39 protein-coding genes, 1 pseudogene and 1 CRISPR repeat array are annotated in these 43,034 nt (G+C 40.4%); of the genes and pseudogenes, 9 read left to right on the top strand and 31 right to left on the bottom strand.

Features of this window, described 5'->3' with window-relative positions; all coding sequences use genetic code 11:
• Positions 1 to 40 precede the first annotated feature (40 nt).
• Positions 41 to 374: a CRISPR direct-repeat array (repeat unit 29 nt; unit sequence CGGTTCATCCCCGTAGGCACGGGGAACAC).
• 77 nt (positions 375 to 451) lie between these two features.
• The 8 genes from cas2e to cas3 are packed head-to-tail and all read right to left on the bottom strand — an operon-like array spanning position 452 to position 8,552.
• Positions 452 to 748: a type I-E CRISPR-associated endoribonuclease Cas2e gene (gene cas2e / locus CXF72_RS09140; RefSeq protein WP_101038665.1), complete on the bottom strand. Its 297-nt coding sequence runs from the start codon at positions 746 to 748 to the stop codon at positions 452 to 454.
• Between the two features lie 12 nt (positions 749 to 760).
• Positions 761 to 1,678 carry a type I-E CRISPR-associated endonuclease Cas1e gene (cas1e, locus tag CXF72_RS09135; protein WP_101038664.1) on the bottom strand — a complete coding sequence of 306 codons (918 nt, stop codon included), beginning with the start codon at positions 1,676 to 1,678 and terminating at the stop codon, positions 761 to 763.
• Between the two features lie 54 nt (positions 1,679 to 1,732).
• Positions 1,733 to 3,253, bottom strand: a complete 1,521-nt coding sequence (locus CXF72_RS09130) for a type I-E CRISPR-associated protein Cse1/CasA (protein ID WP_101038663.1) — start codon at positions 3,251 to 3,253, stop codon at positions 1,733 to 1,735.
• Complete coding sequence (gene cas5e, locus CXF72_RS09125) at positions 3,240 to 3,893, bottom strand: type I-E CRISPR-associated protein Cas5/CasD (RefSeq protein WP_101038662.1); 654 nt, start codon at positions 3,891 to 3,893, stop codon at positions 3,240 to 3,242. The genes CXF72_RS09130 and cas5e overlap by 14 nt, the downstream gene beginning before the upstream one ends.
• Before the next feature lie 20 nt (positions 3,894 to 3,913).
• Positions 3,914 to 5,077 (bottom strand): type I-E CRISPR-associated protein Cas7/Cse4/CasC, encoded by a 1,164-nt coding sequence (gene cas7e, locus CXF72_RS09120; RefSeq protein ID WP_101038661.1) that lies wholly within the window; start codon positions 5,075 to 5,077, stop codon positions 3,914 to 3,916.
• 32 nt (positions 5,078 to 5,109) lie between these two features.
• Positions 5,110 to 5,541, bottom strand: a complete 432-nt coding sequence (locus CXF72_RS09115; RefSeq protein ID WP_101038660.1) for a type I-E CRISPR-associated protein Cse2/CasB — start codon at positions 5,539 to 5,541, stop codon at positions 5,110 to 5,112.
• 9 nt (positions 5,542 to 5,550) lie between these two features.
• Positions 5,551 to 6,093 carry a type I-E CRISPR-associated protein Cas6/Cse3/CasE gene (cas6e, locus tag CXF72_RS09110; RefSeq protein ID WP_101038659.1) on the bottom strand — a complete coding sequence of 181 codons (543 nt, stop codon included), beginning with the start codon at positions 6,091 to 6,093 and terminating at the stop codon, positions 5,551 to 5,553.
• 2 nt (positions 6,094 to 6,095) lie between these two features.
• Positions 6,096 to 8,552, bottom strand: coding sequence for a CRISPR-associated helicase/endonuclease Cas3 (gene cas3 / locus CXF72_RS09105; RefSeq protein ID WP_101038658.1), 2,457 nt, complete (start codon positions 8,550 to 8,552; stop codon positions 6,096 to 6,098).
• A gap of 384 nt (positions 8,553 to 8,936) precedes the next feature.
• On the opposite strand from cas3, the pseudogene CXF72_RS19810 reads away from it, so the two are divergent.
• Both CXF72_RS19810 and CXF72_RS09100 read left to right on the top strand, forming a co-directional pair.
• A pseudogene (locus tag CXF72_RS19810) lies at positions 8,937 to 9,088 on the top strand (YjiH family protein); the annotation flags it as partial.
• A 46-nt stretch (positions 9,089 to 9,134) separates the two neighbouring features.
• Positions 9,135 to 9,323: a hypothetical protein gene (locus CXF72_RS09100; RefSeq protein WP_101038657.1), complete on the top strand. Its 189-nt coding sequence runs from the start codon at positions 9,135 to 9,137 to the stop codon at positions 9,321 to 9,323.
• 375 nt (positions 9,324 to 9,698) lie between these two features.
• On the opposite strand, the gene CXF72_RS09095 is transcribed toward CXF72_RS09100, so the two are convergent.
• From CXF72_RS09095 to prmB, 3 genes are all read right to left on the bottom strand, one after another.
• Positions 9,699 to 10,013, bottom strand: coding sequence for a hypothetical protein (locus CXF72_RS09095; protein ID WP_101038656.1), 315 nt, complete (start codon positions 10,011 to 10,013; stop codon positions 9,699 to 9,701).
• 257 nt (positions 10,014 to 10,270) lie between these two features.
• Positions 10,271 to 11,359, bottom strand: a complete 1,089-nt coding sequence (gene aroC, locus CXF72_RS09090) for a chorismate synthase (protein WP_101038655.1) — start codon at positions 11,357 to 11,359, stop codon at positions 10,271 to 10,273.
• Positions 11,360 to 11,441: 82 nt separating this feature from the next.
• On the bottom strand, positions 11,442 to 12,353 hold the full coding sequence (gene prmB, locus CXF72_RS09085) for a 50S ribosomal protein L3 N(5)-glutamine methyltransferase (protein ID WP_101038654.1): 912 nt from the start codon (positions 12,351 to 12,353) through the stop codon (positions 11,442 to 11,444).
• Between the two features lie 55 nt (positions 12,354 to 12,408).
• Here prmB and smrB point away from each other — a divergent pair, with 55 nt between their 5' ends.
• On the top strand, positions 12,409 to 12,945 hold the full coding sequence (gene smrB / locus CXF72_RS09080; protein ID WP_101038653.1) for an endonuclease SmrB: 537 nt from the start codon (positions 12,409 to 12,411) through the stop codon (positions 12,943 to 12,945).
• 148 nt (positions 12,946 to 13,093) lie between these two features.
• On the opposite strand, the gene CXF72_RS09075 is transcribed toward smrB, so the two are convergent.
• Positions 13,094 to 13,309: a dodecin gene (locus CXF72_RS09075; RefSeq protein ID WP_101038652.1), complete on the bottom strand. Its 216-nt coding sequence runs from the start codon at positions 13,307 to 13,309 to the stop codon at positions 13,094 to 13,096.
• Positions 13,310 to 13,498: 189 nt separating this feature from the next.
• On the opposite strand from CXF72_RS09075, the gene CXF72_RS09070 reads away from it, so the two are divergent.
• Complete coding sequence (locus tag CXF72_RS09070; protein WP_101038651.1) at positions 13,499 to 15,160, top strand: AMP-binding protein; 1,662 nt, start codon at positions 13,499 to 13,501, stop codon at positions 15,158 to 15,160.
• Between the two features lie 326 nt (positions 15,161 to 15,486).
• Positions 15,487 to 17,079 (top strand): ABC-F family ATPase, encoded by a 1,593-nt coding sequence (locus CXF72_RS09065; protein ID WP_101038650.1) that lies wholly within the window; start codon positions 15,487 to 15,489, stop codon positions 17,077 to 17,079.
• 243 nt (positions 17,080 to 17,322) lie between these two features.
• Here CXF72_RS09065 and CXF72_RS09060 read toward each other — a convergent pair whose 3' ends face one another.
• Complete coding sequence (locus CXF72_RS09060) at positions 17,323 to 18,219, bottom strand: LysR family transcriptional regulator ArgP (protein ID WP_101038649.1); 897 nt, start codon at positions 18,217 to 18,219, stop codon at positions 17,323 to 17,325.
• A gap of 296 nt (positions 18,220 to 18,515) precedes the next feature.
• Here CXF72_RS09060 and CXF72_RS09055 point away from each other — a divergent pair, with 296 nt between their 5' ends.
• Entirely contained in the window at positions 18,516 to 19,136 is a 621-nt protein-coding gene (locus CXF72_RS09055) for a LysE/ArgO family amino acid transporter (RefSeq protein ID WP_101038648.1), read from the top strand.
• Positions 19,137 to 19,247: 111 nt separating this feature from the next.
• Here the strand turns inward: CXF72_RS09055 and CXF72_RS09050 are convergent, their stop codons facing one another.
• The 17 genes from CXF72_RS09050 to CXF72_RS08970 all read right to left on the bottom strand — a co-directional run bounded on the left by CXF72_RS09050 (position 19,248) and on the right by CXF72_RS08970 (position 39,686).
• Entirely contained in the window at positions 19,248 to 20,468 is a 1,221-nt protein-coding gene (locus CXF72_RS09050) for a class I SAM-dependent methyltransferase (RefSeq protein ID WP_101038647.1), read from the bottom strand.
• A 381-nt stretch (positions 20,469 to 20,849) separates the two neighbouring features.
• Positions 20,850 to 22,415 (bottom strand): Na+/H+ antiporter NhaC family protein, encoded by a 1,566-nt coding sequence (locus tag CXF72_RS09045; RefSeq protein ID WP_101038646.1) that lies wholly within the window; start codon positions 22,413 to 22,415, stop codon positions 20,850 to 20,852.
• 142 nt (positions 22,416 to 22,557) lie between these two features.
• Positions 22,558 to 24,027, bottom strand: coding sequence for a glutamate synthase subunit beta (locus CXF72_RS09040; RefSeq protein WP_101038645.1), 1,470 nt, complete (start codon positions 24,025 to 24,027; stop codon positions 22,558 to 22,560).
• The gene (gene gltB, locus CXF72_RS09035) at positions 24,027 to 28,628 is read right to left on the bottom strand and encodes a glutamate synthase large subunit (RefSeq protein WP_101038644.1); all 4,602 of its coding nucleotides are present in this window, start codon (positions 28,626 to 28,628) and stop codon (positions 24,027 to 24,029) included. Before gltB ends, CXF72_RS09040 begins: the two co-directional genes overlap by 1 nt.
• Positions 28,629 to 29,381: 753 nt before the next feature.
• Entirely contained in the window at positions 29,382 to 29,903 is a 522-nt protein-coding gene (locus tag CXF72_RS09030) for a DUF3833 domain-containing protein (protein ID WP_101038643.1), read from the bottom strand.
• Positions 29,900 to 30,436, bottom strand: a complete 537-nt coding sequence (locus tag CXF72_RS09025; protein ID WP_101038642.1) for a chalcone isomerase family protein — start codon at positions 30,434 to 30,436, stop codon at positions 29,900 to 29,902. Before CXF72_RS09025 ends, CXF72_RS09030 begins: the two co-directional genes overlap by 4 nt.
• Positions 30,408 to 30,944: a DUF2878 domain-containing protein gene (locus CXF72_RS09020; RefSeq protein ID WP_269801170.1), complete on the bottom strand. Its 537-nt coding sequence runs from the start codon at positions 30,942 to 30,944 to the stop codon at positions 30,408 to 30,410. Before CXF72_RS09020 ends, CXF72_RS09025 begins: the two co-directional genes overlap by 29 nt.
• A 10-nt stretch (positions 30,945 to 30,954) precedes the next feature.
• Positions 30,955 to 32,196: an SAM-dependent methyltransferase gene (locus CXF72_RS09015; RefSeq protein WP_101038640.1), complete on the bottom strand. Its 1,242-nt coding sequence runs from the start codon at positions 32,194 to 32,196 to the stop codon at positions 30,955 to 30,957.
• The gene (locus CXF72_RS09010; RefSeq protein WP_101038639.1) at positions 32,186 to 32,935 is read right to left on the bottom strand and encodes a DUF1365 domain-containing protein; all 750 of its coding nucleotides are present in this window, start codon (positions 32,933 to 32,935) and stop codon (positions 32,186 to 32,188) included. Before CXF72_RS09010 ends, CXF72_RS09015 begins: the two co-directional genes overlap by 11 nt.
• A 23-nt stretch (positions 32,936 to 32,958) precedes the next feature.
• Positions 32,959 to 34,215, bottom strand: coding sequence for an NAD(P)/FAD-dependent oxidoreductase (locus tag CXF72_RS09005; protein ID WP_101038638.1), 1,257 nt, complete (start codon positions 34,213 to 34,215; stop codon positions 32,959 to 32,961).
• Positions 34,212 to 34,934: an SDR family NAD(P)-dependent oxidoreductase gene (locus CXF72_RS09000; protein WP_101038637.1), complete on the bottom strand. Its 723-nt coding sequence runs from the start codon at positions 34,932 to 34,934 to the stop codon at positions 34,212 to 34,214. The genes CXF72_RS09005 and CXF72_RS09000 overlap by 4 nt, the downstream gene beginning before the upstream one ends.
• On the bottom strand, positions 34,931 to 35,356 hold the full coding sequence (locus CXF72_RS08995) for a nuclear transport factor 2 family protein (RefSeq protein ID WP_101038636.1): 426 nt from the start codon (positions 35,354 to 35,356) through the stop codon (positions 34,931 to 34,933). The genes CXF72_RS09000 and CXF72_RS08995 overlap by 4 nt, the downstream gene beginning before the upstream one ends.
• A gap of 2 nt (positions 35,357 to 35,358) precedes the next feature.
• Positions 35,359 to 36,720, bottom strand: a complete 1,362-nt coding sequence (gene phrB / locus CXF72_RS08990) for a deoxyribodipyrimidine photo-lyase (RefSeq protein WP_101038635.1) — start codon at positions 36,718 to 36,720, stop codon at positions 35,359 to 35,361.
• A 36-nt stretch (positions 36,721 to 36,756) separates the two neighbouring features.
• Positions 36,757 to 37,713: a YbgA family protein gene (locus CXF72_RS08985; RefSeq protein ID WP_101038634.1), complete on the bottom strand. Its 957-nt coding sequence runs from the start codon at positions 37,711 to 37,713 to the stop codon at positions 36,757 to 36,759.
• Positions 37,714 to 37,763: 50 nt separating this feature from the next.
• Positions 37,764 to 38,414 (bottom strand): ChrR family anti-sigma-E factor, encoded by a 651-nt coding sequence (locus tag CXF72_RS08980; protein WP_101038633.1) that lies wholly within the window; start codon positions 38,412 to 38,414, stop codon positions 37,764 to 37,766.
• On the bottom strand, positions 38,407 to 39,027 hold the full coding sequence (locus CXF72_RS08975; RefSeq protein WP_101038632.1) for a sigma-70 family RNA polymerase sigma factor: 621 nt from the start codon (positions 39,025 to 39,027) through the stop codon (positions 38,407 to 38,409). The genes CXF72_RS08980 and CXF72_RS08975 overlap by 8 nt, the downstream gene beginning before the upstream one ends.
• A 110-nt stretch (positions 39,028 to 39,137) precedes the next feature.
• Positions 39,138 to 39,686: an LON peptidase substrate-binding domain-containing protein gene (locus CXF72_RS08970; RefSeq protein WP_157823224.1), complete on the bottom strand. Its 549-nt coding sequence runs from the start codon at positions 39,684 to 39,686 to the stop codon at positions 39,138 to 39,140.
• A gap of 386 nt (positions 39,687 to 40,072) precedes the next feature.
• Here CXF72_RS08970 and CXF72_RS08965 point away from each other — a divergent pair, with 386 nt between their 5' ends.
• From CXF72_RS08965 to CXF72_RS08955, 3 genes are all read left to right on the top strand, one after another.
• Positions 40,073 to 40,375: an MGMT family protein gene (locus CXF72_RS08965; RefSeq protein ID WP_101038630.1), complete on the top strand. Its 303-nt coding sequence runs from the start codon at positions 40,073 to 40,075 to the stop codon at positions 40,373 to 40,375.
• Positions 40,376 to 40,469: 94 nt separating this feature from the next.
• On the top strand, positions 40,470 to 41,006 hold the full coding sequence (locus CXF72_RS08960; protein WP_101038629.1) for a DUF1439 domain-containing protein: 537 nt from the start codon (positions 40,470 to 40,472) through the stop codon (positions 41,004 to 41,006).
• Between the two features lie 151 nt (positions 41,007 to 41,157).
• Positions 41,158 to 41,589, top strand: coding sequence for a hypothetical protein (locus CXF72_RS08955; protein WP_101038628.1), 432 nt, complete (start codon positions 41,158 to 41,160; stop codon positions 41,587 to 41,589).
• 417 nt (positions 41,590 to 42,006) lie between these two features.
• Here the strand turns inward: CXF72_RS08955 and CXF72_RS08950 are convergent, their stop codons facing one another.
• Entirely contained in the window at positions 42,007 to 42,789 is a 783-nt protein-coding gene (locus tag CXF72_RS08950; RefSeq protein ID WP_198552545.1) for a hypothetical protein, read from the bottom strand.
• Positions 42,790 to 43,034: the final 245 nt, after the last annotated feature.

Genomic DNA, 43,034 nt, shown 5'->3' with positions numbered 1-43,034 from the left:
GGGAACACTGCTGTCTGAGTTATCGGCATCAGATAAATAGCGGTTCATCCCCGTAGGCACGGGGAACACCACTTGCAGATTCGACTATGTTTGCATTCAAACGGTTCATCCCCGTAGGCACGGGGAACACAATAACGGTAAAGACGATAAATACCTAACAGACGGTTCATCCCCGTAGGCACGGGGAACACGTTAGAGAGTACAATGTCGGTTGATGGCGTGACGGTTCATCCCCGTAGGCACGGGGAACACATATTTGATCGAATAAATAACACTATTAATCACGGTTCATCCCCGTAGGCACGGGGAACACATTAGTGAGCGCCAGTTGCTTTTTCTTAACCGCGGTTCATCCCCGTAGGCACGGGGAACACTCTAAGTATATATTATTGTTTTGTAAGGATAAATAGAGTACTTCAATAATCACCGATTTTTAAAGAGCAAAAACTTTTTAATTTTCTTTGATTTCAGGTTTGAATTTTACCAATCTTAATCCGTCTAACTCAACCGGCATACGGCGATTTTCACCGTAAGTAACAAAATCAAATCCAGATTCGGTATTGGTTGACCATGCCATAACAACATTTCCATTCTCAGCAAGTTCACTAATCTGGTACCAGATCATTTCTCGTACTCGCGCTGAAACATCACCTACATAAACACCCGCTCGGACTTCTAATAACCAAACCGCTAATCTCCCCCTCAAACGAGGTGGTACAACTTCTGTTACCACTGTGACCATTGACATATTTATACCTTTTTAAGCAGTACGATGACCGTCATCGCCTATCGTTTCAGGCATAGGAATAGCGGGTGGCTGTGCATCTTCGTAAGGCTCTGGTGGTTTTATCTCTCCAGCGCCTAACACTTCCTCGATCAGTGGAATCAGCCTTTTTAAGATCTTGGTTTTTCTAAAGGCTTCCCTGCATGCAATGCGTACATCCCGATCCGGAGAGTATGTTTTTTTAGCTGCAACCTGAAAGGCGACGGGCACCACCGTTTCAAATTTTATAATATCGGAAATATCATAAACAAAACTCAAAGGTTTTCCCGTATGTAAAAATCCAATAGCAGGGGCATAACCTGCTGCTAAAATTGCTGCCTCGGTAATACCATACAAACAAGCAGTCGCGGCGCTGATACATTGATTAATGGTATCACCTTTATCCCAGTCTTTACGATCATAGCGTCGACCATGCCATTCAATTCCATACTGCTTAGCGAGTAACTGATAGGTTTTTTTTACTCTGGCCCCCTCAATTCCCCGTAATTGTTCAACACTGCGGCGTTGCGGTGCTTCGTCACCAAAACGGAGTTCAAACATCTTACGAACAACCTTTAAACGCAATTCAGCATCTAATGCCAATTTGGCTTGATAAAGTAATTTATCACTGCGCGCACCGCCAGGTTGCCCGGCTGAATAAAGCCTAACGCCCGCTTCACCCACCCAAATAAGCAACGTGCCGCAAATGCTGGCAAGTTTAATAGCTGCATGACTAACCCGAGTACCCGGCTCAAGCATGATGCATGCGATAGTGCCGACTGTGATATGCATTCGTTCACCATTTTTATCAATAACGACAAATGCTCCGTCTTTTACATCAATTTGTCCCATTCCCACAAAAATCATGGACGTTCGCGCTTTTATTGGAATGGGTTTAAGGGGAATAAATGTCACCTTTCAGACTCCTTATATTAATAGCGATACCCCTTCGATGAGGTATTCTCTTTGTTATTTTCGATAGAGTGCGCTCTCTCCTTTTACTAATGCTTTAAAGAGAGGAAGATCATGCTGATATTTTCGTTGAACTCCCATAAAGATCCGTTGCGCTTCTTGTTTTAATTCAATAACGGCTGTTTTTCTTAATTCAGTGGCTTCTTTACGTTCAACATCAAGCAGGGTTCGTTGAATAATTTGCTGAGCATTTGCCGTAAAGCGGAACATCGCATTTTTACTGGCTGATACAATGATATTTTTTTTAAATTTCACACCATCATCTTTAGAAGCTATATAAAAAGCCTTTTCCAATAATTTTTTTTGTTCAAGTCCAGAATCAATCACTTGAGTCACTTTACTTAAGTTTTTATTTAACGATGAGGGCATGGAATAAAGATCATAAACACGGCCTACTATTGATGCCTCATTTTTTGGTTTTAAAATATTTCCACCGACAAGATAATTGAATGGTTTCTTACTTATTCCTGTATCTCGATATTGAGAAATAATTGGCGCTGGTGAAATGCTGTTTTTATCTACTTCAGCCTGTGCAACCATTGCAGATAAGTCTTCCCAAGAGTTCCAATTCTGATCTCGAGCTCGCAACCCCATAAATCCATTTTCTAAATTTACCGTTGCCGTGTACGGATTAGGCCACCATCCAGCGCCTAACTCTCGAGCCTCAGAAGTTGAACCATAATTACCATTGTATTTAGAATGATGAAATTTTTTTACTATATAAGAAGATTTGTGACCACATGAATCACAAACTGAACTTTCTTCGATTACATCGAACTTGAAATGATAAGCCAATGCAAATAAACCTCGCGCTAACCCAATTTTCTGGGCTTGGTAAATTTCAACTTCTTTACCTTTTGCATTGGTTACTTTGCTACCTTTTAATGGGGTAACCCACATAAAATCATTACAAGCATCTTCATTTAAACTTGATACCTTTGTAAAATAATCAACACAAACCGTATTCATTAATATTGTTTCTTTTAAGCAACTACCAGCCATTAAAAAAGTAAGAGTACCCCCACCCTTTATTCCGGTTGAGCCCCCAACTCCCATAGCTTTCGCATGAACATTAGTCTGATAATTATAATTTAGAGCTGGCATGCAATCAGAACAAACACAAGAAAAATCATTGAGACTTGAAAACAAACCCGACGCATTTTCAGTAGAACTACTTTCTATACCTGAAATAACCTTATGAATATCAGCAGGAAAATATTTTGTATTCTCCGATGGTTTAGATTGCATAAAACAATCGTTTTCAAACCATTGGCTTTCTACTTTATCCAAGGCAGCTTCATATTGTTCAGGCGTTAATCCATTTTTTAAATAACCTTTTAGATCTTGAATTGTTGGCTGTAATACTACTGTGGAGAGTGAACTTAACAGCTGCAACATTGCCAGCTGAATTTCATCAAAATAATATTGCAGTTGGTAATTCTCATTACCGGTTAAAATAGTTTTTAAAGAGACTTTGCCTTGCGTGGTTGAAATAAAATCATCTTTAAGCAGGTTCATTCATTTCCTCCTTACCATTCTGTACTTTTGCTATTTGGCCGCAAACATAGACTGTCCGCATGGCGTATTTGCGTGGTATTGCGGTGATCAAGTCGCGCACCTGGACAATAGCCAGTTGATTTTCACCACTAACATCACTAAAAATCTGACCTTGTCCTCCATGATTCTTTAACGCGTTGGCGGGATTATCATGGTCACTCACAGTTTCAAACAACGGCCGGGTTAAGGGACACGATTTACGCCCCTGAAACAGAGTAAATTCAGGCGCTTTTACTTTATTTGTGAGTGTTTCAATGATGCCATCCTCCGCACTGATGGCAAAGGTATGCTCACTGTCACACCAGTATTCCCGATAGGTCGGTTTAACTCCCTTTTGAATTTTCCCCTGGGGACTGCGAAAGTGTTGGACTGTATGGTAATCCACCATTTTTTCACCACTCAGGTTCACTTGTACTGCAATTTTAAGCTGCTCCGAGAGCGCATAAAGCTCATTAAAATTTTCACGGGTTATCCCTATGGCGGCACCCAGAATGCCCATAATGGCTGAGCGCGTTGGAAAGTGATTTGCTCTACGGTGCACATCAAAAGTTTGCAGACCGTAGGCCGACATTCCTTCGGTTTTTAATATCAAGGTTTTCATCACACGTATCCTATGCAAACTTAAAAATGAATATCACTGATTTTGTTAACCAAATTGATTTGTTTACTTTGCGCACTATCGGTTAAATCAAGTGCTATTGCTTTTGAGTCAAGCTCATAAGCATTGGTTAGCTTTTCATAATTTTTCACTAATGCAGCTATGGAGTTTTCCATCACATCACCATTATTTTCAATCGGTTTTCTAAAGGCATTGGCAAGGGAAATCGGCTGGTTGGAATGTGTGGCCATCACAAAATCAGCTTGATTGTAGGCTGCAAATACTTTTTGCTTGGCGCTAGGTGATACCTGAGCAAAACAGCGGATCATCGTATTAATAATGGGTGTTACTTCACTCACGGTGGATTTAATGTTTTTTGCCAATAAATCAACATTGATTGACGCATAACGATAAAATACGCCCGAGCTGAATTCCGTTGTCCCTATATGTCCGGAGCCTTGCTCTGCTAAATCATCACAAGCGGTAAACCAATCTACTTCAATATCAGCGCTGTGCGTGGTTAAACTGTGCGCGACACTCATCGCGGCCTCTAAATTCCGGTTATGACAATGCGTATCCATTCTCCCCGATAGCGCGACATCAATGACCGATTTGACAGTTAAAAGTATACCTTGAAATTCAACAATCGATTTTTTGAACTTATCTTTATCTGCTTTTTTAGCTTTATCAGGTAACCCAGTAATAATTGATTCATAAAGTTCAGGGAATGATTCTTTTGCAATTATCACTAATTCTTTAAACTCAGCAGCGCTGTATGGTTGAACGGTTTTAAATATTTTTAGTTTATTCCCTGTTTTAACTTTCTCTTTTTTACCTTCATCGTTAATAACTTCAACCTCTTCATCTTCTTCTTTTATCCCAGAATCTAACGTTCCTGTCTTTATTGATAGCGCATAAATTATTTTCTCAATTTCATTTTTTTCAGAGTCTGTATTTTCCACTAAAAAATCTATCAGTTCTGAATAAAGTCTTGTACGAATAGACTTTTCAGCAACGGCTTCTCCATAAATATCGCTTTGGCGAATAGCACGCTTTAAACATTGGCTGGAAATACGACTGCGCACACTACCACCAAAAACGGCGGTTTTTTGCATGCCTGAATCATCACGATTCATCATCGATGATGGATGAGAAATAAGGGTATGAATATTAATAAACGTTGTCATGGAAAATATCCTTTGGATTAATTTGATAATAGTTAGCTAGCAGCTGGTGTATCGTTAGCTGATAAAATGAAGTTTTTTAATAGATTACGACGGGCATTGTCACCCCAAAATTGAGCTAACTTGCCGATACTTTCAAGCTTAATATTTTCGCAGCGCACTAGCTGGCGTTTTAAGTAATCAATGCCGTTATCACCACTACGCGTGATTTGAATGATTTGCGCCTCTTTTACACCCGCATTTAATAATGCATTGGCAACATTCACGCCTGGCTGATCATCACTTATTTTAAGGCCAACCAATAAATACAAAATACGCTGTGTTTGCTGTGTATCTTTCGCGCCACTGAATTTTAACACTCGAAAATATGCTGGAGAATCAGCCAGTTTTTTTAAATTACAGCGTTTTAAATCTGCCTTATCGCCATTACTTAGTAACTGATAAGCTTTATATATTCTTTGATACATACCCTGTCCTTATTGTGTACGGGCAAGTGATAGCAAACCTGCTCCCGCATGTTTTTTACGGCCAATTCCCATCACCAATGCACGCTGAATTTGTTCACTATCGGTTACCTGTAAAATGCCTTCAAAGCAGACAAAGCGACTGTTGTATGATTTTTTACTGCGCACCATCACGTTATCCATGGCCGTCACGGTAGCATTAGCTCCACTAAGCTTTCGCTGTAGCCACTCTACCTGTTCATCAGGCTCTTTTATTTCTATTACTTTTTTACCTTGGCTTAAGCACTTTGTCGGGTAAGCCAGCAGTTTGAATTTATAAAATGCATCTTGCTTAATCTCAGCCAAAAATGACTTACTGGCTAACACCTTGGCTTGTTCGCTGCTTTTAGGCTCGGTGCTTGATTGCAGCAAAACTTTACACGATTGGCGATCCGCCACTTCAACCCGAAATAAATGATCACGCTTCCGATCCGCCACATTCGCAAACAAACTCCAAATAGCTTGATGCTGCTCATAAGTGTCATGCGTATTGAGCATCACCTGTGATAAATACATAGTTAACTCCCTGCTGTTAATTCATCGTTGAGATCGGCCGTTAGAAACCCCATCTCGTTATAAATAATATCTTTGCCCACTACCGCCTTATAGCAGTAATAGCGTTCGTCTTTTATCCCTTTGGCATGTTTTTTTGCTAATGCGACGGTACTGTTTTCTCGGTCTTGCTGCTCGTTAAAATCCCCACCGTGTAATAAACTACCGTCTTCATTAAACAGCACTACGGTTGCACTCATTTCACCATCTCGGGTTAATAATGCGCAGCGCGGATCAACATCATTAAGTGGTTTTGATTGCAGCTTGCTTAAAGAGCGAGCGGTATAATTACTACCATCGGCTTTAATGTCGTACTCCTCAGCCACTAAAGTTAAAACTTCTGGCTCTTCTGGATAAGCTTGCTCTTCATGAACATAATTTATCGCCTCTCGGTAGCAATCAGGAAAATGTAACAATGGATGTTGATTTAGATATTGCTCGGTGCGATAAAGTAAGCGGCTATTTTGATAAACATATCCGCTGCCTTGGTAATGATGCTTTAATTGCTCACTCGATGTCAGATCCGTTATTTTCTCATTGGGTAATAAAGTGATAAACAAAGGTGCTTTAATACAACTTGCCCGCGGACATAAACCACTCCCTATACGCTCATGCCGCCATAATCGGCCCATGCGCTGCATCAAAAATTCAATAGGTGCGATTTGACTAATTAGCACATCAAAATCTAAATCAAGTGATTGTTCTATTACTTGAGTGGCAATAAGTAGTCGTCCCGTGCGTTTAGCATTTTTATCATAATTTTCAAGCACCTGATCTTCTCGTTTTTTCCTATCGTTAAAGGTAAAACGTGCATGAAACAATTCTATTTTCAGTTCTGGATTTGCTATTTTAAGCTGGTGATATAACCGCTGTGCATCTTTTACTGTATTGCAAATAACTCCAACCATAGCCCCATGTGATACCCAATCAATCATCTTTTTTCGCTGATTAACACTGGGTAATAGATTATCGCTGCACCATGTTTTTAAAGTGATCGTTTTGTTAGTTGCTTGCTTAGGTAAGGTAAATTCTTGGGTATTAGCAAATAAGTCAGTATGGCTAACAAGTGGATACGCATTATTAAGTGATTTCCCTTTATAAGTTGAAAGTAGTTTTTCTTTTAGCGTATTAGGCAATGTAGCGGAAAGTAAAATCACACTTGAATAGGCTTGATGCTGCCCTTTTAACACTTGTTCGATAAGGCCCAACATATAGGCATCAAAACTGTGAATTTCGTCAAGCACCAACACTGATTTTCGCGTACCAAAAGAACGGACAAATTGATGGCGAATACCCAGCACGCCCATCAGAATTTGATCTATGGTTGCCACTGACATTGAGCCTAAGAAAGCACGTTTATTTGATTGCTGTAAAAAACCGCTTTCATCTGACATCAAATATTTAGATTTACCATGCGCAAGTGTCGTTTTTGTATCAGGAAATAATTTCTTTGCAGCATCTCCCACGCGAGAAAATAGACCATTGGCGGTTGCCTGTGTGGGTAAGCCAAATACCACTCCATCTGCAAGCCCGGCTTCAATAAGAGAGGACGCATAAGCTAACGCAAATTCGGTTTTACCCGATCCGGTATCCGATTCTACTAAGGTAAGTCCCGCTTTTAATGGCATCTCACTCAATAATGTTTGAATGCCGCGAGGACGATACTCGTTAAATAAATAAGCAAAACCTGCCCCCTGTGATTTTTCAATCATGCCTGTATCGACGAGTGCTTTTCTTGCTCGGAGTAAGGTCTCTTGATAATACTGCTGTAAATTAATAGATGGATCAGTTGTGAAATTAGTGATCGATGACCCCACCCAATCCGCAACACTGCACAAACCCGCCAACATGGGAATATCACCGACATCGGGAACTTCTTTTAACTGACAAAAATCAAGACTGAACTCAACCCACTCTTTTCGAGCTTGTTCATCTAACTCTAGCAGCTCGTCATCCGCATCTGGATCATGGTATGGCTGAGAGGTATCACAATAACCGTGATGGCCCGCCACCGCTTTCATTGCTTCATTGGTATCGAACATCTCGCTAAATTGCCGATAACCGCAGGAGCCATGCGAGTAATAGGTTGGATCAGGGTCAACTTCCCAATCATCACCTTGTAATATTTGACGAATATCTTCACGGAAGTTTTGAAAGCGCGCATCAAACTTTCCTAAATCATGCAATAGGATAAAAAACAAGCTAATACGCTTTGCCTGTTCTCGAGTAGATTTTAAATACCAAGACATTTGTGATAACAGAGTATTTGACTCTTCTAACCAGATATCAGCCACTGCAGTCACATCAAGACAATGAAAAACCAATAAATGATAGTCTGCACTATCCTCAGTATTTTCATCTTTCTTAGCCTTGCCCCAGTATTTAAAATAACTTTTCAAATCCGACGGTGATAAATCTTTCATCTATGTCCTCCTTGACTACGCTCAGCCTATTCGTAAAATTTTCTATACCCATTAGGTCGCTTGCGTTGAATTGACCTGCGCACAGTATTATTTGGAATGTTTTTTTGGGGTCGCCATTATTTCACTATTACTTTATCTTTCTGTGATCATAAAAACAAAATAACAAATAATTAATCTTCTATCAATACTTCTGTTTTAACTAAGTATTTAAAATTAATGGGTTTTTAGTGCTTTTAGTGCTTCAGTCAAAAAAATGAATAATAGTCTCCATTTTCTATATTAATCATTAGACTAAAAAAGATGCGCAGCTTTATATAACGCAAAGCTAATAAATACAGCCCAAAAACAGGGCTGCATCTATTTGGACTGGCATTGCATTTGAAAGTTGTAGACGATCTGCCGCCGGGGCTATTTTGTATGCTTATTTTCGCCGGAATGTTACTGCCCCTTTTATTGAACTTTGAGCTGTTCGGCACTTTATTAAAAAGGTGATGCCCCCTCTTCCGGGTAGCAGTGCGATTGATTGCATCGCATCCTAGTTAGGCGACGGCTGTTTGTATTGCAGATACTTGGCAAGCTAGAGTGATTTTTTATCAACACCCTAAAGGTTTTATCTTCTCTTTAATTGATCCCGCGCTTTATCTAATGGGAACCTTGTTGTCCGTTTATTGGGCTCGTTGGGAGATAGAACAAAACTGCGGTGAACTAAAAAATAGCCAAATTAATGGGCAGGTCAGATTACGCAGTCGTTTTCCGAAAGGGGTTGGATAATTATATTGTGTACGCGGAATTATAATAGGAGGCTTTACTCTGTAGCGCTACGCTCTGTGGTAGCCCCTTTAAGTTTGTTACAAAAAATCCCCAGAAAAAGACGACTTATGCGAGAAGACGTTAAGCATTTCATTATGCCTAAAAAGAGAAAACAGCGAACATTTACACGTTCAGTGCTTTCTCTACTATCAATATATCTGCTGATATATAAGTCTAAAATTGCTTAACCGAACGGCATTATAAAATAACCTTAGGGCTTTTTGATGAGGACTTAACAAAAAAAGATATCACGGTACGGGGGGTTCTGCATTAAAAAAGAGTCGTTATCCTTGCTGACTCTTTTCAATTTAGGAAAGAAAGACGACCAGGCAACTTTTACTCCTCATCTTGCGGAATTAATAAAGGCGTTGTATAACCGCAGGCAGAACAATGCCCTTCATTTCCGTAACTTGCTGCTGTAAAAGAATGTTTATGACATTCGGGACAGGGATCTAAAAATAAAAGCCCCGCTATTCGCTGAGCAAAATTACGACTATCTTCTATTTTGGGGTTTTTATTAACCATAAAATATCTCCCAAATATAACATTTGCACTGCTCAATATCTTATTGATACCGTAAAAGTCAAACGCAAAAGAAGATGGCCTGTCTTTACCTATCAATTTTAATTTAAAATGAGCACCAATCGACACTATCGGTTCTTTATACTCTTTGTGGAAGCGAGTAACAATGTAAAGTTGAAAGTTAAATACGGCCATTATTTATCGGTAATAAGACCCGACGCATTGAAAATTTTAAATATTCACGGCTAAAGCAACGGGATGATTTTCTACTCTGGGCTCGATCGTAATGCGGGAAAGTATCAACTAATAAAAAAACCACTTGCAGAGGCATCCGCAAGTGGTTTTTTATATAATACCGATCATTCAATTAGTGGCGTTGTGGCTACTTATTTAATAAAAGGTGTATTGGTTGTCACATGCAGGTTCTGCGCACGATGACGCAATAGATGGTCAAGTAAGGTAATGGCCATTTGTGCTTCTGCAATGGGCACAGCGCGAATACCGACACAGGGATCGTGACGCCCTTTGGTTATCATCGTAGTCGCTTCGCCATCGGTGGTAATAGTGCGACCGGGGATAGTTAAACTGGATGTGGGTTTTAGAGCGATATGGGCGATAATGTCCTGACCCGTTGAAATTCCGCCTAATATGCCGCCCGCATGGTTTGATAAAAAACCACCCGGGGTCATTTCATCACGATGCTCGGTCCCTTTTTGCTGAACAGCTGCAAAACCGTCTCCAATTTCAACACCTTTGACCGCATTAATACTCATTAATGAGTGTGCGAGCTCTGCATCTAAACGATCAAATACCGGCTCGCCCAGACCAACGGGCACACTCGATGCAACCACGGTGACTTTCGCCCCAACGGAGTTACCCTCTTTAATCAGGGCTTTCATATAATCTTCAAGCTGCGTAATTTTAGACAGATCAGGAAAGAAAAAGGGATTTTTTTCAACTTCATTCCAGTCAATTGAATCCGCTTTAATATCACCTAACTGACTTAAATAACCACGAATCACAATACCAAACTGTTCGTTTAAATATTTTTTAGCAATTGCACCGGCGGCAACACGCATTGCAGTTTCGCGCGCAGAAGAACGACCACCACCCCGATAATCGCGGTGTCCAAATTTTTGATGGTAAGTGTAATCGGCATGACCAGGACGAAACAGATCCTTAATTTCAGAATAATCCTTGGAACGCTGATCGGTATTTTCAATCATTAAACCGATACTGCTGCCGGTTGTTTTACCTTCAAAAACACCGGAAAGAATCTTAACCTGATCCTTTTCCTGACGCATTGTTGTATAACGTGACTGCCCCGGACGACGTCGGTCTAAATCATGCTGCAGATCAGCTTCACTGATTTCTAAATTCGGTGGAATACCATCCACAATACAACCTATTGCTGCACCGTGACTTTCGCCAAAGGTGGTGACTTTAAAAAGTTGACCAATACTGCTGCCCGCCATAATTATTTCCCGTTTTTAAATTGTACAAAACTGCAGATCATTAAAATTTGCAGCAGTTAATCTGAAATATCATTGACAAAAATTAAATCTTAATATTATCAAGTTGTGCTTTGGTTAATACAAACACACCATGCCCGCCCGCTTCAAACTCAATCCAGGTAAAGGGAATGTCAGGGTAAGCTTCTTGAAGGTGGACTTGGGAATTACCGACTTCTACACATAACACACCGTCTTCATTTAATTTTGAACTTGCCTGAGACAACATCTTACGTACCAAATCTAAACCATCCGCGCCACAAGCTAAGCCTAATTCGGGTTCGTGTTTATATTCTCCCGGTAAATTGTCCATATCCTGTGCATCCACATAGGGAGGATTAGACACAATAAGATCATATTTTTCGTTTTCAATGCCAGAAAAAAGATCCGATTGAATAGGGAAAACCTGTTGCTCAAGACCGTGACCCTGAATATTAATTTCAGCGACGTCCAATGCGTCTTCTGAAATATCAACGGCATCCACTTCGGCTTCCGGAAATGCGTAGGCGCAAGCGATCGCAATACAGCCGCTTCCGGTACATAAATCTAATATACGTTTGGGAGACTCAGTCACCCAAGGTGCAAAATGCGCTTCAATTAATTCAGCAATCGGTGAACGGGGAACCAGCGTACGTTCATCAACATAGAACTCCAATCCGGCAAACCAGGCTTTATTGGTTAAGTATGCAACCGGAATACGCTTTTCAATGCGCACAACAATCCTGTCCACCAGCATTTCACGTTCACGACGTGTTAAACGCGCATCAAGAATCGTCGGTTTACTGTCTAGGGGTAAATGCAATGAAGGTAAAATAAGCTGTATGGCTTCATCCCAGGCATTATCCGTACCATGCCCGTAAAAAAGTTCTGCGCGATTAAATTCTGTCGCCGCCCAGCGCAAGATATCCTGAACTGTTCGCAGTTCATTTATTGCTTCATCTTTAAAAATCGTGTCCAATTTATGCTCCAATTAAGGTAAACTCGTCGGCATACAAAACAGCGCAGGAAAGACCATGACTAATAATAATAAAAATGATGATTTTTCACTGTTTAGTGCAGAGTTTTCAGGTATTAAAAAATTACCACAGGATACCATAATACTGCCGACTAAAAATATGAAGAAAAGGCAGATCCTGAAAAAAATCCGTGAGGAATCATTTGAAACAAGTCATTTTTCCGATGGTTTTGAACCCCTTCTGGCAGAAGAGGGACCCGTACGTTATAAACGCCAGGATGCTGAAAAATATTTGTTTAAGCAATTACGGCGCGGTGACTTTTCACCTGAAATTATTTTAGATTTACACGGCTTAACCCAAGATGAAGCTAAACGTGAATTGGGTGCACTGATTACCTGCTGTAAAAAAGAGGGATTATATTGCTGCAGTGTTATGCACGGTGTTGGTAAAAACATTTTGAAGAAAAAGGTACCATTATGGTTGGCCCAGCATCCGGGTATTTTAGCTTTCCATCAAGCCCCATTAGAGTTTGGCGGACACGGGGCTTTATTAGTGCTAATAGAACTTGAGGACTGGCAAAAACGCGAGTATTAAAAATAATGGCGGCGGTGTGGTAAATAAAAATTCAGTTTCTATTAAACCTAACGCAGTATCACCAGATTAGAGAGTCAGGTTAGATCTTCAAGTTACATAATATTAGAATATAAAGTGTTTATAACCTTAAAGCCCTTTCACATTAAGCTTAACTATGTTCTATTTTAAAGCCTATTTTAATGGTTACCTGAAAGAGCCCTACTTTGCCATCAACAATATGCCCACGCGTGTCGACAACTTCAAACCAATCCATATTTTTAATGGTCTTCCGACATTGTTCAATGGCATTGCTGATCGCATCTTCTATACTGATTTTAGATGAACCAACCATTTCAATTTTTTTGTAAATTTGGTGTTTAGACATATGAACCTCCTGTATTTTAAAAACTAATTCCTAAAACTAACCAAAACTATAGTTGAATAACAAGCAGCTTGCCAAGGCGAATGATCCAATGAAATTTATGTTACTCACATTATGAATACTCATTTTAAACCTGCATCTTGTCGCTCGTTAGTTATAATAAAAAATCCACTACTCAACTAAGGCGACCCAATGACGCTCACCGATAAAGCTTGGTATAAAAGCTACCCCAGTGATGTCCCTCACGACATTAATATTACTGAGTTCGATAATTTATTATCCTTGTTTGAACATTGCTGCGAAAAATACGCGGATAATATTGCCTTTATCAATATGGGTCATTCACTCACTTATCAACAGTTAGATTTAAAGAGTAAAGCCTTTGCATCCTATTGCCAAAACACACTTTTGCTGCAACCGGGCGAAAGGATTGCATTGATGATGCCCAATCTGCTGCAGTATCCAATTGCATTATTTGGTGCATTACGGGCGGGACTGGTGGTGGTTAATATTAATCCTCTGTATACCCCAAGAGAGCTCCGCCACCCGTTAAAAGATTCGGGTGCAACCGCTATTGTGGCGGTCACCAATTTTGGTAACAGTCTGCAGCAGGTGCTAGCAGATACCGAGATTAAACATATTATTTTAACCCGCATTGGTGATCAATTATCCCCCTACAAACGCAGCTTAGTTAATTTTGTGGTTAAATATATTAAGAAAATGGTGCCTAAATATTACCTGCCATCGGCTATTTCAATGCGCAGAGTATTAACCCAGGGCGCATTACAGCGTTATCTTCGGCCGACTGTTTTACCTACAGATATCGCATTTTTACAATACACGGGTGGCACGACCGGTATTGCTAAAGGGGCCGTATTGACCCATCAAAATATTATTGCCAATGTGCTGCAGGTTTTCGCCCATTTTGGCCCGAGAACCTTGTTGAATAAAGAAAAAGCGGTGACACCTTTACCGCTTTACCATATTTTCGCCAATACCGTCAGTATGATGATGCTGATGTTTATGGGCGGGCAAAATCTTCTGATAACTAATCCGAGAGATATCAAAAGTTTCGTAAAAGATTTACAAAAATACCCTTTCACTATGCTATTTGGCTTAAATACACTGTTAAACGCGCTATTAAAAACCCCCTCTTTCAGAGCACTGGACTTTAGCCAGGCGCGCATTGTTATTGCCGGCGGGATGGCAACCCAAAAAAAGATCGCTGCCGAATGGGAAGCATTGACCGGCATGACTATTATCGAAGGTTACGGGCTAACGGAATGTTCACCCGTTGTAGCCGGTGGCGTTCATACGCAGGAAAGTTTTCAGGCAAATATTGGAGTGCCACTTCCGAGTACTGAGATGCGGATTGCCGATGTTAACGATAACCCGCTTACGGTCGGTGAAATTGGTGAAATACAGATTAAAGGCCCGCAGGTGATGCCCGGTTACTGGCGACAACCGCAAGAAAGCGAGAATGCTTTTACTCAGGATGGTTTTTTTAAAAGCGGTGATATTGGGCAAATGGATGATCGCGGTTTTTTCACCCTGGTGGATCGCAAAAAAGATATGATCTTAGTCTCCGGGTTTAATGTTTATCCTTCTGAAATTGAAGAGGTGGCAGTACTTCATTCGAATATCATTGAAGCAGCGGCTATTGGTGTCCCTGATGAAATAATCGGTGAAAAAATAAAGTTATTCTATGTTAGCGATATTTCTTTAAGCCATAAAGAAATCCGATCTCACTGTAAAAAATATCTGACTGGTTATAAAATTCCGCGTTTGTTTGAACAAAGAGATGCACTGCCTAAAAGTAATGTCGGCAAGATACTGCGTAAGGATCTTAGGTAAATAATCTTAAACGCTCCTTTTGCTAGCCGGTACAAACCGGCAATCCCCATAACAAATAAAAGTTCAAGGATAATAAATCCCAAAACAACTGTTTGCGCAGACGGTAAAAGGAAAAAATGGCAATGACTTATTATTCAGCAACTAAATTTAGTCATTGAAATTTAAATAGTTTTATTATTTTGCTTATTTATTATTCGTTTTTAAAGACGAAGTGTAATGCGGTTAACACTTTTCACTGGTATACTCTGCGACCAAATATTATAAGGTAATGTTTTTATATAACTTACCTTTGAGTTTAAAGAATTTTAACGTGGAGTGAACAAATTATCATTAGTACAGCTAACATCACTATGCAGTTCGGCGCTGAGCCTTTGTTTGAAAACATTTCAGCTAAATTTAGTAAGGGCAACCGCTATGGTTTAATTGGCGCGAATGGTTGCGGCAAATCTACTTTTATGAAAATCCTCAGTGGAGAGCAGGCACCAAGCTCAGGTAATGTCTCTCAAGCAGTCGGGCTTAAAGTGGGTATTTTAAGCCAGGATCAATTTGCGTTTGAGCAATATAATGTTATTGACGTTGTTATAATGGGCGATCTTGCATTATGGAAAGTTAAACAAGAACGTGATCGTATCTACGCAAAAGCTGAAATGACCGAAGCCGATGGTATGGCCGTTGGTGAATTGGAAAGTGAATTTGCTGAAATGGATGGTTACACCGCAGAAAGTCGTGCCGGTGACATTTTGTTATCCGCGGGTATTGAAGAAGAGTTTCATTTTGGCCTGATGCAGCAAGTTGCACCGGGTTGGAAATTACGCGTATTACTGGCACAAGCACTGTTTGCTAACCCCGACCTGTTGCTGCTTGATGAGCCTACCAACAACCTGGACATCAATACTATTGACTGGTTATCGGGCGAGCTTAATCAACGTAAATGTACCATGATAATTATTTCCCATGACCGCCATTTTTTAAACTCTGTCTGTACGCATATGGCCGATATTGATTACGGTGAATTACGTATTTACCCCGGTAATTACGAATACTTCATGGCCGCAGCAGGTTTGATTCGTGAACAATTATTGGCAGAAAACTCCAAGAAAAGTGCTGAAATCAACGAATTGCAGGACTTTGTGAATCGCTTTGGGGCCAACGCCTCTAAAGCAAAACAGGCGAGTTCACGCGCTAAAAAAATGGATAAAATCAAACTTGATGAAGTTAAAGCATCAAGTCGTATGTCACCTTCATTGAGTTTTCCTGAGGGTAAAAGAATGCATCGCCAGGCGTTAATTCTGGAAAATATTGGTCATGGTTTTGATGATCAAATGCTATTTGAAGGCGGCGAACTGATTTTAGAAGCAGGCGCAAAATTAGCCGTTATCGGTGAAAACGGTGTGGGTAAATCCACTTTTCTGCGTTGTTTAGTGAATGAACTGCAAAACAAAGAAGGTGTGGTTAAGTGGTCTGAAAATGCATCTGTCGGTTATTGCCCGCAGGACAGTACTGCAGACTTTGATAATGACTTAAATCTGTTTGACTGGATCTCACAGTGGCGCACTATTAAACACGATGATCTTATCGTGCGGGGTATGTTGGGCCGTTTATTATTTACCGCCGATGATTCCAATAAGAAAGCCAGAAATTGTTCCGGTGGTGAAAAAAATCGCCTTCTATTTGGCAAGTTAATGATGCAGGATATTAATGTATTAGTGATGGATGAACCGACTAACCACATGGATATCGAAGCGATTGATGCCTTAAATGATGCCCTGAAAGTTTATCAAGGTACCTTGATTTTTGTCAGTCATGACCGCAAATTTGTTTCATCATTAGCGACGCGTATTGTTGATATTAAGGATAATAAACTGGTTAACTTCCAGGGTACTTATAATGAGTATATTGCTAATCAACGTACGGCTTAATAAAGTAACATTGAAATAAAATTAAAAAGCACAGTCAGTTTTTTCTGACTGTGCTTTTTTGTTTATAGCAAAGAAATTAATAAATCGATCAAGTGTTATACCAAAGAAATTAAATTATGATCTTAATTAATGGAATGGGGTTTATGTTATCGGTAGAGTGCATTCTATGCACCGTAAGCAGCGGCAATCGGTGCTGAAGCACACCCTACGAGATACTTCAAATAACCATCAACAGACTTATTATTAGTTTTCTAAAACTTGTCGCCCGTAAGCCACTATTTCCTGCGAAATTTGTTTATTTAACCCTTTCACTAATACCCAACTGTGCCAGTAAAGTGTTTCGCTTAATCGATACTTTGGACAGAGATTAATAAGTTCCCCGTCGGCCAGCTCCCTTTCTATCTGCAATTGTGGAATTAAACAGCAAGCTAAACTGCGTTTTGCCAAATCGACAAAGGCTTCCGATGAGCTTATTTTATGGCTGGAGTATTCGCTGGCATCCAAGTCAAAGTGTTTATTCATAAAATCCTGGTGCATATTATCTCTATAATCATAGTTCATGCTCGGGGCCATTTTTAAGCTTTCCTTATTAACCCCCTGACTGAAATATTGCTGTCGAAAATCCTTTGAGGCAACTAATATATAATTCATGCCTCCCAGTTTAAAAGAGCGATAACCGGGCAGAGGCGACTCTATATTCATCACGGCACCAACCGCTTGCCCAGAGCGTAACTTATTCAGGGTTTCTGCCCCATTAGCGGTTATTAAATTCATTTCAATAAGATATTTTTTTAAAATAGGTGCCATCGCATCAAGAAACCAAGTAGCAATGCTGTCCGCATTGACCGCTAAAGATATTTTTACCGGGTGACTCGGTATAGCGGGGAATAAATCGGTTATTAAATCATTTTCTAACTGCTGTACCATTTTATAATGACTTAACAGCTTTTCACCGGCAGCGGTCACCCTAATAGGATGCCCGCGAATAACCAATGGTTGACCGACCTTCTCTTCCAAATTTTTCAGGCGCAATGAAATTGCAGGCTGGCTGATAAACAGCTTTTTAGCAGCAAGCTCAAAACCTTGCTGTTCAACCACCGCATTTAATGCAGATAATAGTTTGTAATCTAAATTCATCATAAGCCAAACTTATATATCATAAATATTATTCATTATACTTATATGGTTAAAGCGTGCAAAATTCTGCCTCACATAAATAACCTCAACTCGGGATAATGAAAGCGTAATAATATTCAATCTCATATTGTTACACTTTTATATTATACAGTGCCGTTAGTTTTGTGTAGTTCAAGGCAAATTATCAACGCAATAGCGGGCTATTGTTAGATGATTTAACACAGAAATACGCGAAAATAACGGTATTGTATCGTTTTGCTTATCCCGTGCTGAGGTTAACCATAAGGGGTTTAAATAAAATGAGTTTAATATTGTTAGCAAAAGGATTTGCCCTTGGGATCAGCATGATTCTTCCACTTGGAAGTCAAAATGCAATGATGCTAAATCAGGGAATTAATCGTAATCATCATTTATTAACCGCATCATTTTTTGCGTTGTCTGATATTTTATTAATTACCTTTGGAGTGATGGGTGGCAGCTTTCTATTAGCCAGTAATGAAATAATGTTTGATTTGTTAACCTGGGGCGGCATACTTTTTTTATGCAGTTACGCTGCAATGTCAGTCAAAGCGGCCTTTAGCGGGACAACGGATAGTGCCTCTGGCAGATCGGCAAAAAAGTCGTTAAAAATAGTTTTAATCAGCAGCTTTCTAGTCACCTTTTTAAACCCGCATGTGTACATTGATATGCTTATGATCATCGGCAGTGTTGGCGGGCAATATCAGGGCAGCAATAAAATATACTTTATGCTTGGGCTTATGTCTGCATCGGTTTTTTGGTTTTTCACCTTAGCAATAGGGGCCGCTAAATTGTCGAAACAACTCAGTAAACCCCATATCAAAGGTGCAATTGATATTACTGTCGCGATCATTATGTTTGCAATTGCCTGGTCATTATTGACCACTTGGTTAGCAGGATAATGGTGCTGCGGGATATCAATGGCTGCTTTTCTGATGACTGAAAAGGTAATAACCCCCGTTTTTAATCAAAACGGGGGTTATTTAAATTATCAAAAAAAATTAACTCGCTCATTAATTGCTGCTGCTTTCATTCAATAAGGTTTCAAGGCAATGTTCTTTAATACCATAAAACGCTTTTATGTCAGCGATCTGTTTAAGTATTTCAATGCTTTCCTTGCCCTTGTGTTGATTCTTTTTAACGGCCAAAATCATTTTATTTTTATTGGTATGCTCAAGGCTGATAAATTCAAACACTTTAGTTGTATAACCATGTGCTTCTAAAAATAGTGCACGTAGCGAATCAGTCACCATTTCCGCTTGTAGCCCCATATGCACACCATACTGCAGCATAGGTTTGAATAATTCAGGGCTGTGCATTTGCGGGCGAATCTGTTTATGACAACATGGCGAACACATAATAATGCCGGCATTAGCGCGAATACCATAATGAATGGCATAATCCGTCGCAATATCACAGGCATGCAGCGCAATCATCACATCGGTTTGTTTGGGTGCATGGGTTTTTACATCTCCGCAAACAAAGGACAAACCCTCATGATCCAGTGTGGCAGCCGTTTCATTACATAAATCGGCTAGCCCCTGACGTAATTCAACCCCTATTACCTGGGCATTATTATGCAGGCTATGGCGTAAATAGTCATGAATGGCAAAGGTTAAATATCCCTTACCCGAGCCAAAATCAACCACCTTAATAGGCTGATCACTCGCTTGCGGTGAGACGCTCAAAGCCTGGCTAAAAACCTCAATAAATTTATTGATCTGTTTCCATTTTCGCGACATGGCGGGAATAAGATTATGCTGCTTGTCTGTGACTCCAAGCATCCTTAAAAATGGACGATTAATATCCACGAAACGTTTCTTTTCCCTGTCATGCTGTAACTGACTGCTAGCCGTTTCTGTGACTTTACCACTCGCTTCTTTGACTTTATGAGTCGTTATGTTGATTTTACCTTTTTTGCTGATTTCCAACTGCGTTTCAACGGATTCTGCAGATAAGTAGGCACTTTTAAAATCATCGTTTAACAACAACTTAATGGCCGCTATCCCTTCCTCATAAGAATAATTTTTAGTAATATCATTAGTTTGATGACGGTAAACAAAAGACAAGACAGGCGCGTTTTGTAATATGACAGGGCGAACGGTAATACGTTGTAAGCTCTTATCATTACCTCTATATTTGCTTAATAACAGTTTTGTCAGACTATTATTTTCAAGGCTTTCGGCCAATAGTTGGTAAAAATCATCAAAAGAATGGAGGGTAGAATGAGACATAAAGTTTTCCGGGAAAGTGCAAAAGGGTAAATAGAGTGCCTATATTAACAGTTATCTGCGCTTAATAATAAATTTCTTGGCTTTTGAGTAAAAGGACTTAACGCTGCGCTTTCAGGCTTAACCACAAGCATTGAGCACAAGTTTATTTTTTCATAAAGTGGAACCAACATAAAAAATTAACTAATGGAATGAGTATTATGTTATCGGTAGGGTGCATTCTATGCACCGCAAGCAGCGCAGCCTACAAGCGAGTAAAAAAACGCTGGTAAAGGGGGTGGATAAGTCTGATCACGTGAAACGCCCCTTAAATAAAGGGCGTTAAATCATTACATACAAGGCTAAGCTGTTTTTATAAAAACAGCTTAGCGAAAGCGTGGAGCATTACCGTTTAGACAAGAATTTCAGCACAACAATAAGCGCGCTAAAAGCGATACATGAGGCAAGCAGAGACAAGCTGAGGGAATCGGTAAAGCCTATCACCACGAAACCAACGGCAGATACGCCGGCAACGGATAATGCGTAGGGTAATTGGGTTGCCACATGATCGATATGCCGGCAGCGTGCGCCCGTTGAAGAGAGAATAGTCGTATCGGAGATGGGTGAGCAGTGATCGCCAAACACAGAACCCGCCAGTACCGCGCTTAACATAGGTAACATTAAGCTTATCTCTGTCGCACCTGCCATATCACCGGCAATCGGCAGCATAATACCAAAGGTACCCCATGAAGTGCCGGTAGAAAAGGCCATTGCCCCCGATAATACAAACATAATGACCGGCAACCACTGCACCCCGATATTACCTTGTACTAATGAGGATAAATAAGCCCCGGTTTTCATGTCACCTATCACAGTGCCGATTGCCCAGGCAAAAAATAGAATAATAATGGCACCAAACATAGATCGGCCACCAATCCAGGCGGCGTGCAAAATAAATTTGGCAGCTATTTTTTGTTTTAGTACGGTAAATATTGCAAATGCCAGACCGACCAGCGCACCGTAACAAAGAGACATGCCAACATCGGTATTTTCAAATGCCCCCAACACTGAAAATGCTTGCTGATTTGCCGCCAAGGCCAGACCTCCTGTGTACTGCATAAAAAACAGGGTTGCTGCGATCAGCGCAAAAATCGGTAAAACAAGATCTGACACTTTGCCTTTTTCACTTTCTTCAATGCCAAATTCATCATGCAAATCGGCCGCTTGATGATCACCATTTTTTTCTGCGCCATTTTTTTCTGCTTCAATTTCATGGCGTTTCATTAAACCGACATCGAGCTTGAACCAGATAACCGCAAAAACCATTAACAGGGTAAAGACGGCATAAAAATTCATCGGGATCAGTCTGACGTAAGCGCCTAATGCCGAGTATTCGGTAATACCATGACTTAATAAAATACCGCCAATAATAGTCATAATATAAGCACCCCAGCTCGAAAGCGGCATGAGAATGCACATAGGGGCTGCGGTCGAATCCAGTATATAAGCCAATTTTGAACGCGAAACATGAAATCTGTCGGTTACGGGCCTCGCAATTGAACCGACTGCCAGACTGTTAAAGTAATCATCAATAAAAATGAACACCCCTAAAAATGCAGCTAGTAGTGATGCGCCGCGTTTATCTTTAATATGATTGAGTGCCCATAAAGAAAAAGCACGCGTACCACCCGAAAGCGTTAACAGTGCAGTCATCATCCCCAGCAGTAACAAAAAGCCCACTATACTCATATTCCAAGTATTGATTCCGCCCTCTTCCATCAAGACACTTTTCACCGTGGTCAGGATATAAATCGCACCTTCTGAAAATGACCAATTTACCAATAATAACGCACCAAAAACGATACCTAATCCTAAAGAGAGCAACACACGACGGGTAATAATTGCCAGACCTAATGCGACCACTGCCGGCATTACGGACAGGGGTGAGGTTGCAAAATCGGTTAAAATCATTAATTTACCTTTAAATTTTATTTGTATTCAAAAATGGAAAAGCCCCCTGCTCTTAAAAAGAGAGGAGGCTGCTTTTTTAATGAGCCGATCAATCACCGGTTCATTTTTTACATGTTATTACTTAGACAATATTTACATGCCCTTAATCAGACATCATTAAAGAGTCTGCCATTGCTTCAAGGTTCGATGAACCCATCAAATAAGCATCAATTGCACGGGATGCTTCACGACCTTCGTTAATACAGCGAACAACTAATGATTGTCCGGTACGCATATCGCCAGAGGCAAAAACACCTTTTTGGCTGGTTGCATAATCGGTTGTTTGAACATTACCACGCTCATCCAATGCAATATTAAGCTGCGCTAAAATACCCGTCGGCTCCGGGTGTAAGAACCCCATTGCTAGAAAGGCTTTAGTACAAGGAATGCTGCGAACACTACCTTCAATCTCGTTGAAATTAGGGCGTTTACCGGGTTCCGCTTTTTCCCACTCAATATCAGCAACCACTAACTCTTTAACATTGCCGTTTTCATCACCAATAAATTCTTTGGTAAGAATAGACCAATGACGATCAACACCTTCCTCATGTGAACTCGTTGTTTTTAAGATCATCGGGTAGGAAGGCCAAGGCATATTAACCGTACGTTTTTCAGGCGGAACGGGCATAATTTCCACTTGCGTAACGCTTGCTGCCCTATGACGATTAGAGGTACCAACACAGTCAGACCCCGTATCACCGCCACCAATCACCACAACATGATCGTCTTTGGCGTGGATCTCTTCGGCTTTAATCTCCATACCGTTAGCACGGCGGTTATGTTGCGCCAGGAACTCCATCGCAAAATGGACACCCTTAAGATCTCGGCCCGGAATAGGTAAATCACGAGGCACCGTGGAACCACCAGTCAATAACACCACATCAAACTGCTTACGCAACTCTTTAGCATCAAAATCAACGCCAATGTGTGCATTCACCACCATCTTGATACCGGCTTCTTCCAACACATCAATTTTACGATCAATGACATCCATACCCAGCTTAAAGTCAGGGATACCAAAACGCATTAAACCGCCAACTTTTTCGTCACGTTCATAAACAGTGACCGTATGACCGGCACCATTTAGCTGCTCAGCGGCAGATAAACCTGCGGGTCCACTGCCCACGATGGCAACTGTTTTACCCGTGCGTGATGTTGGAATTTTAGGCTTAGCATAACCATTTTCATACGCTTTGTCGGCAATGGTTTTTTCTATACTGCAAATCGTAACCGGATCCTGGTTAATACCAAGAACACATGAGGTCTCACAAGGAGCAGGACACACACGCCCGGTGACTTCAGGAAAGTTATTAGTTGCACTTAGAATATCCCAAGCCTCTACCCAACTTTCACGGTAAACCGCATCATTGAACTCGGGAATAATGTTACCAATCGGACAACCGTCGTGACAGAAAGGCACACCACAATCCATACAACGAGAGGCTTGGTCACTGATTTTGTTACCAAATTCGTCGTTTTGTACAAACTCTTTATTATGTTTGAGACGCTCTTCGACTGGTAATTTACCAGGTAGTTCACGCCCTAATTCTAAAAATCCAGTTGGCTTTCCCATTATACGTCTCCTGTCTTGCATGCATCAAGAGTTGATGCTTTTGCCGCTTGTTTCTCGCTTTCCGAGATGCTTTCTTTTGCAAGCTGAAGGCCTTTATTTTTTTTCGCCAGCAAAACCGCTTTGTAATCACGCGGCATCACTTTTTTGATTTGACTGAGACTTGCTTCGGGGTCAGCTAAAAATTCTTGAGCAACGTTTGATTCAGTTAACGCAAAATGTTTAGCCACTTTAGCAAGTATCAGCGCCTTATCTTCTTCCTCGAGCGGATCAATATCCACCAGTTCCATATTACAATTGCTGGTAAAGCACTGATCACGATCCCAAACATATGCCACACCACCGCTCATACCCGCGGCGAAGTTACGTCCAGTTACACCCAGAACAATAGCGATACCGCCAGTCATATATTCACAACCGTGATCACCAACACCCTCAACAACCACTTCTGCGCCCGAGTTACGCACACAGAAACGTTCACCTGCCATACCATTAATGTATGACTCGCCAGAGGTAGCACCGTAGAAACAAACGTTACCTATGATGATGTTATCTTTAGCAACAATCGATGAGTTACGGAATGGATAAACGACAATTTGACCACCCGATAAACCTTTGCCCCAGTAATCATTGGCGTCACCCTCAACGGTAAACTCAACACCTTTTGCCAGGAAACAACCAAAAGATTGTCCGGCAGAACCGGTAAATTTAACCTGCATCGGTTTTGGTAAACCCTGATCGCTGTACACTTTTGATATTTCGTTAGAAAGCATAGTCCCGCAACTGCGGTCTGTATTTTTAATAACAAACTCAGCGCTGACCGCTTCACCTTTTTCAAGGGCAGGTTTAGCGAGCTTAATTAACTCTCTATCCAGCACATTTTCAAGGTTATGCTTTTGACCCGTTTGATTAAACAGACCATCTTCCGCCTGAGCTGGTTCTTTGAATAAAATAGTGCTTAAGTCTAAGTTTTTGTATTTCCAATGTTTAATATTGTCACGCACTTTCAGGTTTTGGGTTTGCCCAACCATCTCATTGATAGTCGCATAACCAAGCATGGCCATGTTTTCACGCATTCCCTCTACCAGGTATTGGAAGAAAGTAATAACATCTTCAACACGACCGTCAAAACGATCACGCAGCGTTTTATTTTGTGTCGCGATACCCACAGGGCAGGTATTTAAATGACACTTGCGCATCATAATACAACCTTCAACAACCAGTGCCGCTGTAGCAACACCCCATTCTTCTGCGCCGAGTAATGCTGCAATCGTTAAGTCACGCGGCGTTTTCATCTGCCCATCTGCCTGCACCACAATGCGGTTACGCAAACCGTTTTTAAGCAGAGTTTGGTGCGTTTCAGCCAGACCAAGCTCCCACGGTAACCCCGTATGACGGATAGATGATAGTGGCGATGCACCTGTACCACCGTCAAAACCGGCGATTAATACAACGTCTGCTTTGGCTTTACAAACACCCGAAGCAATAGTACCTACACCCGCTTCCGATACCAGTTTGACATTCACACGCGCTTTACGGTTAGCATTTTTCAAATCGAAAATAAGCTGTGCTAAATCTTCAATTGAATAGATATCGTGATGTGGTGGAGGAGAAATCAAACCAACACCCGGTGTCGAGTGACGGGTACGACCAATCCAGTCGTCCACTTTATGGCCTGGCAATTGACCACCTTCACCTGGTTTCGCACCCTGCGCCATTTTAATCTGAATTTCAGCAGCATTAGTCAAGTAGTATGAGGTCACACCAAAACGACCCGATGCCACCTGTTTAATCGCAGAACGTTCCCAATCACCATTATCTTTTGGCTGAAAACGCATTGGATCTTCACCACCTTCACCGGAGTTGGATTTTGCGCCGATGCGGTTCATTGCAATCGCCAACGTTGAGTGGGCTTCATGGGAAATAGAACCAAAGCTCATTGCGCCGGTCGCAAAACGTTTTAGAATATTTTCAGATGATTCAACTTTATCTAACGCGATGGGACCCGTTGCATTAGGGACAAATTCAAACTGACTACGCAGTGTCGCGGCATCATCGCCCTGCGAGTCAACGGCTGCACAATATTCTTTGAACTGTGCATAATTTTTGTTACGCGTTGAATCTTGTAATAAAGGAATAGTAGTCGGGTTAAATAAATGTTTTTCACCACGTTGTTTCCACTGGTAAATACCCCCGACATCCAAACGGTTGACGGGCACTTCACGTAGCGGGTAAGCAAAACGATGACGCACTAGAATTTCAGTGGCAATATCATCGATTGATAAACCCTGAATACGTGTCACAGTGCCTTTAAAGTATTTTTCAACAACCGATTTACTGATACCTAGTGCTTCAAATATTTGCGCACCCTGGTAGGATTGAATGGTTGAAATACCCATTTTAGAAAATATTTTCAGCAGGCCGCCGTCAATCGCAGCCTTGTACGAAGCAAAAAGTTCTGCGACTTCTTTATCCGCCGGTAAGCGTTTTTTCGTCTGCAGGTCAACAATAAGCTCTTCAATTAAGTAAGCATTAACCGCTGATGCACCGTAACCGATGATGGTTGCAAAATGATGCGTTTCACGTACATCACCGGTTTCAACGACAATATCACAGAGCGCACGCAGGCCGCGTTTGATAAGGTAATGATGCACCGCAGCCGTCACTAACATGGCAGGAATCGGCGCGTGATCAGAGGTTGCACTGCGATCCGACAGAATAATAATGGAATAGCCATCATGAATCGCATCTTCCGCATAGCGACAAATACGATCTAATGATCGGGCTAATTTACCCGGCTCACCCGTTGCTCTAAATAACGTATCTAATGTTTTAGCCTGCAGGTTTTTATCGTCTAGTGCTTTGATTTTTTGCAGTTCGGCATTACTTAATACCGGAGACTCAAGCTCGACTTTATGACAATGCTCAGGTGTTTCAGCTAATAGATTTTGATCTTTACCTAAGTAAGTTTTTAGCGACATAACCATACGCTCACGAATCGGATCGATTGGCGGGTTAGTTACCTGTGCAAACAATTGCTTAAAGTAATGAGATAAATGCTGAGCTTGATGAGAAAGGACAGCCAGTGGCCAATCGACGCCCATTGCGCCTAATGGCTCTTTACCTTCACGCATCATTGGCAAGACAATCTCATTAACCTCTTCCGAGGTCACACCAAAACCTTGTAAACGGCGTAATAAGTGACCGTCTTTAGGCTGAAGATTACGTTCTAGCGCTGCAGGCTGGTTTTCCAACTTAATCAGGTTATCCGCTAACCAGGTTTCATAGGGCTGTCTTGCTGCGATACTGCCTTTTATTTCATCATCGGAGATGATCCGGCCCTGTTTAAGATCCGCTACAAAAATACGACCAGGTTGCAGACGACCACGAAGTTTAATATTTTCAGGTGCAATATTAACCACACCGGTTTCCGATGCCATGATTAAGAAATCATCTTTAGTCACACAATAACGTGAAGGACGCAGACCGTTTCTATCCAGCGTAGCACCTACTTGCACACCATCGGTGAAACAAACAGAAGCTGGGCCATCCCAGGGTTCCATTAAGTTTGCATGGTATTGGTAGAATGCGCGGCGCTTTGGATCCATGTCATGGTTTTCTTGCCAAGCTTCAGGGATCATCATCATCAATGCGTGTGGCAGGCTACGACCGGAAAGCACTAATAATTCTAGGGCCATATCAAAACTTGCAGAGTCAGACATACCATCGGTACAGATTGGCATTAACATATCCAGTTCTGAACGGGTAAAAAACTCGGCTTGCAGCAAAGATTCACGGGCTTTCATCCAGTTAATATTGCCACGTACGGTATTAATTTCACCATTATGCGCGATATAACGGAAAGGCTGCGCTAAACGCCAGCGCGGGAAGGTATTAGTTGAGAAACGAGAGTGTACCAGTGCAAGCGCGGTTACCATGCTTGGATTTTGTAAATCAAGGAAGTACTGAGGTACTTGCTCAGTGGTTAACTGACCTTTGTAAACAATGGTTTTATAAGAGAATGTATTAATATAGAAATTATCACCGATCTCATCAACTGACTGCAAACAAATGCGTGTTGAATAATTACGCAGAATAAATAATTTACGTTCCAATACAGCGGGGTCCATATCCGGCCCCCCCGTTACAAACATATGTTCAAACTGCGGTTCCGTGCTTAATGGGTCTTCACCAATCATTGAATTATCAGTAGGAAGGACACGGTAGCCGATAAGTTCAAGACCTAAACGCTGCACATTTCGTTCTAATATTTCACGACATTCTTTACGTTGATTAATCTCTTTTGGAAAGAGAATTGTACCTACGCCATATTGGTCGAATTTTGGTAAAGTAATACCCATTTTTAACGCTTCAGTTACTAAAAACTCATGCGGTTTTTGTAAAAGAATACCGGCACCATCTCCACTGCAGGGATCACAGCCTTGTCCACCCCGATGCTCCATACGTGCGAGCATGTCTAAAGCTTGGGTAACAATTGCATGTGATTTGCGGTTTTTCAAGTGTGCAACAAAGCCTATACCACAGGCGTCATGTTCCATCTCTGGCACATAAAGGCCTTGAGCGTTTTGCTCTATATCAGTCATAAATACGTCCTTCAAGATAAAACAGTAACGAAAACGATACTGTTTTATCTATTGTTTTCAAAGTGCTAGTTAAGGCTTAATTTGTAGGTCAACACAAACATAAGCAATCAATATTATTTTATAGAAAGGAAACTACTGGTTAGTAGGGGCAAATTTGCACTTTTAAAAAAACTTCCTGATTCAAAAAATAACGCTAATAGCGTCCCTACACAAGCAAAAGCTCATGTAAATATTGCTCTTTAATCAATCTAATAACATGGAAAATGATTTCCTTATTCTACCGTTTCAATAATATAAAATCCAACTTTGTTAATTCGACAACTCTTTGATGTTAACATCTTGTTATATAAGGTTTTAACATAAAAAATCTACATCACCACTTAAAGGCCATACTTTTTTTTGGTATTGATTTGACTTTATTCAGGGGAAAGTAAGACAAAAAACAGTTAAAACTTCAAAAAAAACGGTAGTTATGTAAAATAAACGATTAAAAATTCATTTACCAGCATAATTTCATATTAATGATAAAAAAACCAGTTCTCATTAATTCTCAATCTGTACAGTTGAATATCTTCGAAGCGGCGTTATTGTATTTGCAGGTTGCCTTGAAAAAGTGTTTTTAGGCAGTGTGGAGTAAGTCTATTTTACCCCTTTGTATTGAAATTAGTATTAGGATTAAAAACTGTTTTAAGCGTTTTTAACCCTATCGATCCGCTTGATGGATCAGAGAGATTAAATGAAAAAATGGCCAGCCTATTTTTTAGTGATCACCAAAATCACTTCACCCACTCTAAATCCCCATTTAGTGATAACACTGCGATTTATGACGACCTTATTGTCCACCTGATATAACCAATCATCAAAGGTCACCCGCACCTCTTTGCCGTCGACGGGCAGATCTAATTGATAATCCCAATGCAGTGCAAAACCGTTACTTTCTCCAAGGGCTTTACCAACCACATCACCCGCAGTGCCAATATAATGGCCCTCTTTTAATTTAGTTATTTGCCAGGTACGTGTGGTTTTTTCACCGTCATCAAAGACAAACCACTCCTCTAATTTCCCTTGATTGCCTGTCCAGGTGCCGATCATCTCAACCGTAAAGCGGCGTGTTACTTTTCCTCCACGATCCAGAACAATACCCTGTGCTTGTAATGGTCCTTTGAAATAAGACTCAACATCAAACTTCGGAGAACTATTCGCATAATCATCGAGGTTTTGGGAACTGCATCCTAAAATCATCAAACTGAAGATTAAACCGATCAATATTTTCATTTTATTTCACCTATTAATTGTCTGCGTAAATCAGGTTCACTGGTTTTTTTTGATAACCATATATCCAGAAAAGCACGGCTCAAATCCCGGTTATTAATATCACCTAATAAACGATCATTATGATAAAAAGTGCCTTGACCATTTTTCGCCACCAAAAAAGTGAGCGTATCGCCAGAATTTACATTCGGCCATAAAGAAAAAAATTGTGCTAACCAGGGTTCATACTGCCGACTGTCAATCTTCATTTTTTGCCATTCTTCAGCCGTTGCTTTGATCAACCATTCTTTCTTAAAAGAGCGCTGGTAGCGGATTGTTAAAGCTTGAGGGTATTCTTGGTGGACGTAATGGCCATCGGCACTGTGTAATGAAACCTGATAAACATCCATAAACAACCATGACATTTCTCCTTGACCGACGGTTTTAAGTGGCGCCGTCACATTTGCATATGCGAGGTTTGAAAATAGCAAAAAAGCCACAGAAATGAGTGCGAATGTAAGTCGTTTTTTAGCTGTGTTTTTGTTTAACGTTGTCATAACGATCACCGTAATTTCTCGATATAAACAGGTATACGGGTAAAAGTGTTGCCCAGATCACTATCAATATCAATGATGTCTGTAAAGGTGAAAGCGGAAAATCAACCGCCCCAAATTTGTATCCGGCGTAATAACTGAGCGGCCCGAATAATCCACCAAACATAACTTGAAAATAGAGCGGAATTTGATTCAACCAGGACATGCCATGATTGAGTGCCACCGCAAAGTGAGCCCATAATAAAACTAACCACAGCGGTAAAAGAGTTGCTTCCGGAAAGACCATTATTCCCAGCCAGGATAATAACAGATCGACCGTTCCCCCTATTGCGGAGATAGTGATTAAACTGGCTAAGTCAAATTTACGATCAGGCGACAAATAAAAATGCAGCAGTAAAGAAAATATTAAAAAAAGCTGCCCGCTGACCGTAAAAAAAACAGCAATAAACCACATTAACTGAAACCAAATAAAATTAAACCAGTAAAAGTGGCTTACAATAAAGCGCCGCATATTAAAAATCTCAGGCTCTAAAAGCGGGTTTAGCGGCAATCAAATGCACCGCACTGATATTTCTTTCTAAAAACGCACCTTCGCAATAACAGAAGTAAAAACGCCATAAACGAATAAAATCATCGTTATAGCCCAATTTTTTTATTTCAACGAGGGAGTGCTCAAACTGCTCACGCCAGTGGTTTAATGTTTTAGCATAATCCATGCCAATATCATGCAATGAAGTGATTACCATATCGGTTTTATTATTGATATTATTAGCCATCACACTGATCGAAGGTAGACAACCACCGGGGAAAATATAACGCTGAATAAAATCCACACTGGAGCGGTATTGGTCATAACGCTGATCCGCAATAGTGATAGCTTGAATCAGCATTTTTCCATGCGGTTTCAGGTGGTTATTACAGATTTCGAAAAAACTCGCCAGATATTCATGGCCAACGGCTTCAATCATTTCGATTGAAACTAACTTATCGAACTGCCCGGTCAGATCCCGATAATCGGATTTTAATAATGTAATGCTGCCCTCTAATCCCAAGCTTTTAATACGTGCCTGGGTGTATAAAAACTGTTCTTCTGAAATAGTAGTAGTGGTGACTTTTACGCCATAATGCTGCGCCGCGTAAATAGCCAGGGCGCCCCAGCCGGTTCCTATTTCCAGTAGTGTTTCGCCCTTTTTTAACCCTAGCCTGTCACAAATAGTTTTTAATTTATGCAGCTGGGCTTCTTCTAAACTGGCATCGAAAGTCGGATAAATGGCACTTGAATAGAGCATTTCTTTATCTAAAAATTGCTCATAGAGATCATTGCCAAGGTCATAATGTGCGAGAACATTCTTTTTTGAACCGTTGCGGGTATTTTTGCGGGCTTTATGATAAATCCAAGAGGGAATCGCCATCACTTTTGCAACGCGTTTTTCAATTTCGTCCTGTATCCCCTGCTCACGTCCTAATACTTGAATAACCTTAGTCAAGTCCGGGCTGCTCCACCAGCCTTGAATATAAGACTCTCCTGCCGCAACACTGCCACCCAACAAAATTTTTCGATAGGTTTTGCTGTTTTTTATTACAATTTTTCCTTTTAAGCTTGCCTTAGGATCTCCCAAGATAATTTCCTGTTGCTGATCGACTAAGATCAAACAGGCCTGCTGCATTTTACCTAATATCGATACCAATACCTTTTTAGAAACTTGATCTATATAAGCCATTGCTTTGGTATTTGTACTCAGCTGTGTTGTATTAACGGCCATCATCAATTTCCTTTTTTACAGCGTGGCCAATAAAAGGCACACCTTTAATAAACAGTTTTAAAGCTTGCCAATAAATACCGGCTAAGGTTTTCAGGGTCATCACGGGAATGTTAAACAAACATTGTCGTAAATTTTTATTACAAAATTCGATACTTTTCATTCTCAAGCTGGCTGTAAATATTTTTTTATCACTGTGATTCTCAATGTGCAAACTCAGCTGTTCTGCGGGCGCTTTAATATGCCAATGGTATTGCATCTCTAAATCCATAAAAGGAGACACGGGGAATGCTTTATCACAGATTAAATCCTTATTTATATCAATAAGGTAGTAGTGTCGTTCATTCCAGGGGGTATTACTGACTTCCGCTAATAAATAACTTAATTGGTTATTTTTCTGGTAGCAGTAATATAAATTTATCGGACTGAAATACAGCCCAAAACAGCGCATCTGTCCAATAAACATAACCCGACCGGCTAAATTCTCTCCGCCTAACTGTTCTACTTTTTGCCAAACAAGTTGTTTATTAATGGTTTTTTTGTGATCTAAATAATCTCTCGAGCGAAAGCTTAAAGGCGCAAATTTATCCCACTTAAACCACCGGCCAAGTTCACTGAGCTTTTCTATCTCATCAAGATCAATCGCCAAAAAAAATATTTTGTAGGAAAAATGATGTTCGCGCGGCGTAAAGCGTTTATGACCGACTTCACCAACATAAATACAAGAGTTAAGCTTTTCCATTAAATAATCCTCTTCTTCGGCAGCTAAAGAGAAACACCAAAACGACGGCAGACATCAAGTGCACTCTCCACACCATCTTCATGGAAACCGTTATACCAATAGGCCCCCGCAAAATGGGTATTATTTCGCCCGCAAATAGCCAACCTCTTTTTTTGTGCATCAATAGAAGCTTGATTAAAAACCGGATGTGAATAGTTAAATCGCCCTAAAATTTTATTCGCATCTATCGACTGAGTGTGATTTAAAGTAACGCAAAAAATGGGCGCATCGGCAGGCAGATTCTGCAATATATTCATATTGTAAGTGACGGCAACAGGCTGCTTGTTATCACTGTTCAAGTGATAGTTCCATGCCGCCCAAGCCAGTTTCTTTTTCGGTAACATGCTTATATCAGTATGCAGAACGACTTCATTTTTTTGATAAGCCATTTTGCCGAGAATATCCTGTTCATCCTGACTTAAGTCTTTGAGTATGGACATAGCTTGATCGCTGTGACATGCCAGAATCACTTCATCGAAGATTTGCCAATCGCTCTCCTCTGTTTTCAATTTGATCTGGCCATTTTCACGGAAAATTTTAGAAACTGGCGCATTAAGATGGACCTTATTCTCAAAACCTTTAATTAACGGTTTTACATAGGAATCGGAACCATTAGGAACCACATACCATTGCGGACGATTGTTAATCGTTAATAACCCGTGGTTGTAAAAAAAACGCACAAAAAAATACAGCGGGAAAGCTTCCATATCATGCAGACTGGCAGACCAAATGGCCGCCCCCATGGGCAGAATATAATGTGAACGGAAATATTCACTGAAGCCTTGTTGATCCAAAAAGCACCCTAAACTTATCTGATCGTCCAGGCTTTTATATTCCCAGGCTGACTGACATAATTTATTAAAACGCAGAATTTCTTTAATCAGTTTAAGAAATTTCAGATTAAAAATGTTAGTACGTTGAGCGAATAAAGCGTTTAAATTACTGCCGCTGTATTCAAGTCCGGTATCTTCATTTCTGACACTAAAGCTCATTTCAGTGGCCACTCTGTCCATACCAATTTTGGCCATTAATTTTTCGAAATTTGGATAGGTTCGATCATTAAAAACAATAAAACCGGTATCAAGTCGCCACTTTTTTCCCCGATAGAGGATATCCTGAGTTGCCGTATGCCCACCGATATAATTCCCAGCTTCAAAAACAGAAATATCATATTGCTCATGTAATAAATGCGCACAAGTAAGTCCCGAAATACCACTTCCTACGATGGCTATTTTTTTCATTTGTTAATCATCCTTGTCGCAATAAAAGACCAGACGGCGTTCGGGAAGCAGGCTAATATTTTCAGCGTAAAAGTGAAAAAAGCAGGAAAATGTATTTCTTTTTTACCTTTAAGCAACCCTTTGAAAATATAATCAGCAGCCTTATCTGCCGTGATCAACATCGGCATAGAAAAAACATTTTTGTCCGTTAAGGGCGTTTTCACAAAACCAGGATTAATCAGGCAAACATTGATTTGATCCGCAAGAAGGTCGATCGCCAAGGTTTTAGCTAAATAAGCAACACCTGCTTTACTGGCCCCGTAGGCTTCAGCCCGGGAAAAAGGTAAATAACTTGCGCTTGAACCCATTAAAGCTAATTGTCCGCCTTTTTTTATTTTCGGTAATACACTCTGTAAACAATAGCCCAAAGCGATTAAATTGGTGCTAATAACGCGTGCAAACAGATCCCCGTCAAAATTTTTGGCATCATCGATATATTCGCAACTGCCCGCATTTAAAATAACCATATCTAACTCAGGCAGTGTTGCCAGAGCCTGGCTGACTTGTATTTTATCGCTGATATCAAAGCTTAATGTTGACACATTTTTTAAACTACCTATTTCATCTAAGGCTTGTTGATTACGACCACAGGCAATAACCGCATAACCTCGCTTCTGATAAAGCAAACACAAGGCTTTACCAATGCCGGAGGTGGCGCCTGTAATTAGAATACGTTTCATGAAGTAACCCGCTTTTTAACCGTTCGAATGACGCCACCGAGCAAGGGTAAATGCTCATATAACATTTGTCCCATATCCAGAAAATCCCGGTGGTAATAAATTTTTTCATTAAATTTGAGGAGGGAGCAACCATTCACGAAGATAGTTTTACCCTTATTGATTTTCGAATGCGCATATTTCATCGTCCAAATGACAGAAGCCTTGTCTTTCTCCTTAATCACCTCTTCAATGTCAAAATTGCAGTAAAGAACATTTCCATAAAGATGGCTAAAATACTCGGTTAATTGATCTAAGCCTTTAAGGTTATGCAATGCATCAATGAAATTTATATTATCACTGTAAACAAGCCCCAGCTGGCTTAGATTATTCTTATCTAAGCCTTGATATACACGACAAAAATCATCAATCAGTGCAGTTGTCATTATTACCCCTTTTTTAATACCGAATATCTGTCTAACGCATTTAATCTTGCTTGCTTATGCTCGACTATTGCGTTTACTGGAAAATGAATTGTTTTATTATCCAATCCATTTAGTTCTTTGACATATTTACGGATGAACAGTCCCTTTGGATCAAATTTTTGACTCTGTATAATAGGATTGAAAATTCTAAAATAGGGTTGTGCATCACAACCTGTACTGGCAGCCCACTGCCAGCCGCCATTGTTGGACGCCAAGTCACCATCTATTAAATGTTCCCTGAAATAAGCCTCACCCCAACGCCAATCGATCAGTAAATGCTTGCTTAAAAAACTGGCTGTCACCATCCTTAAGCGATTGTGCATCCAGCCGGTGTCATTTAACTGACGCATCGCAGCATCTACCAGTCCGTACCCTGTACGCCCTTCACACCAGGCTTTAAAGTCTTCGCGGTTATTGCTCCAAATAATATTATCAGCCAGTTTATTGAAATTTTCCCCTTTACATAACTGCGGATTAAAAATCATCAGATGACGATAAAATTCACGCCAAACAATTTCATTTACCCAGCTAAAAACACCGGAATCCTGGGCATCTAAGGCATAGGGAAAAACGGCCAGCACTTCATACACACAGCGCTTGGCACTGATCACGCCGAATTTCAAATAAGCCGATAGCCCGGATGTCCCGTCCAGAGACGGAATATCTCTGTTGTGATGATAATCCTCGACATCCTGTAATAAAAAATGCCGTAAACGCTGCAATGCAGCAGTCTCGCCTGCAGGCCAGGCTTGGCTGGATTTTTTGTCATAATGAACGCTTATATTTTTTGTCCCACTCACATTTAAAGCGGGCCCCTGAGCAGCGGGTTTAGGTAATGGCGTGAGATCTATCTGTTTTACTTCTTTCATCCAGGCATTTCTAAAGGCAGTGAATACTTTATACATTCCACCTTGCTTCGTAAGTACGCTGCCCGCCTGTAAAATACAATCGCACTGATAAAGTACTAAAGGCAGCCCGACTTTTTTGACCGCTTGATCGCGCTCTTTTTCATTAATTTCGGGCTCTTCATTGGCATGAATAGCCTCAATATGATGCGCTTTTTGGATCTGCTTAAGGCGGGCCGGGATCTGAGAAAAATCAGCGACCTCTTCGATTAACAAGGGAATACCTAATGCCGCTAGCTGTTCAGCTAAAACTGTTAAATTTTGCTCAATAAAATCAGCTTGAATAGGTGCTAATTGGTGACTTTTCCACTGCTCGGGCGTAACAAAATAAATGCCGGTGACGGGGCCTTTTAAACAAGCATAATATAAGGCTGAATTATCTGACGTACGTAAATCGTTACGAAACCAAACCAAGTGCATTTTTGTGATCCTTTACCATAAAAAGTGAGTATTTTGTTAATGCGAATAGCGTAGTTTCAGTTCTTCCGGATGAGGATGCAGATAGACCTGCTGCTTTAAATAAGGATCCGGATACAAAGTAAGATAATGCGTAATCAAAGTGATCGGGACCATTAGCGGTAACAAACCCTGACGATATTTATCAATGTTATTTGCCAAATCCATACGCTCGACACTGCTAAGTGAACGCTTAAAGTAGCCTTGCAGATGCGATAGCGTATTAGTGTGACTTTTACGATTAGGTAAGGTTTTAAGGGTCGCCATAAAGCCCTCAATGTATTTTTTAGCGACCACCTCAATGGCTTCTTTGCTGCCGCTTAATAATGGGCCTAATGTATAATAAAGTTTGGCATTATGGGCCATTAATAGGTATTTATGCTCGGCATGAAACTTAATAAGTTTACTAATACTTAAACCGCCTGCCACTAATGATTGCCACTTATGGTAAGCGAAAACGCGGGTGATAAAATTTTCCCGTAATAACAGATCATTTAAACGCCCCTGTTCTTCTACCGGCAGCAGAGGATGATCCGCCATTACCTTTGCGGCAAACACCCCGACTCCGTTACGATTACCTTGATTGCTTCCCGCGTTATAAAGGGTTACCCGTTCCATGCCGCAAGTGGGGGATTTGGCACAGAATATATAACCGCTCAATGAGGTTAATAAAGGGCTGGTTTTTTCGCCGAACTCAGTTAATTGTTCAGTGACTTCAAAACTGCCGTCACTGGCAATAACACGAATCCGGTCTTCATCTTTCACCAGGCGAATCGCTTTTCGAGGAGTCCCCATGCCAATGGCCATTTCCGGACAGATAGGCTGAAAATCAAAATAATCGGCCAAGACTTTAGTGCAATAGTTACTCTGCTTATGCCCGCCATCAAAACGCACTTTGTTGCCGATTAAGCAACTGCTGATACCAACTTGAATTTTTTCATCTGAGAACTCAACCATGTTTTTACCTTTTTTATTGTAAGATACAGGTTATTAGGGCCTGTTTATTCTTAATAAATTAATTGACCAAGCGGATTAAGTGCCTGGCTGATCCCCGAGACAAAACGCAGCGGCGCGTCTTGAACCGCGTAACAAAGACACCCCGTTTTAGTAAAGGGAGTATGTTCAAGGTCGTTATCCAACCAGATGAAATCGCCTTTGTTATAAACACCATTTTCGTCGCTAAAAGTTCCCTCTAATAATAGCGTAAGCTCATAACCTTTATGGGTATGGCTGGGGATAGCGCTATTTTTGTCGATATGTAACAAACTGGCTCTAATATTATCTGTATCCTTAACCACACGCGCACGGCTTATTGCACCAAAAGAGGACCATTTAAGATCAGTAAAATGGCTAAATGCTCGTGGTAATTGGTAGTTATTCCCGGCAACAGAAATACGATTGATCGCGGTCTTTTTAGGCTCCACCTGCAGATCAGGTTTATGCTCAAAAATCTTATCTAACATACTAGAAAAATTGACATTATTTGAGACATCCTGTGCTTCAAAAAGCGCGGACTGTTGAGCGGTAATTTTTTTGGTGACAGTGGTGCATTCAGAACACATTTCAAGATGGGCACTCACCGCAATTGATAACGACAAAGGGAGCTGTGCCCCGCTATGGCTGATTAACAATTCTTGTGTTGGATGATATTTAATCAAGATCCGCCTCCAATTTTGATTTTAATTTTGATATCGCCAATCTAAGCCGGGATTTAACCGTACCTAAGGGGAGATCAAGATGAGTGGCTAATTCCTGTTGAGTCATTTCTTGCAAATAGATAGCTTCAACCACTTGTTTTTGCTGTAAGGATAAACTACCAAGATGGCTTAATAATAAGCGATTCTGTAAATGATCATTGTTATCATCCGGTGTCTGCTGCTCAATAACCGGCCAGAGATCATCACTGATAGTATCTTCTTTCTGAGTTTGTTTTTTACGCAGCATATCGAAACAGTAATTACGCATTATGGTGTAAATCCAGGTGCTGGCTTTACCTTTGTCCGCATTAAACAACACGGCTTTTCGCCACACTAATAACATCGTCTCTTGTACCAAATCCATTGCCAGTGCTTCTTGTTTAAAACGCTGCAGACCATGTGCACGAATTCTCGGTGCAAACCATTTGAACAGCTCAGAAAAGGCTTGTTTATCCTGCTTGGTTGCGACCAGTTTTAACCACGAATTTATTTTTAATTGTTCACCGTCTAGTGAATTAAATTTTGTATTATTCAATGTAATGTCCGTCGAGTTGTGAGCTATCCTAACTATCATAGTTTATATTACCCCTCGAAGATTATAAGATGAACTTATCTACCTAAGCCACTCTATACGACCAAAATTTGAGATTAGATCATTAAATAATAATTTTTATTGACGAGCAGCTACTTAATCACTTCATAAATAAAATCAATAGTCGGCTTCGGCCCGCTTTGACCCGCCAGCCAGTATTTTTTATCCGCAGGTACGGGCAATATCTCTAACCAACGCTGACAAATCCAACTTAAATTATTAAAGCCTTGTTGGTTAACTTGTTCCGCATAGAAAGGCGTCGACGTTAAAACGGCTTTTAAGGAGGTCAGCATAAACTCGTACTGAGGTGTCATTTGAATGCTTTCCCAGCCATTCACCACGGTCACATCCGCCTGTAGTAAACCATCAGGATCCGAGCTTACATTTTTAAATGTAAATCTATTAATCCCTTTTATATCAATGGTTAAAAATCCATCTTCATCCTGATCAAAATTATAAATTTCAACACGAATACCAATATCATAGAGACTATGCGCCTCCTTCGGCAGGCATAAACCAAAACCTTGTCCCGTTGACATAGATTCTGCCACCATCCTTTTATAGCGCGGTTCAAAAATACGTAACCTTGTTAACCCCTCGGGCAGTAAAAAAACAGGCAGTGGAAATAAAGCTAATCTCATCGAATTCTCCTTCATATTTGTGGTAATACGAGAGAGCCGTTCAATTTGATCTCTTTCAATGGCGAAATATGTTATAAAAAAGACGGTCTAAAACAAAAGCAACAATTTATGCAGCTATTCATCGTCATACCAAAAGAACTAAAAAGGTGATCACCCTTGCTGGTTAAAATTACCCCTAACCGCGTTGTGAGTTTTATTCAGACATCCTGTTCTTCACCACTTTGTGGTCAGCTAAAGCTGTTCAAAATCGTTCCAGACGATTTTTGTGAAGTGAGAACAACGATCGAATGCAACTTAAGTGCTAATTTTTCCTTCGCAATACTTGATCACTTCATTAATTCCTTTGGTATCAGGTATAAATATTAAGTTTTTTATTTTGGAGAAAAATGCAAGAATTTGAGCAGCAGATATTCACCGCCCTGTTTTACCTCCCTGCCGGCAAGCTGACGACCTATGGGCGCTTATCTAAATCTGCCGGTTACCCCAATCATTCCCGGCAGGTTGGAAGGATCCTTTCCCGTCTTCCCAAAAACACTAAGTTACCGTGGTTTCGAGTGGTTAACTCAGCGGGTAAAATTTCGCTTTGTGGTGATGCTTTTAAAGAGCAAAAGAGATTATTAGAAAAAGAGGGAATGACAGTGACTGCTCAGGGTAAAATCCAAGGGTTTAAAAAATATTTAAGCGATTAAATAAATAAAAGGTCTTTAATCGTTATTAATTGCTATTTCTTTACTCGCAGTTAACTGCTATAACGTTATTTTCACCGCGCCATAAGGAAAAAAAATGCTTCATAAAATATTTTTTATCTGCCTATTAACATTATCTTCATTGTCTTTATTTGCAACCGCCCTTCCTTATACTTTAAAAATCAGCGAGCAGGATCTGCAGGAGAAACTTTCTAAAAAGCTGCCTATAAAAAAACAAGCAGCTTATATTTCAGCTAAGATATACGATTCTCGCGTCGATTTAATCGAAGGAAGCGATCAAATTGGCGTATTTACCCATATCGATATCACTGTCCTTGGCAATATAAAAGGTGCCGGCCGGGCATATGCAAAAGGAGTCATCACTTACGACACAGAAAAAAAGGCTTTTTACCTTATTAAGCCAAATATTGTCTCTTTAGAAATAGAAAATATACCACCGGACTTAATACCAGAAATAAAAAAAATTGCGCAATTAAGCTTAGAAAAGGCACTGCAGTTTTCTCCTTTCTACCTGTTTAATGATCAAAAGACACAGGAAAAAATGGCTAACTCGTCATTACAATCAATTTTGGTTAAAGACCAAACACTGCTGATCAAAATGAGCCTTTTATAAAGCCTATGCGAATCCTCTTCAGGTTCAAAAATATTTTTTTTCTTAACAAAAAGATTGATTTGTCTTAATAAAGGAGTCGCGCGTTTAAGTGCGTTCAGAGAAATATTAAAGTATAATCTCGGCGATTTTTATTAACCAGATGGTATACCAAGTGACAGAATTAAACCTTACAGCTATTCGCAAGCAATTGACGGCATTAAATTTCAATGCGGATAAAATCAAAATTATAACCGTCAGTGCCATGGATCAAGCCGCGCTAAAAAACTGTACCAGCAAAGAAGATGAGAGTTTTTACAACAGTTATATGAATGTCATCTATCGCCGCGGTGAAAGGTATGTACTTGGTTACCGTTGTGAAGACCCTTTGGTTGAACATGCCATCATTAAAATGGGTGATCTCTACTTTGATCCGACACAACAGGCGAACAGTGAATTTACCCCCTATCAGTTTGCTGTATTAACTGAATTTAAAATCTTCGATATGATGAAACGTGCCAAAACAAACAAAGATTTCCCGCCCGATGTTGATTACTTGCTGACCAAGAAAAAACATTTCAAAAATATTATTAATAGCGAAAAATAAAAAATACTGTTCGTATAAAAAGAAAAAATCCTACGCCCGATTTAACCTTCTCGAGCGTAGAGTTTTCAGATTAATCCCGTAGGGTGCGCTCCGCGCACCGATTTTCGCCGCTTGCGGAGCGCACCCTACCGATAATATAAAACTAATTTCATTAATTAATTTGTCATGTCGATTCAATCCATTGAACAGAGTGTTTATAGCAAAATATTAATAAAGTGATCAGATTTACTATTCAAATTCATCCTCACTGCTTTGTGAGCGTAAATTTGGCCTTTGAAGCAAGTGATCATAAACTTAATGCATTGGTATAAAAAAGAAAAAACCATACGCTCGATTTACTTTATCAAGTGTATGGTTTTCAGATTAAGAATAAGCCAGTGCAATATTAATTAGCCATTTTTTAACTGTTATTATTTTTTAACTGTTATTAACAATGGCATTAAACTCTTCAGCTGAAATCACGCCATCACCATTAAGATCTAACTGCTCAAAGCTCGGACGATAATCACTATTTCCTTTGTGATGTCCTTGTTTACCCTGTTTACCCTGTTTACCCATTTTCACTTGAGCATTAAACTCATCGGCTGACAGTGTGCCGCTGGCGTCGATGTCGACTTTATCAAAATGAGTCAATAATCGTCCGCGCACTTCATCTTTAGCTAAAAAACTATCATTATTAATATCTAACTGCGCAAAGGTCGGGTGAATTTTTTTGTGATGTCCCTGTCTGCCCTGTTTACCCATTTTCACTCGAGCATTAAATTCATCGACTGACAATGTGCCGCTGGCGTCAGTGTCTAAATTATCAAAATGAATCAATAGACGTCCGCGCACTTCATCTTTAGCTAACAAGCCGTCATTATTAACATCTAACTGCGCAAAGGTCGGGTGATTATCACGATCTCCTTTATGTCCTCGATTACCCCGTTTGTCATGTTTACCCATTTTCACTTGAGCATTAAACTCATCGATTGACAGTGTGCCATTACCTTCGCTATCAAGTTTATCGAAGTTTGCTAATAAGCGTCCAAGCACCTCATTCTTAGATAAAACACCATCGGCATTTGCATCCAGTTGGGCAAATGTCATTTGCTGTTTATTTGCTCTCTGGGTTGTAGCATTCTGATTTTGCTCCGCAGCGAAGGTTGAATGGGTGGTTGCCATTAATAAAGCGCCAGTGATCAACAGTAATTTTTTCATGATGTTGCCTCTCTTATTCATGTTGGGAAATTAAGTCTTCTATTTCTAAAATCATTGCTCTTGGCAGGTAATGATTTTCTTTATGAATAAACTATAGAGCGCAACTGTGCAGGAAATATGGAGAAAAAAAGGATTTTTATAGCGTTAATTTATAATCAATACCGTAAATTGGTTTTTATAGCGTGCATTTATAACCAATACTGTAAATGGGTTTTTATAGCGTGCATTTGTAACCAATACCGTAA

It is taken from the genome of Psychromonas sp. MB-3u-54, from assembly GCF_002836415.1.
Taxonomy (GTDB): Bacteria; Pseudomonadota; Gammaproteobacteria; order Enterobacterales; family Psychromonadaceae; genus Psychromonas.
The sequence above is the reverse complement of the archived record's forward strand: the minus strand, read 5'-3'. Positions and strand labels throughout refer to the sequence as shown.

Excerpts from the sequence above, each read along its gene's own strand:
- cas2e (WP_101038665.1), bottom strand. The coding sequence starts at position 748 with ATGTCAATGGTCACAGTGGTAACAGAAGTTGTACCACCTCGTTTGAGG.
- CXF72_RS09130 (WP_101038663.1), bottom strand. The coding sequence starts at position 3,253 with ATGAACCTGCTTAAAGATGATTTTATTTCAACCACGCAAGGCAAAGTC.
- cas5e (WP_101038662.1), bottom strand. The coding sequence starts at position 3,893 with ATGAAAACCTTGATATTAAAAACCGAAGGAATGTCGGCCTACGGTCTG.
- cas7e (WP_101038661.1), bottom strand. The coding sequence starts at position 5,077 with ATGACAACGTTTATTAATATTCATACCCTTATTTCTCATCCATCATCG.
- CXF72_RS09115 (WP_101038660.1), bottom strand. The coding sequence starts at position 5,541 with ATGTATCAAAGAATATATAAAGCTTATCAGTTACTAAGTAATGGCGAT.
- cas6e (WP_101038659.1), bottom strand. The coding sequence starts at position 6,093 with ATGTATTTATCACAGGTGATGCTCAATACGCATGACACTTATGAGCAG.
- cas3 (WP_101038658.1), bottom strand. The coding sequence starts at position 8,552 with ATGAAAGATTTATCACCGTCGGATTTGAAAAGTTATTTTAAATACTGG.
- aroC (WP_101038655.1), bottom strand. The coding sequence starts at position 11,359 with ATGGCGGGCAGCAGTATTGGTCAACTTTTTAAAGTCACCACCTTTGGC.
- smrB (WP_101038653.1), top strand. The coding sequence starts at position 12,409 with ATGACTAATAATAATAAAAATGATGATTTTTCACTGTTTAGTGCAGAG.
- CXF72_RS09075 (WP_101038652.1), bottom strand. The coding sequence starts at position 13,309 with ATGTCTAAACACCAAATTTACAAAAAAATTGAAATGGTTGGTTCATCT.
- CXF72_RS09070 (WP_101038651.1), top strand. The coding sequence starts at position 13,499 with ATGACGCTCACCGATAAAGCTTGGTATAAAAGCTACCCCAGTGATGTC.
- CXF72_RS09060 (WP_101038649.1), bottom strand. The coding sequence starts at position 18,219 with ATGATGAATTTAGATTACAAACTATTATCTGCATTAAATGCGGTGGTT.
- CXF72_RS09055 (WP_101038648.1), top strand. The coding sequence starts at position 18,516 with ATGAGTTTAATATTGTTAGCAAAAGGATTTGCCCTTGGGATCAGCATG.
- CXF72_RS09050 (WP_101038647.1), bottom strand. The coding sequence starts at position 20,468 with ATGTCTCATTCTACCCTCCATTCTTTTGATGATTTTTACCAACTATTG.
- CXF72_RS09045 (WP_101038646.1), bottom strand. The coding sequence starts at position 22,415 with ATGATTTTAACCGATTTTGCAACCTCACCCCTGTCCGTAATGCCGGCA.
- CXF72_RS09040 (WP_101038645.1), bottom strand. The coding sequence starts at position 24,027 with ATGGGAAAGCCAACTGGATTTTTAGAATTAGGGCGTGAACTACCTGGT.
- gltB (WP_101038644.1), bottom strand. The coding sequence starts at position 28,628 with ATGACTGATATAGAGCAAAACGCTCAAGGCCTTTATGTGCCAGAGATG.
- CXF72_RS09030 (WP_101038643.1), bottom strand. The coding sequence starts at position 29,903 with ATGAAAATATTGATCGGTTTAATCTTCAGTTTGATGATTTTAGGATGC.
- CXF72_RS09025 (WP_101038642.1), bottom strand. The coding sequence starts at position 30,436 with ATGACAACGTTAAACAAAAACACAGCTAAAAAACGACTTACATTCGCA.
- CXF72_RS09020 (WP_269801170.1), bottom strand. The coding sequence starts at position 30,944 with ATGCGGCGCTTTATTGTAAGCCACTTTTACTGGTTTAATTTTATTTGG.
- CXF72_RS09015 (WP_101038640.1), bottom strand. The coding sequence starts at position 32,196 with ATGGCCGTTAATACAACACAGCTGAGTACAAATACCAAAGCAATGGCT.
- CXF72_RS09010 (WP_101038639.1), bottom strand. The coding sequence starts at position 32,935 with ATGGAAAAGCTTAACTCTTGTATTTATGTTGGTGAAGTCGGTCATAAA.
- CXF72_RS09005 (WP_101038638.1), bottom strand. The coding sequence starts at position 34,215 with ATGAAAAAAATAGCCATCGTAGGAAGTGGTATTTCGGGACTTACTTGT.
- CXF72_RS09000 (WP_101038637.1), bottom strand. The coding sequence starts at position 34,934 with ATGAAACGTATTCTAATTACAGGCGCCACCTCCGGCATTGGTAAAGCC.
- CXF72_RS08995 (WP_101038636.1), bottom strand. The coding sequence starts at position 35,356 with ATGACAACTGCACTGATTGATGATTTTTGTCGTGTATATCAAGGCTTA.
- phrB (WP_101038635.1), bottom strand. The coding sequence starts at position 36,720 with ATGCACTTGGTTTGGTTTCGTAACGATTTACGTACGTCAGATAATTCA.
- CXF72_RS08985 (WP_101038634.1), bottom strand. The coding sequence starts at position 37,713 with ATGGTTGAGTTCTCAGATGAAAAAATTCAAGTTGGTATCAGCAGTTGC.
- CXF72_RS08975 (WP_101038632.1), bottom strand. The coding sequence starts at position 39,027 with ATGATAGTTAGGATAGCTCACAACTCGACGGACATTACATTGAATAAT.
- CXF72_RS08970 (WP_157823224.1), bottom strand. The coding sequence starts at position 39,686 with ATGAGATTAGCTTTATTTCCACTGCCTGTTTTTTTACTGCCCGAGGGG.
- CXF72_RS08965 (WP_101038630.1), top strand. The coding sequence starts at position 40,073 with ATGCAAGAATTTGAGCAGCAGATATTCACCGCCCTGTTTTACCTCCCT.
- CXF72_RS08960 (WP_101038629.1), top strand. The coding sequence starts at position 40,470 with ATGCTTCATAAAATATTTTTTATCTGCCTATTAACATTATCTTCATTG.
- CXF72_RS08950 (WP_198552545.1), bottom strand. The coding sequence starts at position 42,789 with ATGAAAAAATTACTGTTGATCACTGGCGCTTTATTAATGGCAACCACC.